Below are 57,671 nucleotides of genomic sequence, written 5' to 3' on the forward strand. Positions count from 1 at the left end.
ATTATGTAAAAAAAATAATAAAAAGTATTATCTGGCTTTAAATATTTTTGCTCATAATGAAGATATCAGAGAACTGGAAACTATTTTACCCAAACTGAAAAAGCTGGATATAGATGCTTTTATTGTATCTGACCCCGGTTTTATTCAAATTTTGAGACAGCAGATTCCTGAAGTCCAGATACATCTTTCTACCCAAAGTAATGTGCTGAATTATGAAAGTGTCAGATTTTGGAAAGAGCAGGGAGTCAGCCGAATCATTTTAGCTCGGGAGCTTTCCAAAACAGAACTGGTGATGATTAGAAAAGAGAATCCGGAAACCGAGCTGGAAATGTTTGTCCATGGGGCAATGTGTATGGCATATTCCGGCCGCTGCAACCTGAGCCTTTACCTGTTGGGTAGGGATGCCAACAAGGGAAATTGCGCTCATGTGTGCCGCTGGAAATATGAACTGCTGAAGAATAATTCCAACCAGGAAATATTAATGGAAGAGCAGGACAGGGGAGTTTACATCCTGAACTCCAAAGATTTGAATTTAGCGGCAAGAATACCAGAAATAATAAGTATGGGTATTGATTCGTTGAAAATTGAGGGCAGGAACAAAACCTCATATTATATTGCCAGTATAACCAGAGTTTACCGTAATATAATAGATAAAACATGGAAAAAGATAAAAGACACAAAAGTACGAAAGACTTACCTGGATGAGCTGAATAAAGTATCGCACAGAGAATATACCACTGGATTTTTTTCAAGTTCTGACAAGGATTTATTTAATTTCAAAAGTTCAGAGTATATAAAAGATTATAAAATGGTCGGCATGATAGAAAGTTATGAAAAACATCAACTTGTCATAAATGTACGGGATGAAATAAAATGTGGAGACGAAATTGAGATAATTTTTCCTGATATAATTGATGATCAGGTCATTGAAATAAAAAAAATATTAAATACATCAACAGGCAAGGAACTTAAGGCAGCGCATAATGGATATCGGATAATGGTGCCCGTTAACAACAAGGCGGGATTAATACATAACCTGATTATAAGAAAGAAAAATGAGTAACCAGAAAACCATCCGGAATTTTTCAATAATCGCCCACATCGACCATGGCAAATCAACCCTGGCCGATCGTTTGCTGGAGATGACCCACACAATTTCAGCCAGAGATATGAAAGCGCAGGTGCTGGATACGCTGGATCTTGAACAGGAAAGAGGAATAACCATAAAGCTGCAGCCTGCCCGTATGATGTATAAAGCCAAGAACGGGCACAACTATATGCTGAATTTAATAGATACACCGGGCCATGTTGATTTTACCTACGAGGTATCCAGAAGTTTGGCTGCCTGCGAAGGAGCGCTTCTTGTGGTTGATGCTTCACAGGGAATCGAGGCTCAGACAATGGCTAATATTTTTTTAGCCCTGGAAAATAATCTGCATATTATTCCTGTAATAAATAAAATAGATCTGCCCTCTGCTGATATAGAAAAAACAAAACGTGAAATAGAAGCGATATTAGGAAAAACCATGATGCTGGAAGTGAGCGCGAAAACAGGACTTGGTATAGAGAGCGTACTGGAAGCGATTGTCATCGAAGTCCCGGCACCTTCCGGAAAGGAGCAGGCACCCTTAAAGGCGCTGATATTTGATTCCATGTTTGACGCTTATCGCGGAGTAATTGTTATGGTCAGAGTATTTGACGGAGAGATTTTCCCCGGTCAAAAAATCAAGTTTATGAAAGCTGGAGCCAGCTATGAGGTGCTGGAAGTAGGGTGCTTTAAGCCCCAAAAAGTAAAAACCAACAAACTTTCTACGGGCGAAGTAGGATATATTGTTGCCAACATCAGAAAAATTTCCGATATCCGTATAGGTGATACTGTTACAGAATTGAACAATGAAACAGCAGATCATCTGCCTGGCTATAAAGAACCAAAACCCATGGTTTTTTCCGGTCTATATCCCGTTGACAGCGATAACTACCCATTACTGCGGGAAGCCTTGGAAAAACTAAAACTAAACGATTCCTCGCTGCACTATGAACCGGAAACATCAAAAGCTCTAGGTTTTGGATTTCGTTGCGGGTTTTTAGGCCTGCTGCACCTGGAAATTGTTAAAGAGCGTTTATTCAGGGAATTTAATGTAAACCTTATAGCTACTATTCCGGGCGTTGTTTATAGAATACTTTTATCTGATGATGAAATATTGTTAATTGATAATCCGTCCAAGTTCCCGGACAGAGGCAGGATTCAAAGCATTGAAGAACCAGTAGTCAAAGCAACCATTCTTTTACCATCAGATTATGTGGGGTCAATTATGGATTTGTGTAACAAACGCAGAGGTAAAATGCTTAACATGGAATATTTGGCTGAGACCAGAGTGCTGCTTTATTATCAACTTCCCTTAAATGAAATTCTGGTAGATTTTTTTAATCAGCTGAAAGCACTGAGCAAAGGATATGCTTCACTGGACTATGAATTTTCCGGCTACCAGGAGTCTGATATGGTAAAAGTGGATATACTGCTTAATCATGACGTTGTCGACGCTTTTTCATTCATCACCCATAAAGACAACGCCTATGCCAAAGGTCGTGATATGGTGAATAAACTGAAGGAATTTATCCCCAAACAAATGTTTGAAATACCTATTCAGGCCTCTATAGGCAGTAAAGTTATCGCCAGAGAAACAATTAAAGCCATGAGAAAGAACGTTACAGCCAAATGCTATGGAGGGGACATTACCAGAAAAAGAAAATTGTTGGAAAAACAAAAAGAAGGCAAAAAGAAAATGAAGAGCATCGGTCGGGTAGAAATCCCGGAAGAAGCATTTTTATCCATATTGACCATAGAAAATGACTAGTGGGCATTGCTTTATATATTCACATACCTTTTTGTACCAGAAAATGCGGTTACTGTAGCTTTTTTTCGATATCCCACAATTTTGAGCTTGAAAACAAATATTGTACAAGCCTGGTCCAGGAAATACGTGGTTATGAAGCGCAAAACATTAATATAGATACCATCTATTTCGGTGGGGGCAATCCGGCCTTGCTTAATCCCGGGCATCTGAAAATTATTCTGGAAGTTATCAGGGAGAGTTTTATTTTTGAACAAAAACCGGAGATTACCCTAGAAGCCAATGTGGAAAATCTTGAAGAAAAAAAGTTGGACTCATACAAAAAAATGGGTATTAATCGCTTGAGCGTAGGCATTCAATCTTTTGATGCTGAAAAATTAAAAATTCTTGGTCGGCACAGAACAGTTGAGCCCTACGCTATTTTGAATAAAGTTTTAGCAGAATTTAACAATGTCAGCCTGGACCTGATTTATGCGATCCCCAGTCAAACCGCCGAGGATGTTGCTGCTGATATTAACTCAATTCCTGAGCAAGTAAAACATGTTTCCTATTACTCGCTGATGTTGGAAAAAGGTACAGAACTGTACTCCCGCTACAAAAAAGGAACCATCAAATTGCTTTCAGAAAACGAGGAATTGAAAATGCAACAGACAATAATAAAAGAATTAAAAATAAGAAAACTCAGTCGTTATGAAATATCCAACTTTGCTTTAAAAGGTTATGAATCCAGGCATAACCTGCATTACTGGCGCTATGATGAGTATCTCGGGGTAGGCGCAGGCGCTGTTTCAACCTTAAATCATACCAGGCTTGAAAATGTCCGGGATATACAAAAATATATAAACGGCCAAAGACTACTTAAAAAATATAAGCTCAATACAAAGACAAGGGAGAAAGAATTTCTTATGATGAATTTGCGTCTGATAAAAGGATTTGAATTGCAGCAATACGGTGACAACTTTCAGGCGAACTTCAAAATAAAATACAAAAAATTTATAAACAAATATTTTAAATATCTAAGTTTAAGCAAGGAAAAACTTGCTTTTAACAGTAAAGGTTTAAATATATACAACTTGTTAATGTCAGAACTTTTTATAGAAGTATAAGTCAAATTTTGTTTAAGGTAAGTTGTACAGTTTGACCATCATTGCCGTATAAAACCAGAGAGTAATCATCACCGCTGGACGAAGAATATGTGATTTTACCCTTAACATCGCTGTTGCTATAAGCATTTTTGTAATAAGGATTAATTGGACAGGAATTCAGGTGTTCACTGTTTTTCAGAACAATATAGAGGTCGGAAGCCGTTAATTGTCCTACGGGATAAATATTGTTATCAACGTAATAATTTTCCAGCGAAGACTGAAAAGTTTTTAAATTTATTTCCGAGGTGATTTGATAACTTTTTGTTTGTACCTTCTTAATATTGGGAATTACCAAAGTTCCCAGCAATGCCATAATTGACAGAGCAATTAACAGTTCGATGAGCGAGAATCCTTTACGCATATTTTGCCTCCTTTTATGTGTTTACGTTAATATAGTATAATAATATTTATAAAACGTCAACACGAGAATTTGTGTCTGAGTTGTATTTATTTAAAAAATTGAATACAATAAAAACAAATGGATAACACCAGATTAAATATTCTTATTGCCAGCACCTTGGTCTTAACTGTTATATATTCTTTTAAGCTGGCTTTCAACGGATTATTCTTGCTTAGATAAAACTACGGAGGCTTCCTTGAAAAACCTAATCAGAAAGGCCTTTTTTTTGGTGGGCTTAGGAATATATACCTTTGCTGATTTCGGGGGATTATCTTTAAGTGACCTGGATTCAGGCGGAGGCACAATATCCCTTATTTCTAACGGAGGAGCCAATGTTTTAAACCTCAATATTGCTAAAAACTTTAAATTTGGGGAATTTAATATTGAAATGGGCTTAAACCTTGTTACGCCTGAGGATAAAAGACCTGCCGGCCTTAACCTGATTGAATTTCGTCATGCCGAATATGATAATAAAACAATAGGGCTGCGCTACGGATTACTCAACAATGTGACCTTGGGCTATGGACTGATTATGGATACCTATGACAGTTCTCCCGGCATTACTTATTTTGACGGTTCAAAGGCCGGAATAAAAGCCTACACCAAGCTTTATAAACCCGTATGTGTTTATGCGGTGGCAACCAATAAAAGATTATATGGTATACGACTGTCTTATGACATTGCCTATATGCCTGGCATTAACAAAAGTCTTGTGATTGGAGTTACATCAGTTAGCGACCAGGGTGGGGTAAAGTCAGGTAGTGCGCTTATCAATCAGAATGTTTCAGGATATAGTTTTGATGCCGGGTTTAATCTGGTGCAGGATTTGATAGATGTATTTTTAGAGTATGGCACACTTTCTAATAACAGCAATGGCATTACCACTGGATTAAAATATTACCTAAATGAAAATTTTACCGTGAAGACAGAATTCAGATCTTATGGAAACAATTTTGTGCCGGGTTTGTTTAATTCGACCTATGAAAAAGCACCTGTTGACCTTAACATATACAGCTCGGGCCCGGTGACTGGTGTTTTTGCAGGGTTTGAAGCCAGATTACTTCCGTTGGGAATTATTAACGCCGGTTATAGCCTGTATCAGGATAAAGCCCCTGCTTTAAAAGCTGCCGTTGCCTTTAGGGAGTTCATGGGTTATACGGGTGTGATAAACTACGAAAAGCTGGTATTCTCAGGAGCCCCGTATGTTGTTACCGCAGTTGTTTCCTATAAAATTAATATACTTACCTCCGCACAGATGAGCATAGAAAAAATTGGCGATAATGATGCAACATATTCTCTTGCTTATAAATTAAATTTTTAGTCATGAAAAAAGATTACAAACAAAATATTTATAAAAAAAATTATAAAAAGGTTCACCTGAAACCAGGCACCATGGTTTATCCCTTGCCGGCGGCTATTATATCTTGCGGCATATTACCCAGAGAATATAACATTCTTACCATTTCCTGGATAGGAACCATTTGCTCTGAACCGCCAATGTTGTCGATTTCCGTAAGGCCTGTCCGATATTCTTATGATATTATTAAAAAAAATAAAGAGTTTGTTGTAAATCTACCGGACTCAAAAATGGCCAGAACAGTAGATCTTTGCGGAGTAAGATCAGGAAGGGATATCAATAAATGGGAAGTACTCAAATTGAAGCCCTGTTCTTCAAAAATTATTAAAACACCCCAGATTGAGAATTGTCCGGTCAGTATTGAATGCATGGTTAAGCAAATAATACCCTTGGGCAGCCATGATTGTTTTATAGCGGAAGTCGTAAACGTTTCCGTGCATGCCTATCTGGTTAACAAAAACGGTTATTGTGATTTGGAAAAGGCTGATTTGTTGTGCTATATGCACGGAGCTTATCATGATTTGGGAAAAACTATAGGAAGGTTTGGATACTCTGTGAAAAAATCTTAAGGTTTTTCCAGAATATTAGTCTCTTTGGTTTTAATTTTATCTTTGTTTAAATAAAAATAATCATGTTGATATTCTAACAGGTCTTTTTCTTTAACAAATTCGTCCCTGATACGTTTACAAACCTTCAGTTTTAAGTTCAGGACTTTTTCTTGAGTATAATGCTCCGCTTTACCCAGATTGGCCATCTGTGTTTCCAGTTGTGTGCGGATCTCATCCATGATTTTTAGTTCTTTTTTTATTTTTTTTCCTGACCCACCCAGAATGCAGATCATTTCCGAATTATATTCGTTTTCTTCGTATAGCAGCTCGTTTTCTTCCTCAGCCCCTTTTAAAGCCTTTCTTTGCATTTTTTGAAGCTCAGGAATAGTAACTCCTATGTTGGTAAGTAATTGTCCCAAAAACGCAGATTTAAGCTCGGCAAATTTGGCTACGATAAAATTGTGGGATTTGGACTGTAAAAAATTTTTCAGATATTTATCTATAAGGATTTCTTTTCTGTCTTCCAAAGATATTTTGTACCCTAATTTGTGGGCAATAATCTGAGCAGACAGTGTTTTATCAAATTTTCTGATGCTGCTTATGGTTACGTGATCAACATCCAGCAAAGGATTAGCTTGCATCTCATTATCCTTGGATTTTGTGATATTCCAGCGGATTCCTGATTGGGCTACTGTTTTAACAGCCTCATGATGCCGGTCATGCTCTGCAGCTTTTTGGTAGCCCTCCAGCTGATTGGCCTTCATCTGTTTTTGTACATCTAATGGTGTAACTTTGTTTAAGTTCATGATTTTATAGTTGAAAAACTATTCGATATTACTGAGTAATTAACTTGGAAACCTCTTCTTCTATCTTTTTTAAGTAATCAAAAGTGGAAACAAGTGTTCGGTTAACGTCCTGAATTTGCTGTAATTTCGTATTAATTAAAAAAATCGCACCCGGTGTGTTTTTATCTGGAATCAACTCACCGTCAATAGTCATTGAGTCTGAGCTGCTATCCGTCATATCTTTGGTGATTTGATCTATTTTTTTCTGCAGGTCCTGCATAAATGTTTTTCTATCACCGAGAAAATATTTTTCATTTTTATTTGTAGCTATTAGCGATTGCTTGGAATCATTTATTGAAAATATGTTTTCAGAATCTATCTGGACCATTTTTTCACCCCTCTTACTTAGTGATTATCGACAAAAATTGCAGGAAGTATGTATTTATATTTCTTAATGTATTTGAAAACGTTAACAATAAAAATAAGGATATTTTCGCCAGCGCAGGGCTTCCATGGTCTTCTGTAACGTTTTTATTGAAATTGGAGCGGGCAAAAATTCGCTGATTTTTTGTTGGATTTGTCCATCAGCATTTTTTAATTTTTTTAAGAAATCTTTTTTATTGTTTGCGAGAAGCTTGGTTTTGTTCTGCAAAAGAGATTGTTTGTTCTGTAAGAGTTTCTCAATTACCCCTTGTTGCTTAGGGTTTAAGTCCAACTCCTGAAAAAATTTTTCAGGATGATAAAATATTTTACGCAAATACTCATCTGAATTGCTTTTTTGATAACTTTCAGAGATATTTTCTGAAAACAGATATCTGTTTGCGCTTACACAGCCGAAAGCAGGTGGCGTTACTTTCAACTCCTGCTTCATGTATTCATCGGTAAAACTGTCATATTTACAACCACCCAGCCCGTGAATAAAGAAATCGCAGCAAAAAAGACGAAGCAGTAAAGACACCATAAATGCGCGAGGAACAATCAGATAATTTTCGGGCAGATATTTAATGTATAAGTGAATTTGGTCGCCTGGAAGTTCACAGATTTTTTCTCGGAAATTGAAAAAAATAAAATTATTTTTATTTCGTTTAATATAAAGTGGTAACCGGGCTTTAGTGGTTTTATCGACGACCCAGAAGGGTGTCTCAAACCTGTCCTGCTGGATATTTAGTCCAGGAAAGGGTTCAGCAGGATTTTTTAGATGATTTTTGCTCTTAAATTTTTGCAGCAAAACGTTATAGGATCTGGCAAAAATTTGATTATGTAAAAAGAAATAACCGAAAATTGCTTGTACCTCTTTAATTTGACAAATAATACTCAAGGGGATCTCCAAAAAGCTTGTTTGTTCCAGATATCGCCGGATAAGTGTGTTAGCCAAAACAATACTTTTTCCTGCAAAAACTTGATAATAATCACTAGCTGCTTGAAATTTATCCGGCAGCTTGATATTGAAGCCCTGTAAATTTTGATAAACATCACCGAATAGCCTGCTGATAGTGTTTTTAGATTTCAATTTTTGAAACATAAAAAGACCTCGCGCTGTTAATGAGGCGGTTTTAATCATAACCTGACCCTCTTTGGTTTTAACAGGAAAATATAAAAGCCCTCCATCGCCGGCATCAGTATCAATAATTATATTTATGCCCGTGAAGGCTTGTTCTGTTACCATTTGTTGCAGGAAAACATTTTTTTCCAAAATACCGCAATGATAAATTTCAGGTTGATGACCTGTAGCAACCACGGTTTCATCCTGAACCGGGCTAATATCCTTTAAGGGCAATCCGCAAGATTGCCCGGTAATATTCAACTCTTTTGTATATTGATAAGCATTTTGCAATAATTGTATTCTTAAGGAATTTTTTTCCTTGGAAGATAAAATTAAAGCGGTATCTCTCAGGGATTTTTTATTTTCCTGAATTAATTTGTTCCACAAATTGTATTCAGGATTACAAATAGTTTCTTTTAACGTATCAGGCATTCAACAGGCTTTCAGGCGTATGAAGCTGAATGTGTTCTTTGCAAACAAACGGTTCGCCAAAAGACTGCCGTATTTGTTTGCCCCAATAAGCATTTTCCAGTTTTACCGATTCGAAAACATGAATATTTTTTTTATTGGCAACAAACTGAGAAACATAACTATTTAATGCTTTAATTTTAGTTTCCATAAATTCGCTTATATTAAAAATGAAAGAAGGTTCAGTTTTAAGCCGCATATGCAAAGTAAGATAATGAAATATTTTTTTCGGGTAATAAGGCGTGTTAGGCATATCGGTTTTAGAAAGCTTGGCATAGAATCTAGCTGCCTGGCAAAGCTTTGCAGCTTCCAGATGATCCGGATGGCCGTCATCCCAATATGGAATAAATAATATCTTTGGTTTATATTGCCGGATAACAGATGCTACCTTTTTGCGGTTTTCTACAGAGTCTGTAATTTCTCTGTTTATCAGGTCCAGGGTAATTCTTTTCTCAATTTTTAGTATCTTGGCGGATTTTTGTGCTTCCTTCATTCTTTTCGTGTGAGTACCCTCAGGCGTCGGTTCGCCATCGGAAAGATCAAGAAGTACAACTTTATAGCCGGCATTGGTAAAAGCAGCTATGGTTCCGCCCATACCTATTTCAATGTCATCAGGATGTGCACCTATAGCCATTATATCGATTTCCATTTTTTGACCTCCTTTTCAATTGTTTGCAAATAATAACGCAAACGCGCATCAGGATCATCCAGGATCTTTCCAAACGAACGTTCGGCATGGAAATATAGCCTGGGCACGGGTAACTCTGTCAGCTCGAGCTTAAGAAAAGCAACCTGGACCAGCAGCTGAAGAGGCAAGGCATAGCCTTTTTCAGTTAATTTCAATTTTTTTAAGCTGTTAATACTATAAGCTTTAAATCCGCAAAAAGCATCGGTTATTTTTGTCGCTAGAACCTTGTTTAAAGCCTGGGTGACGATTTTGTTTATCCTGAAGCGGTCTTCAGGAGCGTCAAGATTTTGAGTATACTCTTTTAGGTAACGGCTTCCGGAAACAATATCAGCAGTTACAGAGTTTTTTATGAAAGCGGGGATTTGGGACGGTTCATGTTGCGCATCGCAATCCATTGTTATAGCCAGATTGTACCCGTTAACTATAGCGTAATTAAATCCATCAATCAAAGATTTTCCATAACCCTGGTTTTTTTTGTGTTTAATCATCATTATATCTTTGCGGTTTAGTGCCTCTACAACACACCTGGAAAGGTCTGTTGAGCCGTCATCTATTAGTAAAATGTCGTCGCAATAATATTTTATTATTTCATTCAAAACAGGTTTTATTGTTTTTTCTTCATTAAAAAAGGGAATAATCAGCAGATTTTTAGTCATTTCAGATATTATTCCATTTAATATAATAAAAAGAAAACAGGTAGCCATACTTCAGATAAAGAAGAAAATTTTTTCTTTTCCAGGCGCCACTACTGATAATAGCTGCTTTTTCTTTGATCCACCAATATAGTGCTGTTTTTTGCAGAAGGCTAAGATGTTCCGCGTGTTGCTTTAATAATTTTCGCATGGAGTAGATACGAAAACGGTCCATACCCCAATATTTTCGTGATAGCTGATCTGCATGACCACCCTTTTTTACGATTAGTTTTTTTGGATAGAGATAAATAGGATAGAATAAACTGATCCTTAACCACAGGTCATAATCCTCGACAACTGGTAGTCTGGTATCAAAGCAGCCAACTTTATCGAGAACTTCCTTTTTAATCATAACCGCTGAAGGAGAAACAATACAAAGGGGCAGACTGTCAAAGAAAATATTCCCGCTGTGTTTGGTGTGTTTTTTCATATGATTGACTCTTTTTCCATTACGGATCCAGGTTTCATCAGTTTGGCAAACAGCAACTTTTTTCTGCTCCATAAAAGCTAGTTGTTCTTCTAATTTTGTTTTTATCCACAGATCGTCGCTATCTATAAACGCTATATATTTGCCTCTAGCCTTGGAAATTCCAAGGTTTCGTGCGCTGGAAACCCCTTTGTTCGGTTGTGTAAAACAGTAAATTTTCTGTGGATAACTCTGCTTAAAAAAATCAACAATATTGACCGAGCGGTCAATAGAGCCGTCATTGATAATCAACAGCTCAAAGTCCTGAAAGCTTTGAATTAAGATGGATTCAATGGTTTCCTTTAAAAATTGCTCTCTGTTAAATATCGGAAGAATAATAGAAATGAGTGGTTTTTTCCTGTTGTTTATAACTTGTGGATAGCTTTTAGCCATAGACTGCTAGTTCCAGGGGAATTCAACCCATATATCACGATTCAGTTTATGGCCCGTAAAATCAACGTTAATGTTGCTTTTACCTTTGTCTATAAGTACAGCCCAGTAGGATTTTTCAGCAATTTGTGCCAATAAATCTTTTAATAAGTAATAAGTAGACCCTGTATCCAGAATATCGTCGACAACCAGAACATGGTTCAGCTTTATTTCTTTAGGATAATAAAGAATTTTAGGGCTTATCAGTTTTTTGTCGGAATACAGCTGAGTATTTATTATATAAAGTTTTTTTATTGAAAGCTGATATGCCAAAAACCCTGAAAGAGAAAGTCCTCCCCGGGCTATGCCGATAATAGAATCAATCGGCACCTTGCTTTCTATAATTTCTCGATAAATTTTTCGGGATAATTTGTCAAAATCTTCCCAGCTGAGTTTGTTTGTTTCAGTTAACATATTAATTTATTTATCCAGGCTCTTATTATAGAATAGTTATTATAATGAAAAAAGCAAACTATTACCATTCATATCCCGGAAAAAAGGTACAGTGCCTGCTGTGCCCTAACAAATGTATGATCAGCCCTGATAAAAAAGGTTTTTGTGATATAAGACAAAATAAAAACGGGGTGCTTTATAACAGTATATATAATGCTTATTCATCTATAGCGGTAGATCCTATTGAAAAAAAACCTTTATATCATTTTTATCCGGGTAGTCAAATCCTTTCCCTGGGTTCAATAGGCTGTAATTTTAAATGCAGGCATTGCCAGAATTGGCAGATATCGCAACCTGGACGTAATTCTGTTAAAAGAGAAATGCAGTGCATAGAACCTGAAGAAATTTTAAATATGACCACAAAATATTATCTTGATATGGTAGCTTTTACCTATAATGAACCCAATATTAATTTTGAAACAATTTTCGAAGCAGCAAAATTATTAAAAAATAATGACAAAAAAGTAGTTTCGGTTACCAACGGATATGTCTGCCTTGAGCCTCTGGCCGAATTAATGCCCTATATCGATGCTTATAGCATAGACTTGAAAGCATTTACAGATAAGGCGTATACAAAACTAACAGGAGTAAATGCAAAAGAAAATGTTCAACAGGTTATCGATTTTTTGGTAAAAAAAGAAAAACATATTGAACTTGTATGGAATCTGGTTACAGACATTAATACTGATCTGGGACAAATAGAAGAGGCATTTGACTGGGTGGCTAGCCTGAGTAAATATATTCCGTTTCACATAACAGTTTTTTTCCCGAATTTGGATTTTGCTGACAAAATGCCGGTTCCGGGAGATGTGGTATCAGCCGCTACCTGCCTGGCTAAGGAAAAAGGGCTTAAATATGTGTACAGCTCCAGTTCTGAAGATACATTATGCCCGAATTGTAATTTTTATCTGATAAAACGAAGACATTTTCAGATAATCGAAAATAATACTGCAGGGAAGATCTGTAAAAATTGCCACAAGGTTATTCCCTGGTTTATAAATTAAATGGCGCGGACAACAAATATTATAATCGCGATTGACGGGCCGGCGGCTTCAGGAAAAAGTACAGTAGCTGCTCTTCTGGCCAAAAAAATGGGTATTACCTATTTAAACTCCGGACAGATGTATAGAGCAATTACCTATAAATGTCTGGCGAACAAGATTTCCTTTTCTGATATTGATAAAATAGTGGAGATTACTAAAAATACTTCTTTTTCCATTTCCGCAAACATGCTGTTGATTGATGGAAAAAACTATAAAAAACAGGTTAGCTTGCCTGAGGTTGAAAACAATGTATCTATTGTAGCCAAAATACCGGAAGTTAGGGATATATTAATCAAAAAACAAAGAGAAATTGCCAGAAATAAAAGTATTATCATGGACGGCAGGGATATCGGGACGATTGTCTTTCCGGACGCTACTTATAAATTCTACCTGGATGCGTCTATAGAAACTAGGGCCGAAAGAAGATGTAAAGAGCTGGCTCAAAAATTTCCGGACCAGTTATTTAGTTTAAAAAAAATAATAAACGAAATCAAAGACAGAGACAATATTGATATGCAAAGAAATGTTTCTCCCTTAAAACAGGCCAAAGATGCAATATTAGTAGACACAACACGATTAAGCATAGAAGAAATGATGATTCAATTATATAATACAATAAAACTTGGGAAAGAAAAAAACCATGAACATGCTTAAAAAGAAAATGACCAGGCTAAGAAACTATTTTTTCACAGGACTCTTTGTCATTCTTCCTACAATAGTGACAATTTGGATAGTTGTTTTTATTTTCAAACTGTTTGGCGCGCCGGTTGGTAAGTTTTTGAATGTTTTATTTTTTGCAAAAGGTTTGGACAAGGCGAGCGAGGTTATCCTCGGTTTTTTAATAGCAGTAAGCCTGATTTCCCTGATTGGATATCTGGCTAATATTACCTTTTTAAAACGTATTGCAAACAGCATTGAGGAGTACTTACACAAAATACCCCTTATAAACATGATTTATCCAGCAGTTAAAAAAATGATTAAGGCAATAACCACTGATAACAAAACTTTCCAGAGGGTTGTGTTAATAGAATATCCCAGAAAAGGGTTATATTCGCTATGTTTTGTCACAAAAGAAGTATTTCCTAATGTATTAAACGAAAGTGAAAATGAAAAAAGGCTTGTTTCAGTTTTTGTACCGACAACCCCGAACCCTACGTCAGGATTCATCTTATTGGTTCCCAGAAATGAAATCAAGTCTGTAGACATCTCTGTAGAAGATGGTATTAAAATGATTGTTTCAGCAGGCTTTGTATCACCAGATGAAGTCTGATAAATTTAATTTTACCAACGAAATTCTTAACTTGCTTTTTCTTATAACCGCTGGTTTGTCTGCAAGTTTTGGCTTGAAAAGTTTTTTGATCCCCAATAAATTCCTGGATGGTGGAGTAACAGGGATTTCGCTTTTGATATATTTTTTAACCAAAATGGACCTGGTGCTGCTGATTGCGGTTATTAACATACCCTTTATAATTTTAGGATATATTTTAATCTCCAGAGGTTTTGCTCTCAGGACTTTATTGGCAATTATCATTTTAGACGGCTGTCTGCTTTTTATAAGATATCCCATTATAACTTCAGATAAATTTTTGGTCGCTATTTTCGGAGGTATTTTTTTGGGCGGTGGAGTTGGTCTGGCAATACGTGGTAGCTGTGTGATAGATGGCACAGAGGTTCTGGCTCTTTTAATCAGCCTAAAAACCCGCTGGATGGTAGGTAGCGTAATATTGTTTCTAAATATTTTAATTTTTAGTCTTGCCGCCTTGCTTGTTAATATTGAAACAGCCCTTTATGCCATGCTGACATATTTTGTAGCATCTAAAACTGTAGATTTTATAGTACATGGAATTGAAGAGTATACAGGAGTGACCATTATTTCAGATTGTAGCGACCAGATCAGACGTCATATAATTGATACAATGCAAAGAGGGGTTACTTTGTATAAAGGAAAAAGAGGCCTTAATGATAAGGAATTTGATATCATCTATACGGTTATTACCAGGTTGGAAATACCCAAGCTTATTTATCAGATTACCCAGATTGACCAAAATGCTTTTATTATTCAGCAAAGTATCAGCGATACCCAGGGGGGCCTCATCAAGTCACGGCCTATAATAACAAAACAGGTCCGACAAAAAGGTAGCTGAATATCCCGGAAGCCTTTAAACATATATCCAGTACAAACAAATAATGTTTAAAAATTTTTAAATTGGGCATAAATAAAATATGAATATAGATAGCAATATAAGCAGTATTCTTAATAAATACACAAGCACTCAAAATTCAATAAATTATAAAGAAACGTCGGTTGAGAATAAAGCTGAAAACAAACAGGAACAACAGACTGTAAAAGTAGAAGTTCAGCATGTTGCCATTCTTCAGGAGCAAAAGCCGATAGAAAAGCCACGTGAAAATGAAGATGTGGTTTATGCAAAAATGGCTGAAACAGATACAAAAACAGAACGACATAGAGTTGTAGAAACTGCACTTCGTGAGGAAGCCGCCAGAAATGCGCAAGCCAGCAGAGCAGGTGAAATGGAAGCGCAAAAGCAAAGCCAGAAAGAAACTTCTTTACATGCCTATCAGGAAGTAGCAAACCGAACAATCAGTGCAAAAGAAGGCGGAGTAGTTGGTCAAGCCTGGAACGCCTGAAAAGTTATTCAAGAAATTCCCAAAATTTATGATTATGATATAATTGAAACGCTATGCGTATTCACTATCTTCAACATGTGCCCTTTGAAGACCTGGCAGCGATTAAACCCTGGGCAGAGAGTAAGGAAATAGTCCTAAGCCGAACCTGCCTGTTTGACGGAGAGCCTTTCCCGGATGTTAATGATATTGATGGTTTGATAATTGTTGGCGGACCTATGGGGGTGTATGAAGAAAATAAGTATCCCTGGATGCATGAGGAAAAAAAATACATAGAAACAGCCATTAAAAAAGATAAAAAAGTTTTAGGCATTTGCCTCGGGGCCCAACTAATTGCCAATGTTCTTGGAGCTAAAGTTTATAAAAATAAATATAAAGAAATAGGTTGGTTTGACATAAAACTTACAGGACAGGCTAAAACCTCGAAGCTTTTTAAAAGTTTTCCTGATACGTTTAAGGTTTTTCAATGGCATGGGGATACTTTTGATACTCCTACTGGAGTAAAAAATCTGGCTAGTTCCATAGCCTGTAAGAATCAGGCCTTCGAGTATAACAGAGGGCAAGTTGCGGCGCTTCAATTTCATATTGAGTCATCAACTGGCAGCATTAAATATTTATTACAAAATTGTAATGATGAACTTATAAAGGACAGCTATATTCAGTCCTCTAAAGAAATTCAGGCTGGAATAAATTATATAAAAGAAAACAACCGCTTAATGACTGAATTTTTAACACACCTTTTAATAGAACCTTAATAATGGTAGAACTGCTTGCTCCTGCCAAAAACCTGGAATGCGGAATAGCAGCAATTAATTACGGAGCCGATGCTGTATATATAGGCGGTCCTGATTTCAGCGCACGCAGTCAGGCAAGCAATTCTATTGCTGATATCCGCAGGCTTGTTCTTCATGCGCATCAATATTGGGCCAAGGTTTATGTAGCTTTGAATACACTGTTAACGGATAATGAAATATCAATTGCTGGAAAACTTATTCGGGAATTATATGAAGCAGAAATAGATGCGCTGATTATACAGGATATAGGTTTACTGGAAAGCGATTTACCACCAATTCCTCTTTTTGCCAGCAGCCAAATGACTAATATGACTACAGAAAAAGTACAATTTCTACAAAAGGCAGGTTTCAAAAGAGTTATTCTGGAAAGAGCATTAAGTCTGGAAGAAATAAAAGAAATCAGAAGAAAAACAACAGTAGATCTGGAATGTTTTGTGCATGGTTCTTTATGTGTGGCTTATGGCGGATTTTGTAATTTAAGCTATATTCAGGGCAAAAGAAGTGCTAACAAGGGTAATTGTGCCCAACCGTGTCGTAAAAGATACGATCTTTATGATGAAAACGGATTGGTCTTAGGCAGCAAGAATTTTCTGAGCCTGAAAGATTTGAACCTATCCGAATCTTTAGAACAACTGATGGACGCGGGTATATCTTCATTTAAGGTTGAAGGTAGACTTAAGGATGTAAATTATATTAAAAATATCATCTATTATTACAGAAAAAAAATAGACAAATTGAAATCCGCAACAAAAGTTTCCAGCGGATTCTTCTATGAACGCCCATCAAAATTATCCTTTGAGGTTAATCCGGAAAAAACATTTAACAGGGGCTATACATCTTATTTTTTTAAAACCAGACAAAAGATGGCTTCACTTGATAGCCCCAAGTCGTTAGGGGAAGAAATAGGGAAAATAACCGGAATAACACAGAGATATATTGAGCTGAATAAATCGGCTGAACTAAATCCGGGTGATGGAATATGTTTCTTTGATCGGGAGAATAAGCTGGTGGGAACCTATATAAACAAAGTTGAGAATAATAAAGTTTTTTTAGACAAGCACCTCGACAGGGCAAAACGAGGAATACTGATATACAGAAATTTCGACAAACAGTTTAATCAGTGGCTGAAGAGAGATCCCATTCAGAGAAAAATTAAGATCCACTTTTTATGTTTCCAGACGAAAAACGATTATTCTATTAGTGTTTTTGACGAAGATGGGATTTCGGTGACCAGATGCATTGCCAGGAAAGAACAAGGAAATAGTACTGCTGGAGACTTAAAAGAAAGGTTCAAGCGCGGGTTACAAAAATGTGGCGGAACTCTATTTTACTGCGTAAACGTTAAAGTTGATTCGCCGGAGCTGCCTGATTTATCTTTGAGTGAGATAAATCTGATCCGCAGGCAACTATTGGATTTGTTGGGGAAAGAAAGGATAAAATTTTTTCAACGTGTGATAAATTACCCGGAAACAGAACAAAATTTTTCACTAAAATTTGATATTAACCGGGCCGAGAATGTGAGCAACGAGAAAGCTGAACTATATTATAAACGTCACGGAGTTGAAAAAACTTATAAAGCCATTGAAAACCTGACAGAGCAGGATGAAAGAAGCTTAATGACCACAAAATATTGTATTAAATACGAGCTGGATTTATGTCCTAAGAAATCTAAAATAAAACAAAACTCAAAAAATTTTTATATCAGAGATGAAAAAGGAAGAGATTTTTTGTTGTCTTTTGATTGTGATAAATGTGAAATGCAGGTTAGGCAGAAAAGTTAAAAAGTCATCCCATAACGTTCGCTGAAAAGTTTCTGAATAAACTGATCATTTGTTTTGACCCGATCTACAAAAGCTACAACCTCCTGAGGCAGTTCTTTTTTATCCATTTTATCGTAGATTTCCATGAGTTTATTAAAGGGCATTGTTTGCAGTTCGCCAAGATTGTATCCCTGTTTTTCCAGCGCTTTTTTGACAGCGCCCAAATGAGAGTTGTTTATTTCTGGCATATAAGACATATCAAAGGCTGACATGATTTATGTATATAATTCCCTGATTATTCATAATACAAACATGTTTAATTATTGATATTTTTGGGAAAAGTATAATCTAAATGTAGTAAAGACTGGAAAAAACTGATGAAAAACAATAAAATGTAACATTAAAGAAGCGGGGGAAATTCAAGAGGAAAATGGATAAAGACAGCAGAAGAATATATGATAAACTTGTTTTAAAAGCGGGAGACCTTTTACCCTTACCGATTACAATTCATGAATTGATAAAAATAACCAATAATCCTAATGTCAGTAGCAGGGACATAGGAAAAGTAATCGAAAAGGACCAGGCCATGACCTCACGCGTTTTAAGGTTGGCAAATTCAGTGTATTACGGTTTTACTCAAAGGATCAGAACGATTTCTCACGCCATTGTTTGTCTGGGATTCAGCAAAGTTAAAAGCCTTGCTTTGACCGTTTCAACTTATGAAATATTAAATGCAGCTTTGGAAAAATACGCCATGAAAGAGGGCGCTTTATTTAATCACAGCATAGCGGTAGCTATCGGCGCCAGCACGATAGCAGAAAAAACTGGAATAAAAGACACAGAAGAAGCATACGTTATCGGCCTTTTACATGATATCGGGAAAATGGTTATTGACCAGAATTTGCATAAAGATGAGGTGACACCTGTCTGGGAACTGTATAAACAGGGTACTATGAAGTTTCATCAGGCTGAAAAGGAAGTGCTGGGTTTTGATCACGCTGATGTCGGGTCGGAAGTAGCCAGACGCTGGAATTTTCCTAACGAACTTTGTAACGCCATAGGATATCATCACTCCCCCCTGAGCGCTCCCGGGGACATAAGGACTGCATATATTGTAAACCTGGCTGATGGCCTGGCTAAAACAATGATTGATTGCAAAGGTATGTCCGAAGAGCAGGATGTCAGCCTGGAAATAGAAGGAATATTTAAAGAAAAGAACCTGGAAAAACTCGGTTTGGTAAAAGAAAAAGTATTGGATATAAGAAATATTATTGCACAAAAAGTAGAAAAAGTTTTGGCAGAATTTAAAAATTAGGCATAGGAAATATTATGAGTCAAACAATAGATATTGAAACACTAAACAACCTACCGGCAGCAGAGTTAGTAAAAATCATTATTGATTTGCAGCAACATATACAGGAAAAGGATAATATTGAGGAAGAAATAGAAAAAAACTATCATTTGCAAAATACTATCAGCTCTATATTGCAGGCATTTCTGGGCAATATGTCATTGGAACAACAACTGAAATACGTACTGGAACTGATCATATCGCTACCCTGGTTTGATATTCTTATTAAAGGCTCAATTTATCTGATGGACGAAGAAAAACAGGAATTATTTTTATATACTTATCATAATCTGCCTGAAGAAATTGTCAGAAATTGCGGACGTATAGCATTGGATAAAGGATTCTGCGGATTAGCAGCAACAAAAGGAGAAATTCTTTATTCTGACCCCCAGACAAACAAACAACTTTGTCTCAATAATTGTAAAGGTGAGAATGACCAATGCCAGTATTGTATTCCTATCATGAATATAAACAAAACCATGGGAATTATTAATATTTATGTAAAAAAAGAACATCAGGAGTCTCAGGATGCCAAGGATTTTTTCAGCATTGTAGCCAATATTGTGGCTGGTATTATTGATCATAAAAAAACAGAAAAAGAACTGGAAAAGCACCGTAATAATCTTGAGGATATTGTAAAACTGCGCACAGAAGAACTTTCCGAGGCAAATATAAATTTAATGGAAGCGATACAAAAGGTTGAAAAGGCCAGCAAACTGAAAAGTGAATTTTTGGCTAATATGTCCCACGAAATAAGAACGCCGATAAATGGCATTTTGGGAATGACCGAACTTCTAAAAAAGGAACCTTTCAATGAAGAACAGAAAGAGAAATTAAGGATTATATCGATCTCCACCAACGCTTTGCTGGACTTGGTTAATGATATTCTGGATTTGTCCAAGATTGAAGCAGGCAGGCTGGAGCTGGAAAGTATTCCTTTTAATATTAACAATTTGATAGAAGAAAAACTAAAGATGTTTCAGTACACTGCCAAAAACAAAGGGCTGGAACTTATGCATCAAATTCAGGATTCTATACCCGAGTTTGTAAAAGGTGACCCGGCAAGAATACAGCAAATAGTGATAAACCTGGTGAACAATGCTATAAAATTTACAAAAGAGGGCGGCATAACGATTACCGTTAATATTTTGGAGGAAAACAACAATTCACTTGTGCTTATTTTTTCGGTTAAAGATACCGGTATAGGTATTGAGTCTGATAAAACCGAGGTTATATTTGACAGTTTCAGACAAGCTGATGGTTCGCATTCCAGACAATTCGGCGGAACAGGACTAGGGTTGGCTATATGTAAACAACTTGTAACCTTAATGAAAGGCAGAATTTGGGTTGAAAGCAAGGTTAATGAGGGCAGTGAGTTTAAATTTACTGTCGAATTCACTAAATTGTCCCCTACAGAATTAAATGAACTTAAAACCGAAATAAAAGCCAATGAAGAAGTACAGAAAAAAATAAGACCTTTAAAAATATTGCTGGCTGAAGATTATATAATCAATCAAAAAGTAGCTATAGGGCTTTTAAGTATTAATAATCACAAGGTTACACTTGCCAATAATGGTAAGGAAGCTGTGGACTGGTATAAAAAAGAACGGTTCGATATAGTATTAATGGATATACAGATGCCCGAGATGGATGGTATGCAGGCCACGACTATTATCCGAGAACTGGAAAAGCAAAACAATCACAGAACGCCGATTATTGCCTTAACAGCGCACGCAATTGCCGGTGACAGGGAAAAATATATGGAAAGTGGCATGGATGATTATCTAACCAAACCTATAAATAGCGAGCATATGGAGCAAATGCTGCAAAAACACACAGCATTTATTTCTGACCAGGAACTGGAAGTAAATAAAAAACCACAGCAACCCCCGGTTATTATGGAACAACCAAAAGTAATAATTGAAGCGCCTCTTGATATAGAACAATCAATCAGAGAATTTAAGGGTAACGCAGAATTAGTGCATGCCATACTTGATGAATTTTTGAGCAAGATTATTGAAAATCAGATTGTACTGATAAAAGAAGCAATTGATACTGGTAATTACGAAACTATCAGGGCGGAAGCCCACTCCATAAAAGGAGGAACTGCCAATATTAAAGCTAATTTTCTATCATTAGCAGCGAAAGAACTGGAGTTTGCCGCTAAAGACAGCAACCTGGAAAATTGTAAAAATTTTTTCGAGAAGCTATTATATGAAAAAGATAGATTAAAGAATTACTACTACCAGGAGGTAAAAAATGAAAGTAATGATAATCGATGATGACCTTATAAGCCGCAAGAAGTTGATGGAAATATTAAAACCACGCGGTGAATGTGAGGAGTATGAGAGAGGAGATGTAGCGCTTGTAGCTTTTGAAAAAGCCGTTAAAAATAAAGAATATTATAGTTTGGTTACTATTGATATAAACATGCCTCACTTGAGCGGAATATCAGTACTTCATAAAATACGTGACATAGAAGATGAGTACAAGTTGTCAAAAGATAAAAAAGTCAAAATAATGATGGTAACCTCCAGTAATGAAAAAGAAAAAGTTAGCGATGCGATGGAAATGGGATGTGATGATTATATCTTAAAGCCATTTGATGAAGAAGTTATTTTGGAAAGACTCGAAATAAACAACTATATGACAGGGTGGGAAAAGAATAAAAGGCTGAAGATCATGGTTGTTGATGATGAAATGATCAGCCGCAAAAAACTGGTGGAGTCGTTTAAAGATTATGGTGACAGCGATGAATTTGAAAAAGGTACGGACGCAATACAGGTTTTTAGAAAATCAGTTGAGGACAAAAAAAAATATGACTTGATAACAATTGATATTAATATGCCAGATATAGATGGCATATCGATCCTGCATAAAATTAGAGCAATTGAAATAGAACAGAAAATTCCGCAGCAACAACAGACAAAGGTAATAATGGTTACTTCAAATACTGATAAAAGCAAGTTTTATGAGGCCTTGTCGTTGCGTTGCGATGACTATATATTAAAGCCTTTCAATGAAAATTTAATTTCAGACAGAATGAAAACTTATGATATTGAAGAATAGCCAAGAAAAGGGGGAATAATATATGTTAATAATGGTAATAGATGATGAATTGATCAGTCGCAAAAAACTTGCGGAGATATTAAAACCATTCGGAGAGTGTATGGAATTCGACCGGGGGGATGTAGCCCTGGTGGCATATGAAAAGGCACGCAAGGAATATAAACAAATAGACCTTGTAACCATAGATATTTCCATGCCTTATTTGAATGGTTTATCCGTATTGCATAAAATCAGAGACATCGAAACTGAACTGGGTGTCCCCAAAGAATTAAAGGCTAAAGTAATAATGGTGACCTCAGAAAATGATCGCAACAAATTTATGGATGCAATGCAGCAAGGTTGTGATGATTACATTTTAAAACCTTTTGATGAAAACAATATTTTGGAACGCTTGAAAAGCCATAATATTTTACCCAAAACATAAGATTAGTGGTATCAATGAAGGCATTACGATTTATTCTGGGAATATTTTTTCTCCAAAGCATTATTTATTGCGCGGTTTTAGCGCCAGATAAAAGTTTGTTTCCGGATAGATTTTCGGTGTTCGGTAATAAAATTGTGGACAGCCGCCAGCAGGAGGTTGTTTTTCGTGGAATTTCAGCCATGGACCCAATTTATCACTATTTTAACGGGGATGATATTGTTTGGGGTGAAGATTATTATAACCGGATAAAGGATTGGGGTGCTGATATTATTCGTTTACCGATTCACCCATATTACTGGAGAGAATATGGCAAAGAGAAGTGTCTGCAAATATTGGATAAAGTTATTGACTGGGCTGAAAAAAATAAAGTTTATGTTTATATAGACTTTCACTCTATCGGCTTTCCGCCGGCAGAAGACTATGATGGCAATTTCGACGGCATATATCTGACTTCAGTTGATGAAACGAGTGGTTTCTGGGAAACAATTGCGGAAAAATATAAGAACAATCCTGTAGTTGCTTTTTACGAAATATTTAACGAGCCGGTATATGCAGGATTTTGTTTCAGTGAAGACGGCAGGTCTACACCAGCTGATTGGCTAGCCTGGAAACAAGTGGCTGAGGATTTGACAAAAATAATCAGAAGACATGATGAGCATAAGCCGATTATTATTGGGGGAATGTATTGGGCATATGATTTATCGCAAGCTTTAAAAGACCCTTTAAGTGATAAAAACATAATTTATGCGGCTCATCCTTATCCTGGCAGCAGTCAGTATAAAAGCTGGGATGATGCTTTCGGTAAAATCAAAGAAAAATACCCGGTTTTTGTGACAGAATTCGGGTTTGAGCGGGAAGGGCAGAAGGCAGAGAATACATACACCGGGCGCGGTCGTTACAGGGATGATATTTATAATTACCTGGAAAGCAGGAAAATAAGCTGGACTGCCTGGTGTTTTTCCGATAAATGGTCCCCATCATTATTAAAAGATAAAAATTATAATCCTACGGAAGCCGGAGAGTTTTTCAGAGCGCAACTACGTCGTTGATATCTAAACCAAATCAACTCGTTTTTGTACTATCAGGACAGGAAAAAGAGGTATTCCGACATATTTGATCCATTGAACTTTATGCTATAATAAACATCCTTTAGAATTATGAACAAAGCTATAGAGATAAAAAATATCTTTAAAACATATCATCACCGCAGGACAGGGGATGTTCCGGCATTGGAGGATGTCAGCCTGAACATCGAACAGGGCTCTTTTTTCGGCCTGATCGGCCCTAACGGCGCAGGGAAGTCCACACTTATCAAGATAATAACCGGCTTGAGTATTCCGAATTCAGGGACAGTTCTCGTTGGCGGGTTTGACGTGATCAAACAATATAAGAAAACCCGTCAGCTTATAGGCGTATCTTTGCAGGAGCATGCATTTGACCCATATCTGCTGGTTGAAGAGGAGTTATATATAACCGGTGGATATTTCGGCAAGCCCAAGGCTTATTTAAAGAAAAAAGTGCCGCAACTTTTGCAGCAATTAGCCCTGGAGGAAAAGAAACGGACATTTACCGACAAATTATCCGGAGGAATGAAACGCAGGCTGGCTATTGCCAAGGCGCTGATCCATGACCCCGAGATACTCATACTGGATGAGCCTACTGCAGGTCTTGATGTGCAGTTAAGGCACGAACTGTGGGAAATACTGCAGGAACTCAATAATCAGGGGAAAACCATACTGCTGACAACACATTATCTGGAAGAAGTTGAACACCTTTGCAATGAAATAGCCATAATCAACAAAGGTAAGATTATATACACTGACAAAAACAAGAAAAAAAGTTTGTCGGAAAATTCCGAACTGGAACAATTATTTATGGAGATGGTAAAAGAAGATGAGCCTGATAAGATTTAAAGCCTTAATTTACAGGGAAGTAATCAGGTTTCTTAAGGTTATTAACCAGACAATTTTGTCGCCGGCGATTTCCAGTTTTTTATATCTGGCAGTATTCGGCTTTGTGCTGGGAAGTCAGGTAAGTTCAATAGGGCCGGTTACATATATGCAGTTCATTATACCGGGCATCATGGTAATGGAAGTAATGATGGCGGCTTTTTCTAACACCTCGTCTTCACTTTTTCTTTCAAGGTACCTACATATGATTGACCATATTTTGGTAACACCGGTAACCTATACCGAACTGGTATTGGCCTACATTATAGGAAGTATATTCAGGGGTGTGCTTGTAGGTCTGCTTATATGGGGTGTGAGTTTGTTTTTTTCACCCTTCAAATTGGAGCATTTTTTTGCTTTTGCCTTTTTTATCACCACTATAAGTATAGTATTTTCAGGTGTTGGTCTGGTTGTGGCGCTTTGGAGCGAGGAATTTGAAGACCTTTCCATTGTAACAACCTACATTATTACTCCGTTTACGTTTTTAGGCGGTGTTTTTTATTCTTTAAAAATGTTACCTGCTATTATTTATAAAATAACAATTTTTAATCCTTTCTTTTATATGATTGATGCTTTTCGCTGGTCTATGATCGGATATGCCGAGGGAAACATTTTAATAAGCATAGTCCTGCTATCAGGCTTATCTGTCTTTGTAATTCTTTTTAACATATATTTATTTAAAAAAGGTTATAAACTAAAACAATGATAAACCTGACACAGACCACCCGTAATTTAACGGAGTCGGATAAGGTAACTCTGGAAAAATGGCTAGAGCAAAAGTCAAAAGGCCTGACCTACCCAATATATGCTTCTATGGATTTGCGTATATCATCGGATAAGGCAGCGGTTGTAGACACGAACCTGTTTCCATCCGGTTTTAATAATTTGTGTGAAACCATGATTAATAAGTCCGCTCAGTATTTAGCGGAATATATTAAACAATATTTTTCCGGTGTTAAAAAGGTGGCAGTTTTCTGTGAAGCGCATACGCGCAACCTTTTTTATTTTCAGAATTTAAAGGCTTTAGGACAAATAATAAATAAGGCCGGATTCGAAAGTTATTTTGTTCACCCTGAAATTGAAGGTACTATTGAAGGGATTTATTTCAGCCAGAAATACCTTAAAGAAGCAGACCTGCTTATTAATAATAATGATTTTTCCAGCGGATACCCGCAATTGCTGCAACAGTTGACAATTCCTGTTATCCCGGGAAAAGAACTGATCTGGGCCAAACGCAGAAAAAGCAGACATTTTTCCATCATCAGGAGTTTATCAGTGGAGCTTGCTGAAAAGATTAATATTGACCCCTGGTTTATTTCCGCAGAATTTGAATTTGAACAAAATATAAATCTGAAGGAAAAGGCTTCGCTGGAAAGGTTGAAACAAAAAGCAGAATTGGTACTGGAAAGGACAAGGCGGAAATACAGAGAATATCAGATAAGTACGGTGCCTACAATTTTTATTAAGGATGATGCCGGTACATACGGTATGGGCATAATGACGATTCAAAATATTGACGAGCTGGATAATTTGAACAGCAAAAAATACAATAAAATGAGCGTGGGAAAACAGCATATTATTAAAGATTTGCTTGTTCAGGAAGGGATTCCCAGTAGTCTGCAATGCAAGGGGGCTGTGGCCGAACCGGTTATTTATTGTATAGGACAACATTTTATCGGAGCCTTTTTACGAGTGAATCAATTAAAAAATGAAATGGCGAATTTGAATTCCAAGGGTATGGAGTTTTTCAGGATTTGTAATGAAGATATAGATCATCTGGAAATGCCGGATGAATGCCAGGGACAGCGAATTATTGATGATTTGGGCATGATCACTATCAGGGTAGCCTTGCTTGCGGCCGCGACGGAAAATAGTGCCGAAAAAGGTTAATAATGAAAATACTCTTTATTATTGAGAGCATTTCCAAGCATAAGAAAGATATTTATTCCGATGACTTGTTGATGGCTGAGCATCTTAAAAGAAAGCATGAGGTGCTGGTAGCGGAGCCGAAAGATGTAATCCTTCTGCATAATGAAGTTTTTGTAAGGTGCCATAGCTATCAGAAAATTAAAAAATCAGTGAAATTCAAAGAAAAAGGAATAATAATCGCTAAAACTCTGGATTTTATTTATTACCGGGCCATGCCGCCGGTTGAAAAAGATGTGCTTTTAGCTACATTAATATTGGATAAGCTGCCGGTAAAATTTTGCAATGCGCCAGAAGCAATTCGAAACCTTAACGAGAAATTAAGTATTTTTAATTTTAAAGAATTTCTTTTGCCGACACTAGTTACAGGAAACTCGCAAGATATTTTAAATTTTGCGAAGCAGTACAAATGGCCCCTAATACTTAAGCCACTGGACAGTTATCAGGGAATAGGCATATACAAAATGGAAAACAAGGAACAACTGTCGGCTATTAATCAACTTACAATCGTCCAACCATACTTGAAGTCTGTTGAAACAGAGGGTTCCAAACGTATTTTTGTTTTGAAAGGAAAAGTTGCGGGGGCCGTTACTTTTTTACCAAAACCGGGGGAGTTTATCACCAATTATCAGGGAATTTATAATCAAACCCAGGTAGCACTTAGCAAAAAAGAACAGAAAGCTTGTGAATATATCGGGGTGTTTTTGCTGCATCAAAAAGTAAATTTTGCGGCGCTGGATTTTATCGGCAACTATCTGATGGAAATAAACATAACCTGTCCAGGAGGAATACCCGAATATAACAAAGCATATGGAACAAGGCTGGAAGAAAAGATTGTAGACGAGCTGCTTGCCTGATTCTGGCAGGAACATCTTTACAAATGTTCAAATATTAGTACTATTAATAATAGCTACACGGATTAGTACAGGAAAAATTTTCAAGGAAGAATTTATTAGCTAGTTTGAACACTAAAGGGGGAAAACAATGGTAACATCTCTAAGTTCTTCCAACAATGATCTGGCTGGAATTATCTGGAAACAGTTAGCGCAAAGCGATGCTGACGGGGACGGTAAACTGAGCAAGGACGAGCTGCAGGCTGCCATGGCCGATACCGTAGCGGGAACGGAAACAGGGACAGCTTTTGACGATGTATTCACCAAAATAGATTCTGATGGTGATGGCTATATAACCAAGGATGAATTTGATGGTTTTTTACAAAGCAGCAAGCCCGACAAAGATGTAATGAGGGGACTGGTAAGTGCGGAAGTGGACAAAGCCGTAGCCAATATGCAACAGCAGCTTTGGCAGTCACTTTTGTCACAAAACAGCAGTAGCGGTGATATCGTTGCGCAAAACGGACTTTTTTCTGATTCGTTGCTGCAGGAAGCTTCTTCAAGCACAGACAGCTTATTTTCTCAACTCGATACTAATCAGGACGGTACCTTGAGCAAGGAGGATTTCAGTAATCTGGGAAGTACTTTGCTGGGGCAACTGCAAACATACAATAATGCGGCTCAGTCCGGTAGCAACTTGCTTAACTTGTTAAATACAAATACCTGACAGGTTTTTTTGGTTTAAGTTTGTAGAGTCCAACTGAAATTATTTTAAGAAAGCTTTTACCCGACTAAAATGCAAATCGAAAATAGTTTTAATTTCTTCAGGCAAATAAAGCAGAACATTATAAAAATGTTTTTCTGTTAGAGCAATTGTTTTTTTAGCAAACTCGTCAGTGGTTAAGCTGAGATCAGCCATATTCAGAATGCGATCGGCTATTTTGATATACCTGGATTCCATCGGTATAAAATCAAACATGAACTGATGAAGGTGCAAACGCTTGAAATGATTCCTCAATTTTACATATTTTTTATCTATTGCCAAAGGTATTTTTGTTACATATAACAGAATCTTACCCAGATCTTCTCCGTGCAGCCTGCAGAAACCGGAAAATTGAACGCCCGAATCTTTGGTGTCAAAAATTTCAGTGTCTTCTATAGTATCATGATAAATGGCGCCTAAAAGAAGCAGTTTTTTATCAACATTCTGAAAATTTACCATTGTTGCCAGATACCAGACAAATATTGCTACGCTTAGCGGATGATGAATATAGGGCACACCGCTTCCTTCGCGAACAGCCCCGGTGCGGGCGTGGGCAAGCTTGGCATTTGTATAAGCATTTTTCAGCTCATTTATGTCAGCAGGGGAAAAATTGGATTCGATAATAGAAAACAATTGTTTTTCCAATAAGGAAACAGGCTGACTGATAAGAATAAAAGGCAAGTCATTTAAATTAAGAGGATTCAGCCAGGCAATTATTTTATAGTTCATAGTATATTCCGCATCTAGTTAAGATTATCGTACCAGGATGGTTAAAAGTTTCAGATTTTAAAAAATTAGCTACTCAAGCGGTTTGATTACAGTTGGTGGAAAAAAGACAGTAATTTAGGGAAGATGCAAATTAATCATATTTAATCCTTTTGATATTCTGTTTGATAAGATGAGAAAAATTATAAGAAGTTTATTGTCGGTTGTTTTTTCCCTGATTATATTTACACTTCCCCTTCAGGCAAATACATTCCAATACAGCGCACGTATTAAAAGCGATGTTGGAGCTCTTCTTCCTGGAACAATAGTAGTTTTCGGTGTATATCAGGATAATGGAACCGCTCAGGGCACGTTAATTCAGGAAACAAAAGTAAGCGCCGGAGGTTACTTGCCGGCACCGATATTTGTACCTCCGGTTTCCGATGCCCTGGTTACCTTCGATATAACAATTCCCGGGAATTTTTATGTAGAAACAAAGATTATGAAAACCGGATATGTTGGCAATTACGAAATTTATGCTGTAAGTCAAAATCGTATAATAAGCATAGATGTTAGCCTTAAAACACCACCATGGAATTGCTATTTCACCGGCTGGATTGGTGATGAGGTTCATAATGGCGTGGTGGATTATTATATGAATGCAATGCCAACAGCTGATTTTTTGGCCGCGACAAACTGGCATAATACTACTCCAAAACTGTCCGACTTGGGTTCAAGGGATTTTGTTATGGGATCACCTACTTTTAACGGTTCATATAGGTCGGATGTGACCAGCGGAGACTGGACTCTATTTTATACACCATCAACAAATGGAACCTCCTGGACAGTTGTTTCAAGTGATGCGCATGTTTTTCCGGGAGCTAATTATTTTGAGTTTTGTTCGTTCGGCACAATTTATGTAGACCTGCATCCAAGCGTAAATACTTTTTATGAATATACTTCCGTGGTTGGCTTGATGACGAATACCACAATTGTATTAGATTTTTATTCATTATCACAAAACACCTTAATTAAAGAATCAATAATTACATATAATAATTACGCGGTATTTGTGTCTCAAACCGATATTACGGGAAATTATTATGTAGAAGCAAGCATAAAAACACCGGGAAGAACCGATTATTTTGCCGGCTACATAGTTACGCAGGACAAGTATATTGCCCAGACAGTTTTTAGCAATGTAGGCTCTGACACAATTACAGGAATAATAGGAGACAATATTGGTCGGCCGCTTCCCAATTACTCGGTATCCATGGTGATTACACGCAATGCGGCAGATTATACAAACTGGCAGACATCAAGACAATATGAAGTCGGCGTTTTTCCTGAGCTGACGGTTACTACAGATATAAACGGAGTATATTCAGCGAATGTACCTTATTATGATTATTTATATGTACCACCCTATGGGAATATTTTTAATCTGGAATGGACAGTTAAAAGCTCTGTTACTAAAAATTGGCTGACAGGTGTCGTGATTTCCAATAATGCTTATCCAAACCCAACAGCCGATCTCGGTTTAACGATAATGACTAACGTGGATTCTAATCCGGGCCTTACTGAATTCAGGTTTACTCTGCTTTCCGCTAGAAATCGCTGGGCGACATTAATCCCCAGCATTAATGTAATCGCGGAGACCTTTTCAGTAACCGGAAACCTTTTACACAGCTATAATTTTGTTTCCTCCACTAATGGGCAAGTCGATTTTGTTGTGAGTGAAAATACTGCCTATGGTGTACAAATATTGCTTTTTGACGCCATAACCTCAGATTTATTACAGGGACAAGCCTTATACTATGCTGTTACTGCCGACCGCTGGGCGCAGACTTCTTTGCTCCTGGCAGATGCACCCTATACGATTACCGGAACTATTATGTTGAACCAGATGCAACCTCTGCCCACAATAAATGTTTTTTCTTATCCGCTTGCTGATTTAACGGCGCTTCGTTCCTGGTTTGCGAGCCCGAGTGTAGACTTATTCACCAATGTGGCATTAGGGTCATCAGATCAAAACGGTGCATATTCCCTGCAAATAGCGGCAGGAGTATGGGCGTTTTTTATTTCCGATACAGTGGCAACCATGAACCAGTCGCCGATTACTATTAATGCTGGCGTGAATGTTCCGCCATTTGCAGGTCCGCTGAACTTTATTTTTTCCAACTCTTTTGTTTATAAAGCAACAATTACAGACCAACTAAGCGCTCCTATAAGCGGCGCAATGGTAAATTTCGGATTCTATAAATGGAGCGGCAGTTCCAGACAGCTGGTGCAGGAGCAGACCATTTATTCGGACCTGACCGGTATGGTAAGTATTACGCCGAGCATTTTAGGTACATATAACATGGAAGTGAAAGTTGCAGCTAACAATTATCTGGGCAAGATTTTGGGTTATTCCGTGAGCCAGAATAGAATAATAAATACTATTATCCCCTTAACTACTTCGACAGTTGCCATGACCGGTAATATAAATGATGACTTCAACAAACCGGTTCCGGGATATTCCGCCACAGCTCTGACAAATACTGATCTAAATGCGCTTAATAACTGGAGATCTTCAATGAACCAGCAAAGCGACCTGAGTATGCTGAGCCTGGCAACAACAGTAACCGACATTAACGGAATATATAATCTGAACGTTTTGCCTAACACCTGGTATGTTTATATCAGCCCTTCTTTAAATAGCAGTCAGACGACAATTGTCAGCTCCAGTGCTCAAATTTCCGGCACAACAGGTTTGGGACAAATTAACCTGAACCTTTACCCGACACTGAATGTAATGGTTTATCAGGGAACTATAATAAACGGAGCAAGTGCTCCGGTTCCGTCTGCCACTATTTATCTGGATATCTATAATGAAAATGGCGGCGCACCGGTATTCATCTCCGAACAAATTTTAACGACCGACAGCCTCGGCCGGTTCGCTATGACACTAAGCCCCGATAATCTTTACTCAGCTGAATTGAGAATTATTGCTTCCGGCTATGTAGGAGTTCGTCTCGGATATTCTGTAAAACAGGACCGCCTTCTGTTTCAGACAATTACCTTGAATCAGGCTACTCTTACTGTGAACAGCCAGTTACTTGATGATTTGGCTAATGGGCTTGTTAATTACGCTGTTTACGGTTATGGAGCATCGGATTTGCCCGCAATAATAGACTGGCATGTTTCGGCTAACAAACAGACCGATATGGGTATTTTTAACATGGCTTTAGCCGCTACTGATCCTAACGGCATGTATGATTTGGGTTTAATTACAGGCAACTGGAGCGTATTCTATGCTTCCAGTATCAACTCCAACCTGGTAACAATCAATCCTTTAATAAGTGTTCCCCCGGTTAATTCGTTACCAATAACAGCCGTTAATACTCATCCCGGATTAAGCGGGTTTGTTATGACATTATTCGGCTATAACGAAACAGGCACAACGTTAAACAATCTGAACGTAATAACGAAAATTTACTCCAGCAGCGGAGCTTTTATCGGACGTTATGATTATGTATCTTCCCCAAATGGTAAGGTGCAGATAATACTCGCAGCCGGTGCAGCTTATGGAGTTGAAACAATGGTCTTTGACGGGGTTAATTCTGATTTATGTGCCGGAAATGTATCGTACTTTTCTGTAACTTCCGACAGAATGTTTCAGAAGTCTGTGACACTTTCCTCAGCTCCTTATCAGATTAGCGGCTATATTATGGCCCCATTATTTAATTTTCTTTCCAATGTTAATGTTTTTGCTTATCCTACAGCCAATTTGACCACAATTCAGAATTGGTACTCGAATCCTGTTTCTGATTTTACAACAGATTTGGCAACCGCGCTTAGTGGACAGAATGGCTTGTATTCCCTACAAGTACCTACCGGTGACTGGGCGGTATTTTATTCCGATACATTAACTACAATGAATCAGGCTCCAATAACACTGACTCCTTCAGTAATAGTGCCGCCATCGGCAATGTGGATCAGTTCTCCTTCGGCTAACCTGTTTTTTGGACATACATATACCGCAACCAGCGATTACATTTTGGTTGCAGCACCTTTTGGCATAATATCATCAGACGCCAGCGGGCTAGCCTGGGTGAACTCCGGAAATACAGGGCAATATGTTAGTATTTCCCTGAACACCATTCAGCCGGGCATGGCTGTATGGGCTATAATATCATCCGACATTTCTATCAGTCCGGCTACGAGCAGCTATGTAATCGGCCCCAAAACAGTGCATTTGACCCCAGGATTCAATCTGATTGCCAATCCGCAGGTAATAACCATCGATTGGGCTAATGTGCTGGTGTCCTATAATAATCAAACCTATTCGGTAATGGCTGCGGCTACCCAGAATCTGATACAAAGCGGTCTGTGCTATTATGATGGTACAAAATACATTCTTACCGATATTGTTATTCCCTGGAAGGGTTACTGGGTAAACGCAATTCAGCCGATAGACCTGATTTTTCCGGCAACCAATACCTATGTAACACCTAATAATCCAGGAGGGCTGCTTTTAATTACTAAAGAATTGCAACTCGGTCTTAACTTTGATCAGGATAACTCCGGGAGTGATTACCTTACCCTGGCAGCGGACGACGAAACACTGGATTTCCGTAGTACTGCTTTAACCCCGGCACAGCCCAGTTCTTCATTGAGAGTTTATGGACTTAACAACAACAACCAGCTAATGGTAGACAGAGTGCCTTACGACAATAACAACATGGAATGGAATGTACAGGTAAACACTCAAAAAGCAGGTAATATAAATATAACCCTGGCTGAGCAAAAGAATACCCTTCTTACCCACTTCAATTATTTTCTGGTGGATGTTCGCAACGGCAAATCAACGACGATAAAGAATGGTGTGGCCGGAATGGCAGTATATCCGGGCTTAAATCTGATTACCATCCGGGCTGTAAACGCATCCTCAACCGGAACATTACAAAGTCTTATTAACTGGCCCAACCCATTTAACCCGATTAACCCCGGTGAAGTGAGCCATATCGATTATGTACTTACAGCAGGTTCATCAATTGAGGCTACAGTAAAAATATATTCCTTGACCGGAAAATTAATCAGAGGTTTGCACGCGTCAAATCTTTCCCTATCTGGAAGTCTCACCTGGGATGGCCGAGATGATAATGGAATGATGATGCCCAACGATATATATTTTTACATTATTAATTTGAAAGACAGCACAGGCAGCGAGATTAAAGCTAAAGGGAAGATAGTATTATGGAAAAAATAGTCAAAACATTATCAATTCTTCTTATTGCCGGCTCAACACTTTTCGGCGGCTTTTTCCTGGATAACGGTATCGGGTTGAAAGGTATGCAGATGGGTGGTGCTTATACTGCAAACCCGCAAGGCCCGGATGCTTTGTTCTGGAACGTGGCTAATCTCGCCAATAATTCGTCTAATCAGGCTTATGTTGCTTATGCGCAAAAGTTTGATGACGTAAAAGAATATCAGCTTATGTTTAATATGGCTCTTGATGAAAGAAGCGCGATTGGCGTGGCATATTTCTATTCCGGTGTGGATAATATCACCCAATGGTCTACAGCCAGTCAAAACATGGGAACTTTCAGCTTTATTAACCAGGCACTGCTGGCAGGTTATTCCTTAAAATTCAGTGAAGCGGAAAATGTAGGAATAACCGCCAAATTTTTGGGCCAGAGAGCAATAGACCAGGCAGGTTTTTTTGCGATGGACCTGGCCTATCACAGAATATTATTCGGCGATATCAGTTTCGGTCTGGTTTTACAGGATATTTATTCTACCGGCAGCGATATTCAGCCAATAGTTCGTGTTGGTCTGTCCAAGCCGTTCGGAGAAATTACCCTGGCTGGAGATTATATGTATTCTTCTATTTTTCAACGGGGTTTTTATAAGCTGGGCGTTAATTACACAGGTCTTAAGCTGGTAGATTTGAAAGCAGGCTATAGTGATTACGATAAGCTGTTTTATGCCGGCATGTCGATTAACTTCAATGGAATAAATCTGGATTACCTTTATTCCAATCCTGACCTGGGTACGGTACATCAGTTCGGTGTCGGTATTAATTTCTAGGCCTGGCCGAGAGAATTTTTATGAAAAAACTGTTTTTCCTGTTTTTGTTAATAATCTGTATTTCATTTACGGAGGTGAAAACCATGGACCTGTCCAAATTAACTCCGCTGCAATATAAAGTAACCCAGCAATGCGGCACAGAACCGGCTTTCAACAATGAGTTCTGGAATAATAAAAAACCAGGTATTTATGTGGATATTGTCAGTGGCGAAGCGCTGTTCAGTTCGCTGGACAAGTTTGATTCGGGCACAGGCTGGCCCAGCTTTTTTCGCCCCATCGAAAAAAATTCACTGGTTACAAAAGAAGATACTACTTTTGGAATGTCGCAAACGGAGGTTAAATCCAAGGTTGGTTCACATCTCGGGCATGTGTTTAATGACGCCCCGAAAAGTGAGGGCGGGCTTCGTTACTGCATAAATTCAGCATCATTGCGTTTTATCCCGCTTGCGGATATGGCAAAAGAAGGTTACTCCAGGTATTTATATTTATTTGATAAAAAACCGGAAAAGACTGTTAAAACCGAAACCGCCATTTTTGCCGGCGGCTGTTTCTGGGGCCTTGAAGATCTTTTTTCCAAACAGAAAGGCGTGGTTAAAACTACCGTCGGATACACCGGTGGCACAACCGAAAACCCGGATTATTCCCTTGTTAAAACCGGTAGTACCGGACATGCGGAATCTATAAAGATTGAGTTTGATCCCCAGGTTACTTCTTATGAAAATCTTGTGGTTTTTTTCTTTCAGATACATGACCCCACCACACTGGACAGGCAAGGCAATGACATCGGAACTCAGTACCGTTCAGAAATATTTTATATGACTGATGAGCAAAAAAAGATAGCCCAAAAAGTAATAGATCGTGTGAACAAATCCAAAGTTTGGGGCCGTCCGGTAACTACCAAATTAGAAAAATCCAAAAAGTTTTATACGGCTGAGGACTATCATCAGCAGTATCTGAAAAAGCATCCGGGTGGATATACCTGCCACTTCATTCGCGATAAAAAGTTTTAAAATTCTACAGGTTTGCAGTGGCCAGATAAGATGATCTGCCCAGGGCTGAAAACACAATGTTTTGGAATCCTGCCCGCTCCAGCATGCCGCTCAATTCCACCTCACTAATCCTTTCATGAGCCGGTGGACCAAATGCAGTGCTGCCGTCTTTATTAAACTCTATAATTGCCAGTTTGCCTTTCTTGTTCAATGCCTTTTTAATTAAAAGCAGCATCTCTTTTTTGTTATCAACTTCATGGAAAACTTTGCTTAACAAGGCAATAGAGCCTATACCATCCGGGATGCCAAGATCACTATCTGTAGTCAGAATTACCTCAAGATTATTTTTCTTAAGCACTGACTTTTTTCTGGAAAGTACATTAATCATTTCCGGCTGGCTATCAAGCGCATATACCTTACCCTTACTGCCAACCAGCTTTGCAGCAGGAAACGCATAAAAACCGCCACCTGCGCCTATATCAATAAAGGTGTCACCGGCTTTAAGCCCAATCCTGCGCAAGATTTTTAACGGAGGGTTCACGATACGCCGCAAGGGATTATTAAGGAAAACCAAATGCTTGGGATCAAACTTGTGGGTCATTTTTTCTCCTTTTAGAGTAATGGATAAGTTATCTAAAATTAAAATCAATATATAGTATATCAACAGGTTACCGCTATTTAAACCATTTGTTTTGTCTTTTTACAAAACAAAGCAATTATTTCTTGGTTTGTACGATAAATTATATGAATATGTAAACAGGGGAGAAGTATGTTTTCAAAAATTATCGCAAACAAATCCAACAAAAACTTTGATATGGTTGAGTTTATAAAGCAGATGCTATGCAGAAACAAATGGTACGTTGCTGATCTGTATTTTGAAAACGAAGCCGGAAGCCTTTGCCTAAATATTCTTACACCAAATTGCAAAATATTTGGGGACGAAAATGAAACAAGATTGATTTACAAAAATGATTTTTATAAGAAAAAAGCAAGTATTGAAATAATACAGCCCGGGAAAGCCAGCCAGCATACAATCATTCCTGTGAATATTGATTCGGAGCTGTTCAAATTTTTTTCACAAATAATCTGTGACTTCAATAAAAACAATCTGGACAATCCGCATAGCAGAAGAAATTATTATGAAAAGTGTTTAGCCAACCGTTTTCTGGGTAAAAAAGTTAATTATGAGGTAACGCAGCTGGAAGAATATTTTCCTTATATTTTAAGCACGGGATTGGCTTCGTTTGGCTTTAACTGGACAGAAAAACAGTTGCTGCAGTATATGCCGGTTATGAACTTACTGCTTCAGTTTGGCCTGGATAATCTGCCGCCGGAGTTCAAGCTTACAGCCAGGATACTGACCAAATGCGAGTTTTCTGAGGTGAGTGCTTTGGCAACCAGGATAGCAGTGATTTGTGATGGCAAGGAGGTTAGCCAAAAATTTACCGAAACCATGCTGAAACTTGCTCCTATCATGGAAGAAGCGATAATTATTGCCCTTAAAGAAAACCGGTCTTTGGGTGCACCTAAGATCCGTCTTGCCAGCGAGGTTGACGAAGAAATCAGTACAGATGACGATAATTTTTATTATAAATTTTTTGGGGATGAGAATAGTGAAATACAGCAATTTTTAAAACTGCTTATGACCCTGTTTCAAACAGATGAAAAACTAATTAAACTGCCGCCTATTTATGAAGATATTTTCTGGGCAATAAAAGGTGTGCATAAGTTAATAAATGAAACCAGTATCAAGGAACCGGAAAAGTTAAACAGACTAAACGCTCAACTGTTATCAGAAATACAACATATTGATTACCTGATGGGCTCAAAAAAGCAGATATTGGAAATAGAAGCATTGTTTATGGAAGTAAAAGCTTTATACTTAATGGGTTTGGTGGATGAAAGAAAATTTCAGCCGATACAGCAGCAAATTAAGGATAGAGCTCATATATATGACTTTCAGAGCGCAATAGAAAGACTAAAAGAGAAATTAATTGAATGCAAAAAAGATGCGCAAGATGGCAAAGTTAAAGGAAAAAGGTCAGCTGAGAACAAAGGCAGCGAGATGCCGCCACACCTGCAGGAATTGATAAATTCACTGGGAGACAAGGTTGAGGGCCTGAAAAAATTAATAAACAGTTATTTAAAGGCAACAACGCTAGAGGAACTGAAAACATATTACAGAAGGATTTTTTTAAAAATACATCCAGATAAGTGTGACCAAACCACCACTACTGATTGGGTAAATTTTTATGATGACTATACCTTTCGCAAAATGAATTTTGACAAAGCAGTCTGATTAGTCAGACAACCCGCAACTGAGTGGTTATTTATCTTTTTTACAGGTATTTACTCCGAAAGGCATATAAAAAAGACACTTGCCTAAAAGAGCTGTTACCAAAGGTATCACGCCGATAAGCCCCCACCAGGACTTAAATATAACTCCAACAAGAACTATAGCCACGCCAATTATAATTCGCACAACCCTATCAACTGGTCCTACATTACATTTCATTTTTTCCTCCTTTTAATATCGCTGTTTATATATATTTAATGATATTAACTTTAATCTTACGCTAAAGCAACAATATGTTTTAGAGAACGAAGCTGAATTATTTTGACCTTTTTCCACATACTCGCTAATAATATTTTTTGACCACATTTTTAAGATATCTTTCTAAATAAGACGATATATTATTTGAAAACAGAACCTTATTTTCCAGGTTCATATAAAAAATATAAGGTAACAGTATGCAAAAAAAAATAATAGCGGTGGTTAATAACATTGAAGGCTCGGATTATTTAAAAGAGCAAATGGAACTATTAAAATTAAAAATCAATATTTTTGCGGTCCGGGAAGCAGGCTTATTGATTTTAAAAGAATTAGACAATGCGAGACGAAATGGCAAGAATATTCTTGATATGTTATCTTCTTGTCCGGGACTCGAATTTTTACAGGCCGGGAAGCCGGTTGTAACCAAGGAGCAACCAGAATCCCTAGCCCAGGTGTCCATATATTCCTGCCTGCAGGGCCTTAATGCTAATAATATTGAAAACATTGCTGCACGTATGAATATCAACCTCAGCAAACTCGGATTTATGGACGGATCTTTCCCCGGCCCATATGAGATAGCGCAAACATTGTGTGATCTGGCATTATACTTGGTGCATAAAAACATCGGTCGTGCACACAATAAGCTGGCTGTAGCGTGGTTATCAACAGAGGACAGTATTCTCAAGAAGATTATCAGTTCATACGAGCAAGACCAGGGTTCTATTGGCGAGACATCCGAAACGTATAACGAGCTGTGTTCATTATATAGGCAATACCTTATAGAATTGCAGGAATGCCTGGAGTTTTGCGCTTATCGAGAGAACCTTGAAGACAAGGAGCCTTTAGCCCAAAGACTTATTGCCAGGTGCAGAAGATTTGAAGGATTTAGAGGTATAACCCATTTGGCGGTCACAGATATAATTCGTGAAAACATGGAATTTATAAACAAAACTCTCCGACATCAGTCTGAGCAATATATAGCGCCGAAAGTGCCCAGAGTGGATTTAATCAACTCCATTAATTATGCTTATGATTGGTTAAATAACAGATGGCTCCCTGTAGATAAAGACACTATGGAAGCTGTTTTATTAATCGGGAGCAATGATAAATACGGTGAAAGCAAATATCAGAGGCTGGCTATGTATAAAGCATCTTTGGAGGAAGGTTTTCGCAGGGGCGATATGGACGTAGACGTTAGCATAAGGCTGGGAAAGACTTATGGAGAAGATGCTGTGGTTATCAGGGCCTCTATGGATGAATATCTTACGAAATTTATACCTGGCAAGACGGGTGAACTGAATATGGATTTGCGCTATGAAGGTACAGAAAATTATGTGCCAGGCACAACGACCTCTCCTGAATACAAGGGCTTTAAACCAGACAAAACCGTTTTTTACGCCGACAAGGAAGCGCTGTACGTTTCAGGAGATAGAATAAATGCCAGGGTTATCAAAAAGGAGTTAGGCTTTTTAAGAGCATCCGGGTTTGTGGAAGAAAAACAGATAAGATTGAATAATAAATTGTATTATAAATTTAAAATATTGAATACTCACATTAGCCCAAAACCGATAATTATCAAAGGAAAAGAATGGAGTGCTGTGGGCTTGCATAACGAGCTGCATAGCATTCTGGGTAAAATATATAATAGTATTAATAGTTAGAGCTGGCCGGGATTTTTGAAATATTGCCAAAAGCACAAAACATTGAATTTGTTGATAAGATCTATATAAACATGTTCTCAGGGCCCTTGATTTAATTTGGTTGCGGGGGTAGGACTTGAACCTACGACCTTCGGGTTATGAGAACTAGAAAACATGATTACTGTAAGCCTTGCAATGATTGACAGATGGGTTGTTTATGCTGATTATGTGGAAAATGTATTTTCTTCCAGAATTTCTACCTTTTCTATTATTTGTATATTCCTCACTAAATATTATTAATTGTGTGTATGGTTAGTGTATAGAGTTCTATTGGGAATATGTAATCGTTTCTTTATTTATTATAACGCAGTATGATTATTAATAGATTTAACTATCCGGAGGTGTAATTAATGCATATTCAATTAAAAGGTAAAGATAGTGGATTGTTAAAGGAAGTTAAACTTGGGTTTTCTTGGACAACTTTCTTTTTTGGATTTTTACCGGCATTATTCCGTGGTGATTTAAAGTGGGCTATTATTATGCTTCTTCTTGCACTTTGTACTTTTTATATCACATGGTTAATGTTTCCATTTATCTATAACAAATTGTATATAAAGGAACTCCTTGAAAAAGGATACGTCCCAGCTAATGAACAAAGCAAAACAATGCTAATTAATAAAGGAATAATTTCAAGCTAGGTAAGGAATTGATCTATGAAAAGTAAATTCTTTATTACATTATTAGGTCTTTTGTGTTTTTCTGTAATCCTTGCTGAAGAGATTGAAAATTCTAATATTTACTTCTTACAAGGAAATGACAAGTCCTTACGCTCAGATTACACAGGAGCGATAGAAGACTATACGGTAGCGATCGAGCTGAATCCTGAAAACGAAGAGGCTTATACTGCTCGGGGGTCGTGTAAATCAATACAAAAGGGCTATATTGAAGCCATTCAAGACTTTACTAAAGCAATACAGATTAATTCAAAAAAAGAAGAATATTATTATTATCGAGGGAAAGCAAAGTTTAGTCTAAAAGACTACCTGGAAGCTATAAAAGATTTTAGCAAAGCAATCGAACTTAATCCTGGATATGCAGATGCTTATTGCAATAGAGGATCTGCTAAATACAATGTAAAAGAAGATGTTGCAGCCATAAAAGATTACAGCAAAGCAATCGAACTTAATCCTAAATATTCAGAAGCCTTTTATTATCGAGGGAAAGCAAAGTTAAAACCAAAAGCCTACTCAGCGGCCATAAAAGATTTCAGCAAAGCAATTGAACTTAATCCTAGATATGCGCTAGCTTATTACGCTAGAGGATCTGCTAAAATAATGCTCAACGATAAACAAGGGGCATTAGAGGATTTAAGTATTGCAGGAGAACTTGGTTATATCGAAGCTTACATAGCCATAAGAAGTATACAAAATTTCTGATAAATCACAATAAACATATAAAAATTTATAGTATTAGTCTTTTAGAGTATTAGGTTTTATTCACCAGTTTCATTATTTTGATAAATAACTATTATATCGATAATTTAGACTTATTATAATCTTTACTTTTTCTTTTTTTCTATTCATTATTTTATTATAAAAGAAAAGTGATTGTTATCTATATTATATGAATTATAGGCTAATTACTATAAGGCTTAAAGAACAATATCGATTTATTAATAATCGATATTAAAAACAAATCATTAAATAATCAGAGATAATTAAAAAAAGAAAGTAACAGGGAGTAAATATGATAAACGAGAAAATTAAGGATAAAAAACAAATACCCGTATTATTTGTCATGCGAACCAATAAAAATGGTAATTTAACGAAAAATTCTACCAATGAAGACTTTAGAGAGGTTGCATTAACGCCTATTGATATTTATAGCTCCTACATAGACATCGGAATGTCTAAAAGAAATGATATGAAATATAAAGAAGCTCTTAAGGCTTTCTCTGCAGCGATTGATATTGATGATTCTCAAGCATCTGCATACTTTAATCGGGCAATAGTAAAAGAAGAATTGAAGGATTATGAGGGTGCATTGAATGATTACGATCAAGTTATTTATTTAGACAATCATTACACAGAAGCATATATATATCGGGGAGAGTTAAAAGCCATATTGAAAGATGATATGGGATCAATTAGAGACTTTTTATTAGCAATATATTACAAAATTAAATGATTTTTTTACACTATTTATAAGGGATATATGTTAAATCAGCAAAAAGACACTTCTAAGACCAGACAAAACACTGTTCTAGTACCTTCTAACCCCATGCAAAACACTTCTAATACCATGCTTTTTGTTCTAAGACGCTCTACCCTATGATTTTGAGAAACCCGCAGAATGTGTGAGACTTGATATAATAAATCCGGTATTGATGACACGCATACAACTTTCAATCCCATTATCTATTTTTTCTAAAGAACTCTTGATAGCTTTTGGATCATTTTTCCAGCAGGAAATATCTACCTTGAAACCAATATTTATTCCAAAATGAAAACAAATACAGTAATGTACAAAAGTAATTTCTAATAATTTTTTTTGATTGACAAGTCTACATTGACGATTTATTGAAATTTTGGCAAGTTTATATAGCAAATCAATTGTTTCAAGAGATAAAAAAGCAGCGAACCCGATTTTTGGAAAGTGATTATTGAAGCAAAAAGCTTCTTTATCTGTTTTTATATTAGACAGATTTTCAGCACAAAAGGGCATATTGCCATAAAGTCTAATATAATCCCAAATGATACAAACAATACTCTTAGTATTGATTTTGCTGGCCTTAGCCATCAACAATAATTTAAATTCTTCATGTTTTATTAGTTTTAGTCTATCCCTCAAGAGTATTGAAGTTTTTCTAGTCATAAATTTCTTCCTTTTAAACATTTCTAAATTAAAGAATAAAAAAGACCTTTTTGGATTTAATCAACACAGACGCAGAAATGATTAAACTAAATTCTGTAATGTATAAAAGTTATTTATTTATAGCATCTATTAAATGGAAGTGATGAAAATGAAATTAAAAAATAAAAAATTTGATTTCCAAGAATATACTGAAGCATTTATAGATTCCTCTGACAACGACGATCTTGAAAGTTATATATCTCAAGACTTTGAAGAGTCCGTTAAGATTGAACAGGAATTGTTGCCAGAACTATGTGAAGAGGACCTTCGTAAAGTCATAAAATATATGAAAAGGAATGCGAAAAATGTCATCAACAATAAAAGATAAATTATCTGTAAAAGTTGTAGGTTATTGTAGGGTCAGCACAGAGAACCAAAGAGAAGAGGGCACTATCCAAATTCAAGAAAAGGCTCTTATCGACTACTGCCGAGAGAACAGACTCGAGCTTATGGCTCTTTTTAAAGATAATGGTGTCAGCGGTGGACTGGAAAACCGTCCAGCCCTTTCAGAACTCTTTGATTATCTGGAAAATAATTCCGATATTGAAAGCGTAGTTATCTTTAAATTAGATCGATTAGCCAGAGATTTATACATCCAAGAACATCTTATCAAAAAATTGGAGTTGTTGGATAAGAAGCTTATCAGTATTAAAGAGCCAAACCTTGATAGCAAAGACCCAATGAGAAAAGCTTTCCGTCAATTTATGGGTATCGTTTCAGAGCTTGAAAAAGCCTTTATTACAATGAGGTTAAGTGGGGGACGAATTAATAAAGCCAAGAAAGGTGGTTATGCTGGTGGAGGCCCAGCATTTGGCTATTTGGCAAAAAACAAAGACTTAAAGGTTAATGATGGACAAACTGAAATCGTTAAACAAATCTTTAAAATTAGACGATATAAGAAATTAAGTTTTGCTAAGATTGCAAGATATCTCAATAACCTTGGAGTAAAAACTGTTAAAGGCGGAAAATGGTACGCCAGTACAGTGAAGTATATAGTAGGGAATCCTATTTATAAAGGAAAGCTAAGATATAAAGACCAGTTAAATAAACGTAAGGACCTAGGGATAGTCTGAATGAAAACATCTGGTTTTCTAAATTTATTTATTAGACTCGTTTAATATTCGCTTAATAAGATCATCTGCATTAATACCAAGGCCTTTAGCAAGGCTGATAAAGGAACATAAAGATGGATTAAGTTTATCTGTTTCAAAACGTTGGATGTGTCGCCAATGCAAGCCTGATTTAATTGCCAATGATTCTTGTGTAAGACCTTGCTTCTTGCGTTCATCACGAACTACTTTAGCTGCTGCTTTTAATATCGATTTATCAGGTGCGAAGTGGATATCTGCTCGAGCCATACCTACATTTTATAGGGTAGCTTCGTTTACTTTTACGACGACGTTGTCGTATTATATGGATGTACACTTAATTAAAGGAGTGAACAATGAGAATAATAAATAGAATATGCACTACAATCTTTCGTTATATAATGGTGTGTTTGATCCTAGTACCAATAACCGTCTTTGCAACGCAGGGATTAGACTCTATTAGGGTTGGGATGAGCGGAGATCAGGTTAAACAAATACTGTCTGAGCAAAATGTAACCTATGAATTCATGTATATTAAGAGTAGTTTCTATATGATTTTATACGAATCAACTTGGAAAGGTTATATGGCCGCGACAACTGTTTCAGTAAAATATGATATTGTGGATCATATTACATATGACTTTGCCCCATTTAAAATAATGGCAAGTGCTCAGAGTGATTTAAAAATGAAGTTATTTAATGCTGTTGGTGTCGGTTCTAATGAACCGATCGAGACCACAGATGGGTGGATTAAAAGCAATCCAAAAAGAGGGGTAACAATTTCTTATAAAAAAGCATCTGAAATGCAAATAATCTATGGGAAATAGTACCGGAGTTATAATAAAACTATCTATACTAAGCCTCTTAATTTCTTTTGGATTTAGCTTTTATAGCCCCAAACTTAAAGGTGTAAAAACCAGAGCTGAATATGTTAAGGTTTTAAATTTACAACATATTGAATATGATGAATCTCCCTTTATAGAGAATGATGAGGATAGGGATCGTTATCGTTATTATCGAAATGTTCAATTTGAGGGTTATCCCGCACGGCAGGTAGTTTCTTTTTATAAAGATGATACGATAGATTCTGAAATGTATTCCTTTAAGTCTTGGGTTGTTGATGTAGACCAAATAGCTTTTTCTTCAGCCATATTCAATGTGTTTGCCAAAATGGATGCTCCTAAGCCCTTACAATTAAACGACAGTTTCAAGTTCGGCGACATAGGAGAAATTACTGTTTTTGAACCAGAATATATGGGCTATAAGGTGGCTGTTGTTTTCTTCAAATAATAGGAACTATGACATTGCATTAATTCTTATGATGATCGCTTTTATAACAAATATAAATTAGCCTAGTAATCTCAAGGAATATAACATATATGCGTACAAAGAACCTGTATTCTTTGTATGATAAGACCTAAAATTTTCATTTATTGTTAAGAGATTCCTTTTTCTTTTTTTTACGATATTCTCTCATGTACTCACGAAAATACTTTTTTTTATTTACTCCTAACGATTTGGGAATAGCAATAGTTAATCTATGATACGCATTATTTTTTCTATCAGCTAGCCCTCCAATTTTGTAATAACTATATTCTTTATAATGTGAAACCCTTAAATTTTCACAGCTTCCTATATATGCCCCATACACCAACCTATGAACTAGATACTTTTTACGCACTCCCAATTTAGACAAGGAAACAACTTCATATCCTTTTGAAGTAATGCTAAGTTTAAGCCATTTCTGAGATTTAACAGAGAAAATTCTTCCTCTATTCGAGATAATATAGAGCTTTTCATATCCTTTAACATATTTTGGTCTTTCGTCCCAGGGAATAACCGACCCTCGAAGGTTGGAAACATAGTTCATACGTGTATTATACAGCAGTATTTGTGGTGTACACAATTTAACACCATCTATGGCTTTGTTTAAAAAGAGTAAAAATAAGTATACCACCATTATTGGATACATCTCTTTATAAACCGCATACTAGTTGGATGCATTGATGAAAAATAAAATAAGTTTTTAAAACATTATTAGTAAACTTTTGAAAGGAAAATATAAAAACTAAAAAAATAAAGGAGTAAAAAATGATAGCTAAAGGTAACACACTAAGAAATGACAACAACAACGAAGCAATAATTAGAAAACTAACTAAATTAAATCGTAGAGCCCCAGTAATTGTCTATAGACTGTCTGCTTTGGGGGCAAAACAATGAGAAAGATTTATAAACCAACTTACTCGAGGTACTACGAAAAAGAGATTATAAAAAAGCACAAAAAGCTGAACAGAAAGAATCCAGTGAGAGCCTATACCCTATATAAATTGGAGGGAAAGCGCTATGTGTAAAGGCGTAAAAAAACGCAGAAGAGCCAGGAGGGAAAAGCGACAACGAATGGGCAAAGCACAGGCAAGTTGGCTTAAGGCGTTGACTAGAATGCACAATAAGTTAAAGGCTGAAGAGCTTAATAAAAAAATTAAATAAAAAAGGGGATATACATGTTTAGACCAAATAACAATAATAATTATTATGCGATGTTTGAGGATCAGACTCTTATTGCCGATTTAAAAAAAAATGGAAAAATCACAGAATTTGGTCATGCACCAAAACCTATAAATCCTATTCTTGCTAAAACAGCAAATGAGGAGGGTTATGGAATTTTTTTTCCAATTCAAGAAACGCTACCAAATAGAAGAGCTTTAAAAGATATTACGGCAATTCGTTGTTGGGCAATAGACCTTGATAATGGCTCGAAAAATGAGTTGACAGAATTAATATATAAATCACCACTTAAACCAAGCTTAATTGTCGAAACCAAGAATGGTTTCCATGTATATTTCTATGCTAACGAGAAAATAGTAATAAACAATGAAAATCGAGAGGAAATGATTAAGCGATACAGGGAAATCGTTGAAAAACGTCTTGTTCCCTTTTTTCGCTTGAAGGATGAGAAAGGAAATCTCATATATCAAAAGGATCAAAAAGGAAATAAAAAAGAAGTTGGCGCTGATGGCAATGCTAAGGATTTATCAAGGATGCTTCGAGTCCCTGGATATTATCATTGTAAAGATAACAATAACCGTTTCTTGGTTAAAGTCGTCGCGGAGAATGGGGCTAGTTATAGTGAACAACAAATGCTTGAGTCTTTTCCTGTTAATGAAACAAAACCTGAAAACCCACAAGAGAAATCAAAAAACTTAAAAGAGCCTACAACTCCATCATTATATCAACTTTCAAAATTTGATAGCAAAAAGGGTCTTGAGCTTCTTTCGGGAACTGAGGCTGTAGGCTTCGAAGAATATTCTTTTAAGCCAAATAGCAATGGGACCTTACAAATTTTTGTAAATGGAAACAGCTCAAGTTGTTGGATAACAAAAGAAGGATTTATTGGAAGCCACGATAAAGGTGGACCGACTCTTGTTCAGTGGCTGAAGTATTTTGGCCATGATTCCAAGAAAATCTGTGAAATTACCAAACATGTTTTTGGATTTGATAATAACTTGAGTGAACAAAACATTGCAAATCTATTAACTATCGATGATTCAATAATTTATGATTCTCATGGATTTTATATGTACCTTAAAGATAAAGGAGTTTGGGAAAGTATTTCTAATGAGTATATAGGTAAACGAATTATTGTTTTGTTAAATAAATTTGCTTTCTCACCAAAAAACAGAGATTTAGATAATACCATCAATTTTATGAAAAAGTATTTTCTACCTTCAACATCGAAGGGTAAAAAAAGTGTTTTAAATCAAAACAAAGATATTTTTGTTTTAAAAAATACCATATTGAATCTCAAGATACTAGTTCCCCAACCTTTTAACAAGGAGCTATATTCGACGATACAAGTAGACTACACATATAATCCAAAGGCGCAATGCCATCGCTGGGAAAAGTTTATTTCAGAAGTTCTTCCCGACCCAAAGTTACAATTATTAATTCAGGAAATTGCCGGCTACTGTTTAACAGCTGAGACAAAACATCACAAAGCGTTTTTTCTGGTTGGAGATGGACGAAATGGAAAGTCTGTTTTTTTAAATATTTTAATAAAAATGGTCGGCAAACAAAATTGCTCACATGTCGACTATAGTAAATTGGAGGATAATTTTGGTTTGGCTACTATGGTGAATAAGTTGTTAAATGTGAGCAGTGAGATCAGTGGATTATTCAAGAAAGAAACAGAGAATTATAAAAAAATTGTTGGTGGCGACCCTGTTGAGATAAACGAGAAACACAAACCGCAGTATGAAACAACGCTTTTTTGTAAGCTAGTATATGCTGCCAACAGCCTTCCAGCTTCGGCGGATCGAACATATGGTTTTTTCTCCAAATTCTTAATAATTCCTTTTGAACAGAGGTTTACCGAGAAACTTGGAAATCAGGATAAGGATTTATCCTTAAAACTCGAGGAAGAACTGTCAGGAATATTTAATTGGGCTCTTACAGGGTTACAAAGGTTAAATAACCAGAATTTTTTTACGGAATCAGAAAAATCAGAAAATGTCCGTCATGAATATGAGAAGGACTCAAATAATTTCTTGATTTTTTTTGAAGATACCTTTGAAGCGTCTGAAACCGGCAATATAAACGCTGGTATCCTTTACAAATTGTATAAAGAATATTGTGAAGAAAATACATATAAACCATTCTCAAAAAGAACAGTTGGCATTGAATTAAGCAAATTTCCTTTCTTTTCTAAGAGTAAGATAAATAATGAACTCTTCTATTTTGGGTTTACAACTATTAAAGGAGAGAAACTTAATGACTAATCTACAACCGTATCTTACAGCGAAGGACGTCTCAAGAGTCCTTCGTATCGGACTCTCAACGGTTTATGCCTATGTTTGCAATGGTGCGCTAAATGCTGTTGAGCTTCCTCACACACGAGATTCTGTAGCTAAAAAGCGCAACAAAAAGTCAATTAGATTTAAAGTTGAGGATATCCAGAACTTTATGGATAATCTCAGTAAATAGGAAAGAAAAGCTGTGGCGTTTATCAAAACAATTTCTGGTAAAAAAGGCGTTACTTACCACATTGATGAGTATATCAATGGTAAACGTCGCAGCAAAAAAATCCCTGCACGGAATATGAAAGAAGCTAAGGAGTTTTTGAATAGTTATCTTTGGGAAAGGGTCAACTTCAAAACCCCTAGTCTGATGATGAAAGATATTCTGTTTAGTGAGTTAGCAAAAGAATATAGGGAATTCTCCATGACAAGGAAAACAGTTGTTACTTTGTCCAGAGAACAGTCGATTATAAAAATCCTCAATACAGAAATTGGCAATATGTTGCTTAAACAAATTAATTCAAATATTGTCGAAGCTCTTCAAACAAAGTGGAGCAATCATGGTAAAGCCAATAAAACCATAAATAATAGAACAGTATTGCTATCATCCATATTAAACTACGCTATAACAAAAGAATACATACCTTATGCCCTCAAAATTAAACCTTTAAAAACAGATATTATCAGACCAAAATTCTATACTGATGGTGAGTTAAAACTAATTCTCGAAAGTGCTGATGAAATGTTAGGTAACATTATTAAGGTTCTAATAAATACAGGGCTAAGAACAAATGAACTAAGACATTTAAAATGGGAAGACATTGATTTTAAGAATAAATTATTAAGAGTTGAAAAATCAAAATCTCACAAATTCCGTGTAGTCCCAATAAACAATAAACTTCTAGAGTTATTGAATTTCTTAAGGAAAAAGAAAACACACAAACAAATATATCTCTTTGAATTTAATGAGGGCTTACCTATAAATGACTATTACCATAAATTTAAACGGTTATTAAAAAAGCTAAATATATCGGGCGATGTGCATCAGTTTCGCCATACTTTCGCCACACAATTAGTAGAGAGAAACGCTAACATTTACGAAGTCCAACACCTTCTTGGTCACGCCAGTGTTCAGACTACCCAGCGTTATGCCCACGTTAAACAGGATAAACTATTTCAGACAGTTAATCTGTTGTGTGGTTGAAGTATGCTATGAATTCGAGTTAATATGTAAAAAGAAATGAAAATTGGTTCGACTAAAACTTTTATTGATGCTTTAAATAACATAACAACAAGTGATGATTATGAGTTGTTTTTTCGAGGCCATTCACAAGAAAAAAAATATAGTTTGATTCCTGCAATTTATAGGCCTAAATATATAAATTTTTTAAGGAATGAGGATCGAATATTCAGAGAAATTCTTTCATATCTGCCTGAAGATTTCAGAAATGAAAAAACTACATTTGATTGTCTTGTAAAAATGCAACATTATTCAATACCTACTAGACTGTTGGATTTGACAAAAAATCCTCTTGTAGCCCTTTACTTTGCAGCGAGAAAAGATATAAAATTAAGAGGCGAAGTAGTCGTTCTTAAAATACCCAAAAAAGAAATTCGTCATTTTGAAAGTGACAGTGTTTCAATTGTATCAAATCTTTCAAAACGTCCATTCAATTTTGATATTTCAGGATACAAGATCAATCGAATTAATATATTCAACAAGAAAAAAGAGATAAGCTACCTTCTTCATGAAATAAAAAGTGAAAAACCATATTTTTTGTCAATTATTGAGCCAAAAACGATTGGTTCCGTTTTATGTGTTAACCCCAAAATGAATAATCAAAGAATACTACGACAAGAAGGTGCATTTCTTTTGTTTGGTATTAATCAAACAAAAGAAATGCCTGCAACAATTCAAAAAGATTGGATATTATTTAATAGCGAAAAGAAAAAATTTTTAATCTATCAGAAAGAAAAAATTTTGAATGAATTAAATCGCGTAGGCATAAACGAAAGGTTTTTATTTCCGGAGCTAGATAAACAAGCAGAATTTTTAAAGGCAAAATACGCTTAAAGACGGTTACCCCATTGTGTGTATAGACTGTGTAAAATCTTAAAAATAAAAAACCTCTAGTTTCCTAGAGGTCGCATAATTACTGGTTGCGGGGGTAGGACTTGAACCTACGACCTTCGGGTTATGAGCCCGACGAGCTACCAACTGCTCCACCCCGCGTCATTGGTTATTTTTTTCGCAAGGTCATAATTATAGCAGCGAATAAAAGCCTAGTCAAACACTACGGTTTTGTTCTGGTATACAAGAATCTTGCGTTCGATGTGTTTTTTTATAGCGAAAGAAAGCACCTGCTTTTCCAGTTCTTTGCCTTTTTCAATGTAATTTTGCAAACTATCCTTATGATTAATATTTACAACCTGCTGGGCAATAATCGGCCCGTCATCAAGGGCTTCGGTAACATAATGCGCTGTTGAGCCCAACACCTTAACCCCCCGATCGTAGGCCTGTTTGTAAGGGTTTGCACCGATAAAGGCGGGCAGAAAGGAATGATGTACATTTATGATTTGTTGTGGATAAGCCCGAACAAACCCCGGTGTCAGTATCTGCATATAACGCGCCAGGATAATCAGCTCAACACCATGATCTGTCAAAAGTTTCATCTGCGCCTGTTCCTGTTCTTTTTTGTTTTCACGAAACATAGGAAAAAAATAAAAGGGAGTCTGGTAATAACCGGCAATTGTTTCATTATCCTGGTGATTACTAACTATCAGTTGAACATCCATAGCCAACTCGGAATTTTTTATTTTATAAAGCAGGTCATGCAAACAGTGGTCATCTCTGGAAACAAACACAGCCGTTTTTATTAAAGAGTCACTGAAATAGAGTTTCAGGTCCATATTCCAGTGTTTTTTTATGGATTGCAGGGAACTAAGGATATTCTCTTTTTGTATTAAGAAATGAGAAAGGTCCCATTCTATGCGCATAAAAAAAATATTATTTACCGGATCTATATGCTGCTCGGCATGCAGTATGTTGCCTTTATTTTGAAAAATGTATTCGGTTATGGTAAAGACCAAACCTTCTTTATCCGGAGCCGAGATTAGCAGTATTGCTGATGTTGTTTTATCCATGATTAAGGTTTAAAGTTGCACTGAAAAAGATTATAATACAAAAATAGATGAAAAAGAATCTTCTGCTGGGTATTATTTTCTTTGTAGTTCTTGGTTTTTTGGCAAAACTGGTATTGGAAAACTGGGTTAAAAACGAAGTTACTAAAACATTGTCCGGAATTTTAACGACTCCAATAAAGATTGCTTCAATCGACATAGGCTTTTTGTCTTCAGCGACAATTAAAGGAATCACTATTGGCGATCCTCTGAGCCCCAGCAGTAACATGGCTCAAATTGAGGAGCTAAAAGTAAATTACAGCCTGCTCAGATTACGCAGAACCAGGGATCCCCTGCAGTTAATTAATTCCTTACAGATCAGTAATGGCAATATAAACATTCACCATAGCAGTGATGACCGGTATAATCTGATCCAACAGTTGAAACCTACGCCACCCAACGCGAAACCCTTTCAGATTCCGCACATTAAAATATACTTCAGAAAATCTACAGTGACCTATACTGACGAAAGAGGATTTGGACCCAAGGCGCTGGAAAGCCCGGAAGTTAATGTTTTATATAATGCAGTAGGCAACGTTCAGTTGAAAAAAAATCAGGTGATGATTAACCTTGAAGGAAATCTGAACCGAAAAAGAGACAACAAGGTTGTAATCAATGGTTCTTTGCAGGGCGAGGATTTTAAATTTCATATTTTTTCCAGAAAAGCCGATGTGGCGAACTTGATAGGTTATTTTTCAGGATTAAAAGAAATCAAATTTTACAAAGCTATTTCCAGAGTTGAAGCCCAGCTGCAATCAAAAAAGGTACAGAAGCTCACAGATATTCCGCTTGATTTTCAGGTGAGCATGGACGTTAAAGAAGCTGAATTCGCGACTGTTTGGGTGCCACCGACCATGTCTTTGCAGGCCGGGCAGGTATTTGTTTCCAATCGTGGAGTTATTTTTAAAGATATACAAGGCAGGGCTAACGGTCAGAAATTTAGCCTGCAGGGTGATATTAAAGACTTTATGATTCTTAATCTGGCCATCAGAAGCAAAGAAATAGACAACCATTATTCGGCTGAATTTTTGCCATTTCTGAAAAACTGGAACCTGGATGGCAAGTGCGACTTTTTGTTGAACATAAAATCCATTGCAACAGGGAATATTGTTCTGGAAGGAAAAGCTAATAATTACTCGGGTCATTTTTTTAATTATGTTGTACAGAAAGCAGATCTGCAGTTTAGAAAAGAGAAAAACGATATTTCTTTAAGCTTGCCTCTTATTCAGGCTTATAACGGGACCGGTACAGCCACTGGTAGTGTAACCATTATACCGAACCATACTCCCTATCTGGATATAACCATGGCCTTAAAAAAGGTTTTACTTCCGGAATATTTTCAGTCCAAACACTTTACCGGCCAGGGTGATATTGACCTGCATCTGGACCATTATGCGGACGACATCAAAGGCCAGCTGTTCTTTTGGGGTAAAGACGCTTCCGCCTTTGGGCAGAAGATTAACCATATGGTGGTTATGTGGGAAAAAACGCCGGAAAAGCTTGTTTTTGGTCCAGGTTCATATGTTGCGATAAATAATGATGAATCAAAACTTTATTTCACTGGCTTTTTGAACAATCACGCTTTTTTTGATATAACCTTCAAGGGTAATGATCTGTTAACCGACAACTTTTATTTTTTTTACTCCAAAGTTGGAGACTACAAGGCCAGGTTCAAAGCCGATGGGCGTGTAACCGGAGTCTTTGATGAGGCATTTAAACGCAATCCTCTGCAGCATACCAAAGGCTTGGTTAAAATCAACGTATCTAACTTCGCCGTGAAGAACAGCACGGAATTATTTAGCGGTGAAGGCACGGTTACTCTGGATGAATACGCTTATTTGGAATTCGCTTTAAAAAACAAAACATCTTTTTTCAACATAAAAGCCAAGACTACCAATAAGAGCCTGGTATACAGCAACTTTACACTGGGCAATGTTTCTCTGGTCAACGCCAAACCGTTTGTAAAAAACCAGAAATACGATTTTAACGGTATAGCCAGCGGCAAGTTAACAATGTTCCCTGACCAAAACCAGCTTTTCTTAAACAACTATGGTGTAACCGGCAGTATTCAAATAGTAAACGGCCAGCTGGGCAGCCAGACAGTTCAGTATGTTTCCGGGAACATAGCGCTACAAAACAACAAGTTCAGTATTGGTGCCGGCCAGTTTGTACAACCTTTTTCCAATATCAGGTTAATACAGGCAGAATATTTCTCATCACATAATTTCAGCGTAATTTTTGATCATGCCAAGATTCGCAGTAACGAATGGCAAGGCTATATGCCCAAGAACATAAAGCTGTCTCTGACAAATTTAAATGGTAAACTAACAGTTGATGGGGCTTCGGTTACAGCTGATTTGGATGTGGAAACAGATCTTTTTATTTACAACAATGTTACTATGCCGAATTTTAAAGGACACATTAATTTGCAGAATAAACAGGTCCGCCTGAGCGATTTCTCAATAATTAATAAAAATGACACTTATCAGATTTCCGGCTATATTGACCTGGATTTCAAAAAACAAACCATTCCCAAACATAATCTGGAAGTTAATCTGACCTCTGCCAAGCTGGAGAATTTATCTGAATTGTATCAGCAGTTAAGGCCGTTATGGACAAAAGAAACAATACCCAAAGAAACCAAGGAAGACAAACGCACAGAAGTATTTGGCAAATATAACCAGCTGGTAAAAAAGAACTCCCTAAATCTTTATTCAATTGATGGCGGAAACATTTCCGAACTGCTATATGACCTGAAATCTGTAAAACAAAAGGATCGTCTCAATGATTTGCCTAAAGCCGAAGGAAAAATTTCGGGTATATTGCGGTCTTCTTATAAAGACAAGTGGGTAATTTTCAGTGATCTGAATGTTAATTCCGGACGTATTGTACAAACGCAGGTAGAACAGTTGAATTTTCAGGCAAGGCTTGAAGACAATGACATTCATATCGGAATAAAATGCAGTAAAGTTAAGCTTCTGGAGAGTAATTTTGAAAACCTCGATTTCGAATCATTTTTTAACCCTGACAGCGAGATATTAAAGGTTAATAAGCTTAATGTTGATTTTGAGGGAACAACCTATAAAGAAATTTTAAAGGGACAGATTAATTTGTCTCCCCTGTTGTCAAAAACAGAAGCCCATCGTAATGACCTTGATTTACGACTAAATTTACATAAAGATAACATAAACATTTTATCCATGATGAACAGTTCCCTGAAAAGGATATCCAATCAGGGAGATGTGGTGCTGGATATTACCGGACCCTTCTGGAGCCCTGTCTTTAATTCTCAGAAGGTAAGTTTGAAAAAGTTCCAAATTCAATTCGTATCAGGTTTTGCCATAAAAGCCCCATTAACGGTAGACAATGCAGAGCTGAATATTGTTGACAATATTATCAACATCCCTTCTTTGGAAGTGGTCTGGCAGGGTGATGACACCAATGGGGCCAGAAACGTTTTTGTGGCGTCAGGCAATATAGCTGCCGATTTATCATTTAAAGACGCTGCAAATATACCGCTGATAATGAATTTGACCATAAAACCAACCCAGCTAAACCTGAACATAGAAGACTTATATGTTGGCAAAGCGGAAACTGAGGAAACCCGTGTACAGGGAACATTTTTAATTCCTGTAACCAAAAAAGCCAAAGAAATCGCTAAACAAAATATTCTTGAGGAAAAGGAGGAAGGTCCTGTGCTCAGGACCAAAGCAGTGCTATCTGACGGCCGTTTTATTATTCTTAGCAATCGTCCTGCTGTGGTGGATAAACCTGCCATGAAGCTGGACATGTGGGTTTATTTAAGCAAGGGACTGTTTATTACCGGAAAAAATATCGGGGCAGGAGTGAACAACTTTATAAATAATATCAATATTGAGTTTGATGAAGAGCCCATGGATATGCACATAAAAGGATCGCTGAATACAATTGATTTTGAAAAAAAATTCAAGCTAAAGAGCGGGAAAATTGTTTTTATGGACCAGATGTTCCAGCTGCTGGAGAAGTCCAAACAGAGGGAAATTTTCAGTAATAAACCTGAAAATATAGATGATAATTATGTGGATATCAGAATGCTGCCGGACCCGGATTATCCGACAAAACGCAAGGCCACACCTTACTTTAATTTAAAAGCTTATTCCATTGTAAAAAAAGTTATTTCGGTTACGGACAACACAAATATAGCCTCTAACAACATGGTAACCAAAATTGAGGATCACGTATTTGTTGTTTATGTTAACGGCTTTCTGAACACTCCCAAATCTTTCGCCATCGAACATTATCTTTATGAAAACAATACCTATAAACTGGTAGAGGAAAAAATATATATGGATAAAATATCCGCGGAACAGCTGGATACTATTTCTTCATATTTATTACCCGTACTTTTAAAGCCTCAGTTTTATCAGAATTTACTGAACAAAGGATTGGTAAACAACAAAGAAGCCAATGAGCTTTTAAAGAGTTATTCGGCTTCGCAAATAGACCTGTGGATAGATCAGCAGTTAAGACCTTTTGAAAAAGAAATAGCCAGCGCCATCGGCCTTTATGATGTAAAGATTGAGCATAAGTTCGGAGAGGAAATAGTGAACTCGGTTCCGGTTTTTCAAACGGATACTGCCATTGATACCAATAATTCCAGCAAAGTATCTGTGGAATACATAAAAGATCTGTTTTTAAAGAAACTGTTTGTCAAACTAAAAACCGGAGTTAACCAGGACCCGCAATCCAAGAGTTACTCACTACAGCTCACAGAGTATGAGCTGATGTGGTTTTTGTCAGATTTTATCAGCGTAAATTATGGCAACCATAATTTACAGAATAGCGATAGCGTATATGGAGCTTTTTCAATCAATGCGAATTTTGATTTCTAGTTTAATAATAATTTTTTTAACAGCTTTTTCTCTGGCAATTGAAATAAGCCCGGAAAAGCCGCAAATTTTTAATGGTTACCCCATCAAAAGCATGGCTATATCCACTAATCCTCAGACAACAGTAAATTTTGCCGAATATATGCCTTATATGCAACAGGATAATGAATTTTACCTTAGCTATATGGTCGATGATATCGGCAGCCTGATGAATAGCGGTTATGTTCAGGATATTAATGTGAATATATCGGCAAACGAAGAATCGGCAGTGGATATTACTTTTAATATAAAGCTGAATCCCATGGTTCGTTATATAGAGCTTAGCAATATGACTATTTTAAACCAGAACATTATTAAGAGTAAATTGTATAACAAACTTAATACCCCTTTAAATTATGCCTATATTTCCAGCGACATACAGATAATTGAATCAGCTTATCATGATCAAGGTTATGTGCTGGCCAAGGTGACCAATGTGTTTT

Annotated in this window: 55 protein-coding genes and 1 tRNA gene (1 of these 56 running past the window's edge); 39 read left to right on the top strand and 17 right to left on the bottom strand. The window is 36.7% G+C overall.

Annotation, left to right across the window (positions count from 1 at the left end):
• From PHV30_01330 to hemW, 3 genes are all read left to right on the top strand, one after another.
• On the top strand, positions 1-1,063 hold a 1,063-nt coding region (locus PHV30_01330; GenBank protein MDD5455654.1), incomplete at its 5' end, for a U32 family peptidase C-terminal domain-containing protein.
• The gene (lepA, locus tag PHV30_01335; protein ID MDD5455655.1) at positions 1,056-2,855 is read left to right on the top strand and encodes a translation elongation factor 4; all 1,800 of its coding nucleotides are present in this window, start codon (positions 1,056-1,058) and stop codon (positions 2,853-2,855) included. The genes PHV30_01330 and lepA, both read left to right, overlap by 8 nt.
• Entirely contained in the window at positions 2,855-3,958 is a 1,104-nt protein-coding gene (gene hemW, locus PHV30_01340; protein MDD5455656.1) for a radical SAM family heme chaperone HemW, read from the top strand. The genes lepA and hemW overlap by 1 nt, the downstream gene beginning before the upstream one ends.
• A gap of 1 nt (position 3,959) precedes the next feature.
• Here the strand turns inward: hemW and PHV30_01345 are convergent, their stop codons facing one another.
• Positions 3,960-4,358, bottom strand: coding sequence for a type II secretion system protein (locus tag PHV30_01345; GenBank protein MDD5455657.1), 399 nt, complete (start codon positions 4,356-4,358; stop codon positions 3,960-3,962).
• Between the two features lie 235 nt (positions 4,359-4,593).
• On the opposite strand from PHV30_01345, the gene PHV30_01350 reads away from it, so the two are divergent.
• Together PHV30_01350 and PHV30_01355 are read left to right on the top strand one after the other, a co-directional pair.
• Positions 4,594-5,718 carry a hypothetical protein gene (locus PHV30_01350; GenBank protein MDD5455658.1) on the top strand — a complete coding sequence of 375 codons (1,125 nt, stop codon included), beginning with the start codon at positions 4,594-4,596 and terminating at the stop codon, positions 5,716-5,718.
• 2 nt (positions 5,719-5,720) lie between these two features.
• A complete protein-coding gene (locus tag PHV30_01355) occupies positions 5,721-6,323 on the top strand; it encodes a flavin reductase family protein (protein MDD5455659.1) in 603 nt (200 codons plus the stop codon).
• Here the strand turns inward: PHV30_01355 and PHV30_01360 are convergent.
• The 7 genes from PHV30_01360 to PHV30_01390 all read right to left on the bottom strand — a co-directional run bounded on the left by PHV30_01360 (position 6,320) and on the right by PHV30_01390 (position 11,787).
• A complete protein-coding gene (locus PHV30_01360; GenBank protein MDD5455660.1) occupies positions 6,320-7,108 on the bottom strand; it encodes a hypothetical protein in 789 nt (262 codons plus the stop codon). The genes PHV30_01355 and PHV30_01360 overlap by 4 nt on opposite strands.
• A gap of 28 nt (positions 7,109-7,136) precedes the next feature.
• Complete coding sequence (locus PHV30_01365; protein ID MDD5455661.1) at positions 7,137-7,475, bottom strand: hypothetical protein; 339 nt, start codon at positions 7,473-7,475, stop codon at positions 7,137-7,139.
• A gap of 81 nt (positions 7,476-7,556) precedes the next feature.
• Positions 7,557-9,062: a hypothetical protein gene (locus PHV30_01370; GenBank protein MDD5455662.1), complete on the bottom strand. Its 1,506-nt coding sequence runs from the start codon at positions 9,060-9,062 to the stop codon at positions 7,557-7,559.
• Positions 9,055-9,747 (bottom strand): bacillithiol biosynthesis deacetylase BshB1, encoded by a 693-nt coding sequence (gene bshB1 / locus PHV30_01375; GenBank protein ID MDD5455663.1) that lies wholly within the window; start codon positions 9,745-9,747, stop codon positions 9,055-9,057. The genes PHV30_01370 and bshB1 overlap by 8 nt, the downstream gene beginning before the upstream one ends.
• Positions 9,732-10,442 (bottom strand): glycosyltransferase family 2 protein, encoded by a 711-nt coding sequence (locus tag PHV30_01380; GenBank protein ID MDD5455664.1) that lies wholly within the window; start codon positions 10,440-10,442, stop codon positions 9,732-9,734. The genes bshB1 and PHV30_01380 overlap by 16 nt, the downstream gene beginning before the upstream one ends.
• Position 10,443: 1 nt before the next feature.
• A complete protein-coding gene (locus PHV30_01385) occupies positions 10,444-11,337 on the bottom strand; it encodes a glycosyltransferase (GenBank protein ID MDD5455665.1) in 894 nt (297 codons plus the stop codon).
• A 6-nt stretch (positions 11,338-11,343) separates the two neighbouring features.
• The gene (locus tag PHV30_01390) at positions 11,344-11,787 is read right to left on the bottom strand and encodes a phosphoribosyltransferase family protein (GenBank protein ID MDD5455666.1); all 444 of its coding nucleotides are present in this window, start codon (positions 11,785-11,787) and stop codon (positions 11,344-11,346) included.
• Positions 11,788-11,831: 44 nt separating this feature from the next.
• Between PHV30_01390 and amrS the strand changes: the two genes are divergently transcribed.
• The 7 genes from amrS (at position 11,832) to PHV30_01425 (ending at position 18,090) form a co-directional block, all read left to right on the top strand.
• Positions 11,832-12,830, top strand: a complete 999-nt coding sequence (gene amrS, locus PHV30_01395) for an AmmeMemoRadiSam system radical SAM enzyme (protein MDD5455667.1) — start codon at positions 11,832-11,834, stop codon at positions 12,828-12,830.
• Entirely contained in the window at positions 12,831-13,523 is a 693-nt protein-coding gene (gene cmk, locus PHV30_01400) for a (d)CMP kinase (protein MDD5455668.1), read from the top strand.
• The gene (locus tag PHV30_01405; protein MDD5455669.1) at positions 13,510-14,139 is read left to right on the top strand and encodes a DUF502 domain-containing protein; all 630 of its coding nucleotides are present in this window, start codon (positions 13,510-13,512) and stop codon (positions 14,137-14,139) included. The genes cmk and PHV30_01405 overlap by 14 nt, the downstream gene beginning before the upstream one ends.
• Complete coding sequence (locus PHV30_01410; protein ID MDD5455670.1) at positions 14,129-15,013, top strand: YitT family protein; 885 nt, start codon at positions 14,129-14,131, stop codon at positions 15,011-15,013. Before PHV30_01405 ends, PHV30_01410 begins: the two co-directional genes overlap by 11 nt.
• 79 nt (positions 15,014-15,092) lie before the next feature.
• Positions 15,093-15,518, top strand: a complete 426-nt coding sequence (locus PHV30_01415) for a hypothetical protein (GenBank protein MDD5455671.1) — start codon at positions 15,093-15,095, stop codon at positions 15,516-15,518.
• 53 nt (positions 15,519-15,571) lie between these two features.
• Positions 15,572-16,270 (top strand): type 1 glutamine amidotransferase, encoded by a 699-nt coding sequence (locus tag PHV30_01420; protein MDD5455672.1) that lies wholly within the window; start codon positions 15,572-15,574, stop codon positions 16,268-16,270.
• A 2-nt stretch (positions 16,271-16,272) separates the two neighbouring features.
• Positions 16,273-18,090, top strand: a complete 1,818-nt coding sequence (locus PHV30_01425; GenBank protein MDD5455673.1) for a U32 family peptidase — start codon at positions 16,273-16,275, stop codon at positions 18,088-18,090.
• Here the strand turns inward: PHV30_01425 and PHV30_01430 are convergent.
• The gene (locus PHV30_01430; GenBank protein MDD5455674.1) at positions 18,087-18,341 is read right to left on the bottom strand and encodes a hypothetical protein; all 255 of its coding nucleotides are present in this window, start codon (positions 18,339-18,341) and stop codon (positions 18,087-18,089) included. The two genes, PHV30_01425 and PHV30_01430, sit on opposite strands and share 4 nt — an antisense overlap.
• 158 nt (positions 18,342-18,499) lie before the next feature.
• On the opposite strand from PHV30_01430, the gene PHV30_01435 reads away from it, so the two are divergent.
• The 10 genes from PHV30_01435 (at position 18,500) to PHV30_01480 (ending at position 28,348) form a co-directional block, all read left to right on the top strand.
• Positions 18,500-19,384, top strand: a complete 885-nt coding sequence (locus PHV30_01435; GenBank protein ID MDD5455675.1) for an HDOD domain-containing protein — start codon at positions 18,500-18,502, stop codon at positions 19,382-19,384.
• Between the two features lie 14 nt (positions 19,385-19,398).
• A complete protein-coding gene (locus PHV30_01440) occupies positions 19,399-21,702 on the top strand; it encodes an ATP-binding protein (GenBank protein ID MDD5455676.1) in 2,304 nt (767 codons plus the stop codon).
• A complete protein-coding gene (locus tag PHV30_01445; GenBank protein MDD5455677.1) occupies positions 21,680-22,489 on the top strand; it encodes a response regulator in 810 nt (269 codons plus the stop codon). Before PHV30_01440 ends, PHV30_01445 begins: the two co-directional genes overlap by 23 nt.
• A gap of 22 nt (positions 22,490-22,511) precedes the next feature.
• Positions 22,512-22,913, top strand: coding sequence for a response regulator (locus tag PHV30_01450; GenBank protein MDD5455678.1), 402 nt, complete (start codon positions 22,512-22,514; stop codon positions 22,911-22,913).
• Between the two features lie 14 nt (positions 22,914-22,927).
• Positions 22,928-23,962: a glycoside hydrolase family 5 protein gene (locus tag PHV30_01455; protein MDD5455679.1), complete on the top strand. Its 1,035-nt coding sequence runs from the start codon at positions 22,928-22,930 to the stop codon at positions 23,960-23,962.
• Positions 23,963-24,070: 108 nt separating this feature from the next.
• Positions 24,071-24,826 (top strand): ABC transporter ATP-binding protein, encoded by a 756-nt coding sequence (locus PHV30_01460; protein MDD5455680.1) that lies wholly within the window; start codon positions 24,071-24,073, stop codon positions 24,824-24,826.
• Positions 24,807-25,568 (top strand): ABC transporter permease, encoded by a 762-nt coding sequence (locus PHV30_01465; protein ID MDD5455681.1) that lies wholly within the window; start codon positions 24,807-24,809, stop codon positions 25,566-25,568. Before PHV30_01460 ends, PHV30_01465 begins: the two co-directional genes overlap by 20 nt.
• The gene (gene gshA, locus PHV30_01470; GenBank protein ID MDD5455682.1) at positions 25,565-26,752 is read left to right on the top strand and encodes a glutamate--cysteine ligase; all 1,188 of its coding nucleotides are present in this window, start codon (positions 25,565-25,567) and stop codon (positions 26,750-26,752) included. Before PHV30_01465 ends, gshA begins: the two co-directional genes overlap by 4 nt.
• 2 nt (positions 26,753-26,754) lie before the next feature.
• Positions 26,755-27,645 carry a hypothetical protein gene (locus PHV30_01475; GenBank protein ID MDD5455683.1) on the top strand — a complete coding sequence of 297 codons (891 nt, stop codon included), beginning with the start codon at positions 26,755-26,757 and terminating at the stop codon, positions 27,643-27,645.
• A gap of 127 nt (positions 27,646-27,772) precedes the next feature.
• On the top strand, positions 27,773-28,348 hold the full coding sequence (locus tag PHV30_01480; GenBank protein MDD5455684.1) for an EF-hand domain-containing protein: 576 nt from the start codon (positions 27,773-27,775) through the stop codon (positions 28,346-28,348).
• 39 nt (positions 28,349-28,387) lie between these two features.
• On the opposite strand, the gene PHV30_01485 is transcribed toward PHV30_01480, so the two are convergent.
• Entirely contained in the window at positions 28,388-29,113 is a 726-nt protein-coding gene (locus PHV30_01485; protein ID MDD5455685.1) for an HD domain-containing protein, read from the bottom strand.
• 169 nt (positions 29,114-29,282) lie between these two features.
• Between PHV30_01485 and PHV30_01490 the strand changes: the two genes are divergently transcribed.
• From PHV30_01490 to PHV30_01500, 3 genes are read left to right on the top strand one after another with little or no spacing between them, the layout of a single operon-like run.
• Positions 29,283-34,343, top strand: coding sequence for a hypothetical protein (locus tag PHV30_01490; protein MDD5455686.1), 5,061 nt, complete (start codon positions 29,283-29,285; stop codon positions 34,341-34,343).
• Positions 34,331-35,164 (top strand): hypothetical protein, encoded by an 834-nt coding sequence (locus PHV30_01495; protein MDD5455687.1) that lies wholly within the window; start codon positions 34,331-34,333, stop codon positions 35,162-35,164. Before PHV30_01490 ends, PHV30_01495 begins: the two co-directional genes overlap by 13 nt.
• Positions 35,165-35,184: 20 nt before the next feature.
• A complete protein-coding gene (locus tag PHV30_01500) occupies positions 35,185-36,174 on the top strand; it encodes a bifunctional methionine sulfoxide reductase B/A protein (GenBank protein MDD5455688.1) in 990 nt (329 codons plus the stop codon).
• 4 nt (positions 36,175-36,178) lie between these two features.
• On the opposite strand, the gene PHV30_01505 is transcribed toward PHV30_01500, so the two are convergent.
• A complete protein-coding gene (locus PHV30_01505) occupies positions 36,179-36,754 on the bottom strand; it encodes a methyltransferase domain-containing protein (protein ID MDD5455689.1) in 576 nt (191 codons plus the stop codon).
• Between the two features lie 168 nt (positions 36,755-36,922).
• Between PHV30_01505 and PHV30_01510 the strand changes: the two genes are divergently transcribed.
• The gene (locus tag PHV30_01510) at positions 36,923-38,452 is read left to right on the top strand and encodes a hypothetical protein (protein MDD5455690.1); all 1,530 of its coding nucleotides are present in this window, start codon (positions 36,923-36,925) and stop codon (positions 38,450-38,452) included.
• Positions 38,453-38,479: 27 nt separating this feature from the next.
• Here PHV30_01510 and PHV30_01515 read toward each other — a convergent pair whose 3' ends face one another.
• Positions 38,480-38,668 (bottom strand): DUF2892 domain-containing protein, encoded by a 189-nt coding sequence (locus PHV30_01515; GenBank protein MDD5455691.1) that lies wholly within the window; start codon positions 38,666-38,668, stop codon positions 38,480-38,482.
• Between the two features lie 236 nt (positions 38,669-38,904).
• Between PHV30_01515 and PHV30_01520 the strand changes: the two genes are divergently transcribed.
• The 4 genes from PHV30_01520 (at position 38,905) to PHV30_01535 (ending at position 42,534) form a co-directional block, all read left to right on the top strand.
• Complete coding sequence (locus tag PHV30_01520; protein MDD5455692.1) at positions 38,905-40,368, top strand: hypothetical protein; 1,464 nt, start codon at positions 38,905-38,907, stop codon at positions 40,366-40,368.
• Between the two features lie 389 nt (positions 40,369-40,757).
• On the top strand, positions 40,758-41,045 hold the full coding sequence (locus PHV30_01525) for a DUF2628 domain-containing protein (GenBank protein ID MDD5455693.1): 288 nt from the start codon (positions 40,758-40,760) through the stop codon (positions 41,043-41,045).
• Positions 41,046-41,060: 15 nt separating this feature from the next.
• A complete protein-coding gene (locus tag PHV30_01530; GenBank protein ID MDD5455694.1) occupies positions 41,061-41,783 on the top strand; it encodes a tetratricopeptide repeat protein in 723 nt (240 codons plus the stop codon).
• A 310-nt stretch (positions 41,784-42,093) separates the two neighbouring features.
• Positions 42,094-42,534, top strand: coding sequence for a hypothetical protein (locus PHV30_01535; GenBank protein ID MDD5455695.1), 441 nt, complete (start codon positions 42,094-42,096; stop codon positions 42,532-42,534).
• A 141-nt stretch (positions 42,535-42,675) separates the two neighbouring features.
• On the opposite strand, the gene PHV30_01540 is transcribed toward PHV30_01535, so the two are convergent.
• Positions 42,676-43,221, bottom strand: a complete 546-nt coding sequence (locus PHV30_01540) for a hypothetical protein (GenBank protein MDD5455696.1) — start codon at positions 43,219-43,221, stop codon at positions 42,676-42,678.
• Positions 43,222-43,369: 148 nt separating this feature from the next.
• Here PHV30_01540 and PHV30_01545 point away from each other — a divergent pair, with 148 nt between their 5' ends.
• Both PHV30_01545 and PHV30_01550 read left to right on the top strand, forming a co-directional pair.
• Positions 43,370-43,588, top strand: a complete 219-nt coding sequence (locus tag PHV30_01545) for a hypothetical protein (protein ID MDD5455697.1) — start codon at positions 43,370-43,372, stop codon at positions 43,586-43,588.
• On the top strand, positions 43,566-44,333 hold the full coding sequence (locus PHV30_01550) for a recombinase family protein (protein ID MDD5455698.1): 768 nt from the start codon (positions 43,566-43,568) through the stop codon (positions 44,331-44,333). Before PHV30_01545 ends, PHV30_01550 begins: the two co-directional genes overlap by 23 nt.
• Before the next feature lie 24 nt (positions 44,334-44,357).
• Here PHV30_01550 and PHV30_01555 read toward each other — a convergent pair whose 3' ends face one another.
• Positions 44,358-44,618 (bottom strand): helix-turn-helix transcriptional regulator, encoded by a 261-nt coding sequence (locus PHV30_01555; protein ID MDD5455699.1) that lies wholly within the window; start codon positions 44,616-44,618, stop codon positions 44,358-44,360.
• A gap of 200 nt (positions 44,619-44,818) precedes the next feature.
• On the opposite strand from PHV30_01555, the gene PHV30_01560 reads away from it, so the two are divergent.
• Entirely contained in the window at positions 44,819-45,175 is a 357-nt protein-coding gene (locus tag PHV30_01560; GenBank protein MDD5455700.1) for a hypothetical protein, read from the top strand.
• Positions 45,165-45,638: a hypothetical protein gene (locus tag PHV30_01565; GenBank protein MDD5455701.1), complete on the top strand. Its 474-nt coding sequence runs from the start codon at positions 45,165-45,167 to the stop codon at positions 45,636-45,638. The genes PHV30_01560 and PHV30_01565 overlap by 11 nt, the downstream gene beginning before the upstream one ends.
• A gap of 136 nt (positions 45,639-45,774) precedes the next feature.
• Here the strand turns inward: PHV30_01565 and PHV30_01570 are convergent, their stop codons facing one another.
• Positions 45,775-46,218: an NUMOD4 domain-containing protein gene (locus tag PHV30_01570; GenBank protein ID MDD5455702.1), complete on the bottom strand. Its 444-nt coding sequence runs from the start codon at positions 46,216-46,218 to the stop codon at positions 45,775-45,777.
• Between the two features lie 631 nt (positions 46,219-46,849).
• Between PHV30_01570 and PHV30_01575 the strand changes: the two genes are divergently transcribed.
• The 3 genes from PHV30_01575 (at position 46,850) to PHV30_01585 (ending at position 51,215) form a co-directional block, all read left to right on the top strand.
• Positions 46,850-49,123 carry a phage/plasmid primase, P4 family gene (locus PHV30_01575; protein ID MDD5455703.1) on the top strand — a complete coding sequence of 758 codons (2,274 nt, stop codon included), beginning with the start codon at positions 46,850-46,852 and terminating at the stop codon, positions 49,121-49,123.
• A 217-nt stretch (positions 49,124-49,340) separates the two neighbouring features.
• Entirely contained in the window at positions 49,341-50,345 is a 1,005-nt protein-coding gene (locus PHV30_01580; GenBank protein MDD5455704.1) for a site-specific integrase, read from the top strand.
• A gap of 36 nt (positions 50,346-50,381) precedes the next feature.
• The gene (locus PHV30_01585) at positions 50,382-51,215 is read left to right on the top strand and encodes an FRG domain-containing protein (protein ID MDD5455705.1); all 834 of its coding nucleotides are present in this window, start codon (positions 50,382-50,384) and stop codon (positions 51,213-51,215) included.
• Positions 51,216-51,298: 83 nt separating this feature from the next.
• On the opposite strand, the gene PHV30_01590 is transcribed toward PHV30_01585, so the two are convergent.
• A tRNA-Met gene (locus PHV30_01590) sits at positions 51,299-51,374 on the bottom strand.
• Positions 51,375-51,424: 50 nt separating this feature from the next.
• Complete coding sequence (purU, locus tag PHV30_01595; GenBank protein ID MDD5455706.1) at positions 51,425-52,285, bottom strand: formyltetrahydrofolate deformylase; 861 nt, start codon at positions 52,283-52,285, stop codon at positions 51,425-51,427.
• A 47-nt stretch (positions 52,286-52,332) separates the two neighbouring features.
• Here purU and PHV30_01600 point away from each other — a divergent pair, with 47 nt between their 5' ends.
• Both PHV30_01600 and PHV30_01605 read left to right on the top strand, forming a co-directional pair.
• Entirely contained in the window at positions 52,333-57,192 is a 4,860-nt protein-coding gene (locus PHV30_01600; GenBank protein MDD5455707.1) for a hypothetical protein, read from the top strand.
• A protein-coding gene (locus PHV30_01605) for a BamA/TamA family outer membrane protein (GenBank protein MDD5455708.1) crosses the window boundary here: on the top strand, positions 57,173-57,671 show its beginning. The gene runs 1,226 nt beyond the window's last position; the window shows 499 of its 1,725 coding nt (coding positions 1-499); it begins with the start codon at positions 57,173-57,175; the stop codon falls past the right edge of the window. The genes PHV30_01600 and PHV30_01605 overlap by 20 nt, the downstream gene beginning before the upstream one ends.

It is taken from the genome of Candidatus Margulisiibacteriota bacterium, assembly GCA_028715625.1.
Classification (GTDB): domain Bacteria; phylum Margulisbacteria; class Riflemargulisbacteria; order GWF2-35-9; family GWF2-35-9; genus JAQURL01.

Coding starts and splice junctions, on each gene's coding strand:
- lepA (MDD5455655.1), top strand. CDS start 1,056: ATGAGTAACCAGAAAACCATCCGGAATTTTTCAATAATCGCCCACATC.
- PHV30_01345 (MDD5455657.1), bottom strand. CDS start 4,358: ATGCGTAAAGGATTCTCGCTCATCGAACTGTTAATTGCTCTGTCAATT.
- PHV30_01355 (MDD5455659.1), top strand. CDS start 5,721: ATGAAAAAAGATTACAAACAAAATATTTATAAAAAAAATTATAAAAAG.
- PHV30_01360 (MDD5455660.1), bottom strand. CDS start 7,108: ATGAACTTAAACAAAGTTACACCATTAGATGTACAAAAACAGATGAAG.
- PHV30_01365 (MDD5455661.1), bottom strand. CDS start 7,475: ATGGTCCAGATAGATTCTGAAAACATATTTTCAATAAATGATTCCAAG.
- PHV30_01370 (MDD5455662.1), bottom strand. CDS start 9,062: ATGCCTGATACGTTAAAAGAAACTATTTGTAATCCTGAATACAATTTG.
- bshB1 (MDD5455663.1), bottom strand. CDS start 9,747: ATGGAAATCGATATAATGGCTATAGGTGCACATCCTGATGACATTGAA.
- PHV30_01380 (MDD5455664.1), bottom strand. CDS start 10,442: ATGACTAAAAATCTGCTGATTATTCCCTTTTTTAATGAAGAAAAAACA.
- PHV30_01385 (MDD5455665.1), bottom strand. CDS start 11,337: ATGGCTAAAAGCTATCCACAAGTTATAAACAACAGGAAAAAACCACTC.
- PHV30_01390 (MDD5455666.1), bottom strand. CDS start 11,787: ATGTTAACTGAAACAAACAAACTCAGCTGGGAAGATTTTGACAAATTA.
- amrS (MDD5455667.1), top strand. CDS start 11,832: ATGAAAAAAGCAAACTATTACCATTCATATCCCGGAAAAAAGGTACAG.
- cmk (MDD5455668.1), top strand. CDS start 12,831: ATGGCGCGGACAACAAATATTATAATCGCGATTGACGGGCCGGCGGCT.
- PHV30_01405 (MDD5455669.1), top strand. CDS start 13,510: ATGAACATGCTTAAAAAGAAAATGACCAGGCTAAGAAACTATTTTTTC.
- PHV30_01410 (MDD5455670.1), top strand. CDS start 14,129: ATGAAGTCTGATAAATTTAATTTTACCAACGAAATTCTTAACTTGCTT.
- PHV30_01415 (MDD5455671.1), top strand. CDS start 15,093: ATGAATATAGATAGCAATATAAGCAGTATTCTTAATAAATACACAAGC.
- PHV30_01420 (MDD5455672.1), top strand. CDS start 15,572: ATGCGTATTCACTATCTTCAACATGTGCCCTTTGAAGACCTGGCAGCG.
- PHV30_01425 (MDD5455673.1), top strand. CDS start 16,273: ATGGTAGAACTGCTTGCTCCTGCCAAAAACCTGGAATGCGGAATAGCA.
- PHV30_01430 (MDD5455674.1), bottom strand. CDS start 18,341: ATGTCAGCCTTTGATATGTCTTATATGCCAGAAATAAACAACTCTCAT.
- PHV30_01435 (MDD5455675.1), top strand. CDS start 18,500: ATGGATAAAGACAGCAGAAGAATATATGATAAACTTGTTTTAAAAGCG.
- PHV30_01440 (MDD5455676.1), top strand. CDS start 19,399: ATGAGTCAAACAATAGATATTGAAACACTAAACAACCTACCGGCAGCA.
- PHV30_01445 (MDD5455677.1), top strand. CDS start 21,680: ATGAAAGTAATGATAATCGATGATGACCTTATAAGCCGCAAGAAGTTG.
- PHV30_01450 (MDD5455678.1), top strand. CDS start 22,512: ATGTTAATAATGGTAATAGATGATGAATTGATCAGTCGCAAAAAACTT.
- PHV30_01455 (MDD5455679.1), top strand. CDS start 22,928: ATGAAGGCATTACGATTTATTCTGGGAATATTTTTTCTCCAAAGCATT.
- PHV30_01460 (MDD5455680.1), top strand. CDS start 24,071: ATGAACAAAGCTATAGAGATAAAAAATATCTTTAAAACATATCATCAC.
- PHV30_01465 (MDD5455681.1), top strand. CDS start 24,807: ATGAGCCTGATAAGATTTAAAGCCTTAATTTACAGGGAAGTAATCAGG.
- gshA (MDD5455682.1), top strand. CDS start 25,565: ATGATAAACCTGACACAGACCACCCGTAATTTAACGGAGTCGGATAAG.
- PHV30_01475 (MDD5455683.1), top strand. CDS start 26,755: ATGAAAATACTCTTTATTATTGAGAGCATTTCCAAGCATAAGAAAGAT.
- PHV30_01480 (MDD5455684.1), top strand. CDS start 27,773: ATGGTAACATCTCTAAGTTCTTCCAACAATGATCTGGCTGGAATTATC.
- PHV30_01485 (MDD5455685.1), bottom strand. CDS start 29,113: ATGAACTATAAAATAATTGCCTGGCTGAATCCTCTTAATTTAAATGAC.
- PHV30_01490 (MDD5455686.1), top strand. CDS start 29,283: ATGAGAAAAATTATAAGAAGTTTATTGTCGGTTGTTTTTTCCCTGATT.
- PHV30_01495 (MDD5455687.1), top strand. CDS start 34,331: ATGGAAAAAATAGTCAAAACATTATCAATTCTTCTTATTGCCGGCTCA.
- PHV30_01500 (MDD5455688.1), top strand. CDS start 35,185: ATGAAAAAACTGTTTTTCCTGTTTTTGTTAATAATCTGTATTTCATTT.
- PHV30_01505 (MDD5455689.1), bottom strand. CDS start 36,754: ATGACCCACAAGTTTGATCCCAAGCATTTGGTTTTCCTTAATAATCCC.
- PHV30_01510 (MDD5455690.1), top strand. CDS start 36,923: ATGTTTTCAAAAATTATCGCAAACAAATCCAACAAAAACTTTGATATG.
- PHV30_01515 (MDD5455691.1), bottom strand. CDS start 38,668: ATGAAATGTAATGTAGGACCAGTTGATAGGGTTGTGCGAATTATAATT.
- PHV30_01520 (MDD5455692.1), top strand. CDS start 38,905: ATGCAAAAAAAAATAATAGCGGTGGTTAATAACATTGAAGGCTCGGAT.
- PHV30_01525 (MDD5455693.1), top strand. CDS start 40,758: ATGCATATTCAATTAAAAGGTAAAGATAGTGGATTGTTAAAGGAAGTT.
- PHV30_01530 (MDD5455694.1), top strand. CDS start 41,061: ATGAAAAGTAAATTCTTTATTACATTATTAGGTCTTTTGTGTTTTTCT.
- PHV30_01535 (MDD5455695.1), top strand. CDS start 42,094: ATGATAAACGAGAAAATTAAGGATAAAAAACAAATACCCGTATTATTT.
- PHV30_01540 (MDD5455696.1), bottom strand. CDS start 43,221: ATGACTAGAAAAACTTCAATACTCTTGAGGGATAGACTAAAACTAATA.
- PHV30_01545 (MDD5455697.1), top strand. CDS start 43,370: ATGAAATTAAAAAATAAAAAATTTGATTTCCAAGAATATACTGAAGCA.
- PHV30_01550 (MDD5455698.1), top strand. CDS start 43,566: ATGTCATCAACAATAAAAGATAAATTATCTGTAAAAGTTGTAGGTTAT.
- PHV30_01555 (MDD5455699.1), bottom strand. CDS start 44,618: ATGGCTCGAGCAGATATCCACTTCGCACCTGATAAATCGATATTAAAA.
- PHV30_01560 (MDD5455700.1), top strand. CDS start 44,819: ATGAGCGGAGATCAGGTTAAACAAATACTGTCTGAGCAAAATGTAACC.
- PHV30_01565 (MDD5455701.1), top strand. CDS start 45,165: ATGGGAAATAGTACCGGAGTTATAATAAAACTATCTATACTAAGCCTC.
- PHV30_01570 (MDD5455702.1), bottom strand. CDS start 46,218: ATGAACTATGTTTCCAACCTTCGAGGGTCGGTTATTCCCTGGGACGAA.
- PHV30_01575 (MDD5455703.1), top strand. CDS start 46,850: ATGTTTAGACCAAATAACAATAATAATTATTATGCGATGTTTGAGGAT.
- PHV30_01585 (MDD5455705.1), top strand. CDS start 50,382: ATGAAAATTGGTTCGACTAAAACTTTTATTGATGCTTTAAATAACATA.
- purU (MDD5455706.1), bottom strand. CDS start 52,285: ATGGATAAAACAACATCAGCAATACTGCTAATCTCGGCTCCGGATAAA.
- PHV30_01600 (MDD5455707.1), top strand. CDS start 52,333: ATGAAAAAGAATCTTCTGCTGGGTATTATTTTCTTTGTAGTTCTTGGT.